This window comes from Noviherbaspirillum aerium, from assembly GCF_008929045.1.
Lineage (GTDB): Bacteria > Pseudomonadota > Gammaproteobacteria > Burkholderiales > Burkholderiaceae_D > Noviherbaspirillum > Noviherbaspirillum aerium.
Map to the genome: position 1 here is coordinate 56,901 of NZ_VFAH01000010.1, position 57,063 is coordinate 113,963.

55 protein-coding genes and 1 tRNA gene (1 of these 56 cut by a window edge) are annotated in these 57,063 nt (G+C 62.0%); 28 read left to right on the forward strand and 28 right to left on the reverse strand.

What is annotated here, in order from left to right; all coding sequences use genetic code 11:
* From FH061_RS15730 to FH061_RS15780, 11 genes are all read right to left on the reverse strand, one after another.
* On the reverse strand, window positions 1–536 hold the 5' portion of the coding sequence (locus tag FH061_RS15730) for a M48 family metallopeptidase (RefSeq protein ID WP_151636789.1). 415 nt of this gene lie to the left of the window's left edge; the window shows 536 of its 951 coding nt (coding positions 1–536); its start codon is at window positions 534–536; the stop codon falls past the left edge of the window.
* A complete protein-coding gene (locus FH061_RS15735) occupies window positions 508–1,293 on the reverse strand; it encodes a lysophospholipid acyltransferase family protein (RefSeq protein WP_151636790.1) in 786 nt (261 codons plus the stop codon). The genes FH061_RS15730 and FH061_RS15735 overlap by 29 nt, the downstream gene beginning before the upstream one ends.
* Before the next feature lie 52 nt (window positions 1,294–1,345).
* A complete protein-coding gene (gene gmhB, locus FH061_RS15740) occupies window positions 1,346–1,933 on the reverse strand; it encodes a D-glycero-beta-D-manno-heptose 1,7-bisphosphate 7-phosphatase (protein ID WP_151636791.1) in 588 nt (195 codons plus the stop codon).
* 2 nt (window positions 1,934–1,935) lie between these two features.
* Window positions 1,936–4,020 carry a glycine--tRNA ligase subunit beta gene (gene glyS / locus FH061_RS15745; protein WP_151636792.1) on the reverse strand — a complete coding sequence of 695 codons (2,085 nt, stop codon included), beginning with the start codon at window positions 4,018–4,020 and terminating at the stop codon, window positions 1,936–1,938.
* Window positions 4,021–4,161: 141 nt separating this feature from the next.
* Window positions 4,162–5,073 (reverse strand): glycine--tRNA ligase subunit alpha, encoded by a 912-nt coding sequence (gene glyQ, locus FH061_RS15750; protein WP_151636793.1) that lies wholly within the window; start codon window positions 5,071–5,073, stop codon window positions 4,162–4,164.
* A gap of 65 nt (window positions 5,074–5,138) precedes the next feature.
* Window positions 5,139–6,716, reverse strand: a complete 1,578-nt coding sequence (lnt, locus tag FH061_RS15755; protein WP_192805087.1) for an apolipoprotein N-acyltransferase — start codon at window positions 6,714–6,716, stop codon at window positions 5,139–5,141.
* Between the two features lie 143 nt (window positions 6,717–6,859).
* Window positions 6,860–7,744, reverse strand: coding sequence for an HlyC/CorC family transporter (locus FH061_RS15760; protein ID WP_151636795.1), 885 nt, complete (start codon window positions 7,742–7,744; stop codon window positions 6,860–6,862).
* Window positions 7,745–7,834: 90 nt separating this feature from the next.
* A complete protein-coding gene (gene ybeY, locus FH061_RS15765) occupies window positions 7,835–8,290 on the reverse strand; it encodes an rRNA maturation RNase YbeY (RefSeq protein ID WP_151636796.1) in 456 nt (151 codons plus the stop codon).
* Window positions 8,274–9,314 (reverse strand): PhoH family protein, encoded by a 1,041-nt coding sequence (locus FH061_RS15770; RefSeq protein ID WP_225984693.1) that lies wholly within the window; start codon window positions 9,312–9,314, stop codon window positions 8,274–8,276. Before FH061_RS15770 ends, ybeY begins: the two co-directional genes overlap by 17 nt.
* 25 nt (window positions 9,315–9,339) lie before the next feature.
* Window positions 9,340–10,680: a tRNA (N6-isopentenyl adenosine(37)-C2)-methylthiotransferase MiaB gene (miaB, locus tag FH061_RS15775; RefSeq protein ID WP_151636797.1), complete on the reverse strand. Its 1,341-nt coding sequence runs from the start codon at window positions 10,678–10,680 to the stop codon at window positions 9,340–9,342.
* 3 nt (window positions 10,681–10,683) lie between these two features.
* Complete coding sequence (locus FH061_RS15780; protein WP_151636798.1) at window positions 10,684–11,031, reverse strand: hypothetical protein; 348 nt, start codon at window positions 11,029–11,031, stop codon at window positions 10,684–10,686.
* A 333-nt stretch (window positions 11,032–11,364) separates the two neighbouring features.
* Between FH061_RS15780 and FH061_RS30485 the strand changes: the two genes are divergently transcribed.
* The 8 genes from FH061_RS30485 (at window position 11,365) to FH061_RS15820 (ending at window position 16,963) form a co-directional block, all read left to right on the forward strand.
* On the forward strand, window positions 11,365–11,817 hold the full coding sequence (locus FH061_RS30485) for a CsgE family curli-type amyloid fiber assembly protein (RefSeq protein WP_192805088.1): 453 nt from the start codon (window positions 11,365–11,367) through the stop codon (window positions 11,815–11,817).
* Between the two features lie 10 nt (window positions 11,818–11,827).
* Entirely contained in the window at window positions 11,828–12,313 is a 486-nt protein-coding gene (locus tag FH061_RS15790) for a curli assembly protein CsgF (protein WP_225984694.1), read from the forward strand.
* Complete coding sequence (locus tag FH061_RS15795; RefSeq protein ID WP_151636800.1) at window positions 12,310–13,254, forward strand: CsgG/HfaB family protein; 945 nt, start codon at window positions 12,310–12,312, stop codon at window positions 13,252–13,254. Before FH061_RS15790 ends, FH061_RS15795 begins: the two co-directional genes overlap by 4 nt.
* A 50-nt stretch (window positions 13,255–13,304) precedes the next feature.
* On the forward strand, window positions 13,305–13,817 hold the full coding sequence (locus FH061_RS15800) for a hypothetical protein (protein ID WP_151636801.1): 513 nt from the start codon (window positions 13,305–13,307) through the stop codon (window positions 13,815–13,817).
* Window positions 13,818–13,868: 51 nt separating this feature from the next.
* Window positions 13,869–15,644 (forward strand): beta strand repeat-containing protein, encoded by a 1,776-nt coding sequence (locus FH061_RS15805; RefSeq protein ID WP_151636802.1) that lies wholly within the window; start codon window positions 13,869–13,871, stop codon window positions 15,642–15,644.
* A gap of 109 nt (window positions 15,645–15,753) precedes the next feature.
* Complete coding sequence (gene csgH / locus FH061_RS15810) at window positions 15,754–16,083, forward strand: curli-like amyloid fiber formation chaperone CsgH (protein WP_151636803.1); 330 nt, start codon at window positions 15,754–15,756, stop codon at window positions 16,081–16,083.
* Window positions 16,084–16,247: 164 nt separating this feature from the next.
* Window positions 16,248–16,541, forward strand: a complete 294-nt coding sequence (locus FH061_RS15815; protein ID WP_225984695.1) for a DUF6402 family protein — start codon at window positions 16,248–16,250, stop codon at window positions 16,539–16,541.
* Between the two features lie 8 nt (window positions 16,542–16,549).
* On the forward strand, window positions 16,550–16,963 hold the full coding sequence (locus FH061_RS15820) for a hypothetical protein (protein ID WP_151636805.1): 414 nt from the start codon (window positions 16,550–16,552) through the stop codon (window positions 16,961–16,963).
* A gap of 384 nt (window positions 16,964–17,347) precedes the next feature.
* On the opposite strand, the gene FH061_RS15825 is transcribed toward FH061_RS15820, so the two are convergent.
* From FH061_RS15825 to tsaE, 7 genes are all read right to left on the reverse strand, one after another.
* Window positions 17,348–17,424 (reverse strand) — tRNA-Met (locus FH061_RS15825).
* 60 nt (window positions 17,425–17,484) lie between these two features.
* Window positions 17,485–18,456, reverse strand: a complete 972-nt coding sequence (gene miaA, locus FH061_RS15830; protein WP_404822477.1) for a tRNA (adenosine(37)-N6)-dimethylallyltransferase MiaA — start codon at window positions 18,454–18,456, stop codon at window positions 17,485–17,487.
* Entirely contained in the window at window positions 18,453–19,667 is a 1,215-nt protein-coding gene (locus FH061_RS15835; RefSeq protein WP_192805089.1) for a multidrug effflux MFS transporter, read from the reverse strand. The genes miaA and FH061_RS15835 overlap by 4 nt, the downstream gene beginning before the upstream one ends.
* A 4-nt stretch (window positions 19,668–19,671) precedes the next feature.
* Window positions 19,672–21,567 (reverse strand): DNA mismatch repair endonuclease MutL, encoded by a 1,896-nt coding sequence (mutL, locus tag FH061_RS15840; RefSeq protein WP_151636807.1) that lies wholly within the window; start codon window positions 21,565–21,567, stop codon window positions 19,672–19,674.
* Between the two features lie 135 nt (window positions 21,568–21,702).
* Window positions 21,703–22,194, reverse strand: coding sequence for a chemotaxis protein CheW (locus FH061_RS15845; RefSeq protein ID WP_192805103.1), 492 nt, complete (start codon window positions 22,192–22,194; stop codon window positions 21,703–21,705).
* A 270-nt stretch (window positions 22,195–22,464) separates the two neighbouring features.
* Entirely contained in the window at window positions 22,465–23,880 is a 1,416-nt protein-coding gene (locus FH061_RS15850; RefSeq protein ID WP_151636809.1) for an N-acetylmuramoyl-L-alanine amidase, read from the reverse strand.
* Window positions 23,844–24,329: a tRNA (adenosine(37)-N6)-threonylcarbamoyltransferase complex ATPase subunit type 1 TsaE gene (gene tsaE / locus FH061_RS15855; protein ID WP_151636810.1), complete on the reverse strand. Its 486-nt coding sequence runs from the start codon at window positions 24,327–24,329 to the stop codon at window positions 23,844–23,846. The genes FH061_RS15850 and tsaE overlap by 37 nt, the downstream gene beginning before the upstream one ends.
* A gap of 107 nt (window positions 24,330–24,436) precedes the next feature.
* Between tsaE and queG the strand changes: the two genes are divergently transcribed.
* Entirely contained in the window at window positions 24,437–25,552 is a 1,116-nt protein-coding gene (gene queG / locus FH061_RS15860) for a tRNA epoxyqueuosine(34) reductase QueG (RefSeq protein ID WP_151636811.1), read from the forward strand.
* A gap of 11 nt (window positions 25,553–25,563) precedes the next feature.
* Here queG and FH061_RS15865 read toward each other — a convergent pair whose 3' ends face one another.
* The 3 genes from FH061_RS15865 to FH061_RS15875 all read right to left on the reverse strand — a co-directional run bounded on the left by FH061_RS15865 (window position 25,564) and on the right by FH061_RS15875 (window position 29,361).
* Window positions 25,564–26,454 (reverse strand): AEC family transporter, encoded by an 891-nt coding sequence (locus tag FH061_RS15865; protein WP_151636812.1) that lies wholly within the window; start codon window positions 26,452–26,454, stop codon window positions 25,564–25,566.
* A gap of 136 nt (window positions 26,455–26,590) precedes the next feature.
* Complete coding sequence (locus FH061_RS15870; protein ID WP_151636813.1) at window positions 26,591–27,181, reverse strand: response regulator transcription factor; 591 nt, start codon at window positions 27,179–27,181, stop codon at window positions 26,591–26,593.
* Between the two features lie 110 nt (window positions 27,182–27,291).
* Window positions 27,292–29,361 (reverse strand): sensor histidine kinase, encoded by a 2,070-nt coding sequence (locus FH061_RS15875; RefSeq protein WP_151636814.1) that lies wholly within the window; start codon window positions 29,359–29,361, stop codon window positions 27,292–27,294.
* A gap of 210 nt (window positions 29,362–29,571) precedes the next feature.
* Between FH061_RS15875 and FH061_RS15880 the strand changes: the two genes are divergently transcribed.
* From FH061_RS15880 to FH061_RS15920, 9 genes are all read left to right on the forward strand, one after another.
* Window positions 29,572–30,576 carry a TRAP transporter substrate-binding protein gene (locus FH061_RS15880; RefSeq protein ID WP_151636815.1) on the forward strand — a complete coding sequence of 335 codons (1,005 nt, stop codon included), beginning with the start codon at window positions 29,572–29,574 and terminating at the stop codon, window positions 30,574–30,576.
* Between the two features lie 256 nt (window positions 30,577–30,832).
* Window positions 30,833–31,807, forward strand: coding sequence for a tripartite tricarboxylate transporter substrate binding protein BugE (locus tag FH061_RS15885; protein ID WP_151636816.1), 975 nt, complete (start codon window positions 30,833–30,835; stop codon window positions 31,805–31,807).
* Window positions 31,808–32,119: 312 nt separating this feature from the next.
* A complete protein-coding gene (locus FH061_RS15890) occupies window positions 32,120–32,860 on the forward strand; it encodes a TerC family protein (protein ID WP_404822478.1) in 741 nt (246 codons plus the stop codon).
* 68 nt (window positions 32,861–32,928) lie between these two features.
* On the forward strand, window positions 32,929–33,354 hold the full coding sequence (locus FH061_RS15895; protein WP_151636818.1) for a universal stress protein: 426 nt from the start codon (window positions 32,929–32,931) through the stop codon (window positions 33,352–33,354).
* Window positions 33,355–33,673: 319 nt separating this feature from the next.
* A complete protein-coding gene (locus tag FH061_RS15900) occupies window positions 33,674–34,135 on the forward strand; it encodes a tripartite tricarboxylate transporter TctB family protein (RefSeq protein WP_151636819.1) in 462 nt (153 codons plus the stop codon).
* 12 nt (window positions 34,136–34,147) lie between these two features.
* On the forward strand, window positions 34,148–35,647 hold the full coding sequence (locus FH061_RS15905; RefSeq protein ID WP_151636820.1) for a tripartite tricarboxylate transporter permease: 1,500 nt from the start codon (window positions 34,148–34,150) through the stop codon (window positions 35,645–35,647).
* 170 nt (window positions 35,648–35,817) lie between these two features.
* Window positions 35,818–36,318 (forward strand): methylated-DNA--[protein]-cysteine S-methyltransferase, encoded by a 501-nt coding sequence (locus FH061_RS15910; protein ID WP_151636821.1) that lies wholly within the window; start codon window positions 35,818–35,820, stop codon window positions 36,316–36,318.
* Entirely contained in the window at window positions 36,315–37,220 is a 906-nt protein-coding gene (xerD, locus tag FH061_RS15915; protein WP_151636822.1) for a site-specific tyrosine recombinase XerD, read from the forward strand. Before FH061_RS15910 ends, xerD begins: the two co-directional genes overlap by 4 nt.
* Before the next feature lie 293 nt (window positions 37,221–37,513).
* Entirely contained in the window at window positions 37,514–38,035 is a 522-nt protein-coding gene (locus FH061_RS15920; protein ID WP_151636823.1) for a BON domain-containing protein, read from the forward strand.
* A gap of 51 nt (window positions 38,036–38,086) precedes the next feature.
* Here the strand turns inward: FH061_RS15920 and FH061_RS15925 are convergent, their stop codons facing one another.
* Together FH061_RS15925 and FH061_RS15930 are read right to left on the reverse strand one after the other, a co-directional pair.
* Window positions 38,087–38,656, reverse strand: a complete 570-nt coding sequence (locus tag FH061_RS15925; RefSeq protein WP_151636824.1) for a phasin family protein — start codon at window positions 38,654–38,656, stop codon at window positions 38,087–38,089.
* A 246-nt stretch (window positions 38,657–38,902) separates the two neighbouring features.
* Entirely contained in the window at window positions 38,903–39,253 is a 351-nt protein-coding gene (locus FH061_RS15930) for a hypothetical protein (protein WP_151636825.1), read from the reverse strand.
* Window positions 39,254–39,281: 28 nt separating this feature from the next.
* On the opposite strand from FH061_RS15930, the gene ybaK reads away from it, so the two are divergent.
* From ybaK to FH061_RS15945, 3 genes are all read left to right on the forward strand, one after another.
* Window positions 39,282–39,773: a Cys-tRNA(Pro) deacylase gene (gene ybaK, locus FH061_RS15935; protein ID WP_151636826.1), complete on the forward strand. Its 492-nt coding sequence runs from the start codon at window positions 39,282–39,284 to the stop codon at window positions 39,771–39,773.
* Window positions 39,774–39,924: 151 nt separating this feature from the next.
* On the forward strand, window positions 39,925–40,533 hold the full coding sequence (gene plsY, locus FH061_RS15940; RefSeq protein WP_151636827.1) for a glycerol-3-phosphate 1-O-acyltransferase PlsY: 609 nt from the start codon (window positions 39,925–39,927) through the stop codon (window positions 40,531–40,533).
* Window positions 40,534–40,648: 115 nt separating this feature from the next.
* Window positions 40,649–41,341, forward strand: a complete 693-nt coding sequence (locus tag FH061_RS15945; protein ID WP_151636828.1) for an MgtC/SapB family protein — start codon at window positions 40,649–40,651, stop codon at window positions 41,339–41,341.
* A gap of 53 nt (window positions 41,342–41,394) precedes the next feature.
* On the opposite strand, the gene tsaD is transcribed toward FH061_RS15945, so the two are convergent.
* Window positions 41,395–42,423: a tRNA (adenosine(37)-N6)-threonylcarbamoyltransferase complex transferase subunit TsaD gene (gene tsaD / locus FH061_RS15950; protein ID WP_151636829.1), complete on the reverse strand. Its 1,029-nt coding sequence runs from the start codon at window positions 42,421–42,423 to the stop codon at window positions 41,395–41,397.
* A 194-nt stretch (window positions 42,424–42,617) separates the two neighbouring features.
* Between tsaD and FH061_RS15955 the strand changes: the two genes are divergently transcribed.
* The 4 genes from FH061_RS15955 (at window position 42,618) to FH061_RS15970 (ending at window position 46,624) form a co-directional block, all read left to right on the forward strand.
* Complete coding sequence (locus tag FH061_RS15955; RefSeq protein WP_151636830.1) at window positions 42,618–43,241, forward strand: ANTAR domain-containing response regulator; 624 nt, start codon at window positions 42,618–42,620, stop codon at window positions 43,239–43,241.
* Between the two features lie 278 nt (window positions 43,242–43,519).
* Window positions 43,520–44,770, forward strand: a complete 1,251-nt coding sequence (locus tag FH061_RS15960) for a CmpA/NrtA family ABC transporter substrate-binding protein (protein WP_151636831.1) — start codon at window positions 43,520–43,522, stop codon at window positions 44,768–44,770.
* A 20-nt stretch (window positions 44,771–44,790) separates the two neighbouring features.
* Window positions 44,791–45,708, forward strand: a complete 918-nt coding sequence (ntrB, locus tag FH061_RS15965) for a nitrate ABC transporter permease (RefSeq protein ID WP_151636832.1) — start codon at window positions 44,791–44,793, stop codon at window positions 45,706–45,708.
* 100 nt (window positions 45,709–45,808) lie between these two features.
* Complete coding sequence (locus FH061_RS15970; RefSeq protein ID WP_151636833.1) at window positions 45,809–46,624, forward strand: ABC transporter ATP-binding protein; 816 nt, start codon at window positions 45,809–45,811, stop codon at window positions 46,622–46,624.
* Window positions 46,625–46,701: 77 nt separating this feature from the next.
* Here the strand turns inward: FH061_RS15970 and FH061_RS15975 are convergent, their stop codons facing one another.
* The 4 genes from FH061_RS15975 to FH061_RS15990 all read right to left on the reverse strand — a co-directional run bounded on the left by FH061_RS15975 (window position 46,702) and on the right by FH061_RS15990 (window position 50,891).
* Entirely contained in the window at window positions 46,702–47,268 is a 567-nt protein-coding gene (locus FH061_RS15975) for an ankyrin repeat domain-containing protein (RefSeq protein WP_151636834.1), read from the reverse strand.
* The gene (locus FH061_RS15980; protein ID WP_151636835.1) at window positions 47,259–47,747 is read right to left on the reverse strand and encodes a hypothetical protein; all 489 of its coding nucleotides are present in this window, start codon (window positions 47,745–47,747) and stop codon (window positions 47,259–47,261) included. The genes FH061_RS15975 and FH061_RS15980 overlap by 10 nt, the downstream gene beginning before the upstream one ends.
* Before the next feature lie 95 nt (window positions 47,748–47,842).
* A complete protein-coding gene (locus tag FH061_RS15985; protein WP_151636836.1) occupies window positions 47,843–49,546 on the reverse strand; it encodes a bifunctional protein-serine/threonine kinase/phosphatase in 1,704 nt (567 codons plus the stop codon).
* 130 nt (window positions 49,547–49,676) lie between these two features.
* Entirely contained in the window at window positions 49,677–50,891 is a 1,215-nt protein-coding gene (locus tag FH061_RS15990; RefSeq protein WP_225984696.1) for a nitrate/nitrite transporter, read from the reverse strand.
* 293 nt (window positions 50,892–51,184) lie between these two features.
* Between FH061_RS15990 and nirB the strand changes: the two genes are divergently transcribed.
* From nirB to FH061_RS16005, 3 genes are all read left to right on the forward strand, one after another.
* Complete coding sequence (gene nirB / locus FH061_RS15995; RefSeq protein WP_151636838.1) at window positions 51,185–53,623, forward strand: nitrite reductase large subunit NirB; 2,439 nt, start codon at window positions 51,185–51,187, stop codon at window positions 53,621–53,623.
* Between the two features lie 68 nt (window positions 53,624–53,691).
* Entirely contained in the window at window positions 53,692–54,045 is a 354-nt protein-coding gene (gene nirD, locus FH061_RS16000; protein ID WP_151636839.1) for a nitrite reductase small subunit NirD, read from the forward strand.
* Window positions 54,042–56,888, forward strand: a complete 2,847-nt coding sequence (locus FH061_RS16005) for a nitrate reductase (RefSeq protein WP_151636840.1) — start codon at window positions 54,042–54,044, stop codon at window positions 56,886–56,888. Before nirD ends, FH061_RS16005 begins: the two co-directional genes overlap by 4 nt.
* Window positions 56,889–57,063: the final 175 nt, after the last annotated feature.

Genomic DNA, 57,063 nt, shown 5'->3' on the forward strand with positions numbered 1-57,063 from the left:
ATGCCGGCCGCCTGTGCGGACAGAATGCGCAGCGTGATGTCGGCGCCGAGATAGGGCAGGGTGGCGCCGTCGCACCATTGCATCTGCGGCTGCAGGCGGCGCGCGGAACGCTCGCGGCGCTCGCGCAGCTTGACGAGGATCCAGCGCTGCTTCTCGCGGATAGCGCTTTCAATTTCAGCAAGCGGCACCCAGCGCGGCGCGGTGATGCGCAGCCCGTCTTCATCAATCAGGAAACCGATGGTGCGCCGCTTGGAGCGCTGCAGACGGTATTCAAGAAGATGGTCGCCGATCTGCAGGCGGCGCCGTCCTGAGGATGATGAGGTCCCGCCGGGCGAGGCGGGCGGGGTGGACAGGATTGGCGACGCGGGCGCGGGAAACAATTCGGTTGCCGGCGCCTGGGGCATCTTTCCCGAGCCCGGCACATGCTTCGGCGCGGGCTGGTCCACCGTCGGCTGGGAAGGAGCGCCGGAAGAAAAGAAGTCGAGCTGCAGGGCGAGCTGTTGGGGTTCAGGCGGAGTCTGGCGTAGCAGCTTCAAAGGAGTCGGTGACCTTGTGGTTGGCGTAGATGCCGGGCGAGGAAATCACCCGCATCTCGGATTCTATCCAATTTTCAACCTGTTGCATCAGCTCGGCCGGATGGCGCCCCTCGGAAGGGATCGGCTTGCCGATCGACACGGTGATCAGACCGGGCTTCTTGATGAAGGAATTCTTCGGCCAGCATTCGCCGGCGTTGAGCGCGATGGGCACGACCACCGCGCCTGTCTCGACCGCGAGCCGGCTGCCGCCGCTCTTGTACTTGCCCTGCGAGCCGACCTTCGAGCGCGTCCCTTCCGGGAACATGATGATCCACTGTCCGCTGGCAAGCCGTCTTTTGCCCTGCTCCACCACCTGGGCAAACGCATCCTTGCTCTTGCTGCGGTCGATCGGGATCATGCGCAGCAATGCGATGCCCCAGCCGAAGAAGGGGATGTAGAGCAGTTCCTTCTTGAATACATAGACCAGCGGGCGCGGCATGGCATAGAACAGGAAGATGGTTTCCCACGCCGACTGGTGCTTGGACAGCAGGATGGCCGGGCTGTCGGGCAGGTTTTCCGCGCCCTTGATCCGGTAGCGGATGCCGCACACCACGCGCGCCGATCCGATGATGAACTTGTTCCAGAGACCGGTCATGTAATAGCGCTGGTTGTAGGGCAGCGGCGCGAACAGGAAGCACAGCGGCGCCCAGATGAGAGTGGCGACCAGCATCAGCAGGGCGAAGGCCAGCGAGCGCAGGAACAGAACGGGATGTGACATTGACTCTCCAGAAACCAAAAACCAGAAACGGCCGGTTTTCCGGCCTTTTTACTCAAGCGGCGGCAACGCCCGCGCTAGTCGTGCTTGTTGTGCTTGTTGTGCTCGTTGTCTTAAGCAGGTGATCGACCACGGCGGCAAGATCGGGGTGGATGGTGGTGCCCGGCGGCAGGCCGCCCTTGCTGCGCGTGCTTTCACCCTTGCCGGTCAGGACCAGGTAGGGAACGCAGCCGACCATGAAGCCGGACTGGAGGTCGCGCAGCGAATCGCCTACCGTCGGCACGCCCTTCAGATTGACATTGAAGCGCGCCGCGATGTCCTGCAGCATGCCCGGCTTGGGCTTGCGGCAGTCGCAATTGTCATCGGCCGAATGCGGGCAGAAGAAGATGGCGTCGATATCGGCGCCGGCCTGCTGCGCCGCGATATGCAGCTTCTGATGGATGGCATTGAGCGTGACGATGTTGAACAGGCCGCGCGCAATGCCCGACTGGTTGGTCGCCACCACGACGCGATAACCGGCCTGGTTGAGCCGGGCGATCGCTTCCAGCGAACCGGGAATCGGCACCCATTCCTCCGGCGACTTGATGAACTCGTCGGAATCCTGGTTGATCACGCCGTCGCGGTCGAGGATGATCAGCTTCATGATCAGGCGGCCAGCTTCGAGATGTCCGCGACCCGGTTCATCATGCCGTGCAGGTCCGACAGCAGCGCGATGCGGTTCTTGCGCAGCTGTTCGTCTTCGGCCATCACCATGACGTCATTGAAGAAGGCATCGACATTGTTGCGCAGCTGGGCCAGGGACTTCAGCGTGCCGGCGAAATCGCCCCTGGCGAAGGCGGCATCGACCTGCGGCTTGAGCTGCGACATCGCCGAGTACAGTCCTTCTTCGGCGCTTTCCTTCAACAGGTCGCGGTGCACGCCGGCTGTCGCGCCGTCGGTCTTCTTCAGGATGTTGGCGATGCGCTTGTTGGCGGCGGCCAGCGATTCGGCTTCCGGCAGCGCGGCGAAGGCTTTCACCGCATCGAGGCGCTCGAGGATGTTGTCGAGACGGTCGGGATTCTGCGCAACGACGGCTTCGATCTCGTTCTGCGCATAACCGCGCTCGCGCAGCAGGCCGCGCAGGCGGTCGAGCATGAAGGCGAACACGTCGCCGGTGGCATCCTTGAAATTCGCGTTGCCGGCGAACAGCTGGGCGGCATCGCGCAGCAGGCTGGTCAGGGACAGCGGCAGGCGCTTTTCCACCAGCATGCGCAGCACGCCGAGGGCATGGCGGCGCAGCGCGAACGGGTCCTTGTCGCCGGTCGGCTGCAGGCCGATGCCCCAGATGCCGACCAGGGTTTCCAGCTTGTCGGCGAGGGCGACCACGGTGCCGGTCTGCGTCGAGGGCAGCGCATCGCCGGCAAAGCGCGGCTGGTAATGCTCCGAGGCCGCCAGCGCGACTTCCTCCGGCTCGCCGTCATGGCGCGCATAGTAAGTGCCCATGATGCCTTGCAGTTCGGGAAATTCTCCGACCATGTCGGTCAGCAGGTCGGCCTTGGCCAGCAAGGCGCCGCGTTCGGCGAGCGCCACGTCGGCGCCCAGCGCGGCGGCAATCTTGCCGGCCAGCGCCTTCACGCGTTCCGTGCGCTGGCCCTGGGTGCCGAGCTTGTTGTGGTAGACCACGTTGCCCAGGCCGGGCAGGCGGTCGGCCAGCTTCTTTTTCTTGTCCTGCTCGAAGAAGAACTTCGCATCCGACAGGCGCGGGCGCACCACGCGCTCGTTGCCGCCGATGATGTGCTGCGGGTCGCTGGTCTCCAGATTGGAGACGATCAGGAAGCGCGAGCGCAGCTTGCCGCCGGCATCGGTGAGGGCGAAGTATTTCTGGTTGGTCTGCATCGTCAGGATCAGGCATTCCTGCGGCACGCTCAGGAAGGCATCCTCGAAGCGGCATTCATAGACCACCGGCCATTCGACCAGGGCGGTGACTTCGTCGAGCAGCGATTCCGGCATCAGCACCTGGTCGCCATTGGCCTTGTCCTGCAGCGAGGCGCGGATGCGTTCCTTGCGCGCGGCCACGGACGAGACGATGCGGCCCCTGGCTTCGAGCGTGTCGGCATAGGCGTCGGCATGATCGATCTGCAGTTCGCCGGCGCAGAGAAAACGATGGCCGAGGGTGACGCGGCCGGCCGCAAGGCCGAGCGCGGTCACCGGGACCACATCGGCGCCATGCAGCGCGATCAGCTTGTGCGCCGGGCGGACGAACTGCACGGTTTCGCCGTCGGGACGCTGGTAGCTCATCAGTTTCGGGATCGGCAGCTTGCCCAGCGTTTCCTCGAGCGCGGCCTGCAGGCCGGCCTGCAGATTCGAGCCCGGGGCGGTGTAGGTGTAGAAAAAGCTTTCCGCCTTGCCGTCGGAGGCACGCTCCAGGTCGCTGATCTTGAGATCCGGGAAGCCGAGCGCGGCCAGCTTCTTGGCCAGCGGCGCGGCCGGATTGCCGTCCTTGTCGAGCGCGACCGAGACCGGCAGCACCTTTTCGCGGATGGATTTGTCCGGCGAGGTGGCGCGAACGCCGGTGATCGATACGGCCAGGCGGCGCGGCGTCGCATAGGCGGTGGCCTTGGCGTCGGCGTCGATGAAATCGCGCGCCTTCAGGCCGTTGAGAATGCCGGCGGCGAAAGCGTCGCCCAGTTTTGCCAGCGCCTTCGGCGGCAGTTCTTCGGTGAGCAGTTCGACTAAGAGTGTTTGGTTCATATGTTTGCCGTCGTGCCGGCACGGTGCCGGCCTATCTGTCTATACGGGTATCTTCTTCATGCCACTGCCGCAGGCACATTCATGCGCATCGCGGCCTGCCGCTGCGCAGGAGCTTGCGGCCATGGTGCATGCCTCATGCCTTCAAGCCGCCTGGCGGCTATCTCCGCACATCGGGAAGCCGAGCTTCTCCCGCGATTCGTAGTACGCCTGCGCGACTGCGCGCGACAGGTTGCGGATGCGGCCGATGTAGGCGGCGCGCTCGGTCACCGAAATGGCGCCGCGCGCATCGAGCATGTTGAAGGTATGCGCCGCCTTCAGGATCATTTCATAGGCCGGCAGGGCCAGCGGCACTTCCATCAGGCGCTTGGCTTCGGATTCGTAATTGCCGAACAGCGAGAACAGGAATTCGGTGTTGGAGTGCTCGAAGTTGAAGGTGGACTGCTCGACTTCATTCTGGTGGAAGACGTCGCCGTAGGTCAGGCGCTTGGTGACGCCGTTTTCCTGCCATTCGGTCCAGACCAGGTCGTAGACGTTTTCCACGCCCTGCAGGTACATTGCCAGGCGTTCGATGCCGTAGGTGATTTCGCCGAGCACCGGCTTGCAGTCGAGGCCGCCGACCTGCTGGAAATAGGTGAACTGGGTCACTTCCATGCCGTTGAGCCAGACTTCCCAGCCGAGGCCCCAGGCGCCCAGCGTCGGATTTTCCCAATCGTCCTCGACGAAGCGCACATCGTTCTGTTTCAAGTCCAGGCCGAGCGCCGCGAGCGAGCCGAGATACAGATCAAGGATGTTTTCCGGCGCCGGCTTGAGCACGACCTGGTACTGGTAGTAGTGCTGCATGCGGTTGGGGTTTTCGCCGTAGCGGCCATCCTTTGGGCGGCGCGAGGGCTGCACATAGGCGGCGCGCCAGGGCTCCGGTCCGATTGCGCGCAGGAAGGTGGCGGTATGCGAGGTGCCGGCGCCGACTTCCATGTCGTAGGGCTGGAGCAGGGCGCAGCCTTGCGCATCCCAATATTCCTGTAGCTTGAGAATGACTTGTTGAAATGTGAGCATCGTGTGGTGGCCGGCGGCGAAGACGCGCCGGCATCAAAGAGGGGAAATTGCCAAAACCGTAGATTTTAGCGGGTTTTGGCGGCATGAGGCGCATTCTTGCCGCCCCGGCGGGTGCGCCATGCAGCCACGCCCAGCGCCAGCAGCGCGGCGATGACGGCCGGATAATTGCCAAGCCGGCTATAGGGCGTCAGGCCGGTATAGCCTTGCACCTTCGCATCGAGTTCGCCCTGGGTGAAAGGCTCAAGCCGGGCAATCACTTCGCCGGTGGGCCCGACATGGGCGGTCGCGCCGGTATTGGTGGCGCGCAGCATTGGCCGGCCGGTTTCGATCGCCCGCAGCTGCGAGATTTGCAGATGTTGAGGCAATGCAATGGAGTCGCCGAACCAGGCGATGTTCGACATGTTGAGCAGAATGGTGGCTTGCGGCATGCCGGCAGCCTCGCCGGCCGACAGCTGCGCGGCAATCTCTTCGCCGAACAGATCTTCATAGCAGATGTTGGGCATCACCCATTGCTCCTTTACCGCGAACGGCTTCTGCAAGAGCCTGCCGCGATTGAAGTCGCCGAGCGGGATGTGCATCATGTCGACAAACCAGCGGAAGCCGGGCGGAATGAATTCACCGAAGGGCACCAGGTGGTGCTTGTCATAACGATACGGCTCGGCGGCGGGCGCAGATGCAGATGCCGGTCCCAGTCCCAGCACGCTGTTTGCATACTGGCGCGGGCCGTCGCTGACCGGTATGCCGAGCGCGATATGGCTGTTCGACCGGCGCGCGAAATCCGTCAGCAGGCCGAGGTAGTCCGGCGGCAGCTGCGTCGACAGCAGCGGAATCGCGGTTTCCGGCGTGGCGATCAGGTCCGCCGGACGGCGTGTGATCGAGGTGTGATACAGCGCCAGGCTGGCCTGCAATTGTTCAGGCGCGAATTTCATTTCCTGGGGCACATTGCCCTGCAGCAGTCGCACCGAGATCGGCGCGCCATGGGGCGTCGTCCACTGGACCTGCTTGAGGAGGAAACCGGCGCCGAGCAAGGCCAGCGCCAGTCCGGCCGGCAGCGCCCGCCCGCCTGCGCACAGCAGGGCGATGCAGCCGGCAATCACGGCGGAAATCAGGGCCAGGCCATAGACGCCGACGACAGGCGCATAGCCGGCCAGCGGTCCATTGGTATGCGCATATCCCGCGCTTACCCAGGGGAAACCGGTGAAGATCCAGCCGCGCAGCCATTCCGCCAGCGTCCACACCGCCGGCAGCAGCAGCAGGGCGGTGACCGGCGCGCCGAGCGAGCCGCGCCGTCTCAGCCAGCCGGCCAGGCCGAAGCCAAGTGCCGCATAGGTGCTGAGGGCCACTGCCAGCAGGACCACGGCCAGCGCCGCCATCCAGCCGGGCATGCCGCCGTAGCGGTGCATGCTGATGTACAGCCAGTGCACTCCGGCAATCAGTATGCCGGAACTGTATGCCGATCCGATCCATGCGCTCTGCGCAAAACCCGAGGCGCGCAAGACCAGAACGAATGCCACTGCCAGCGTCAATATCTGCAGCGGCCAGAAGCCGAACGGCGCGAAGGCGAACACGGTCAGCGCGCCGGCGGCGAGGGCGGCCAGAGGGGGAAGCAGGCGGGAAAGGAATGAAGCGGGGCGGTGGTTCACGCGGATTTTTCTTGTTGGTTCATCGGGCCCATGCGCTACCCGGCATGTGCGAAGGTGGGGAGAGCGGGGTGGCCGCGATGATCATGACGGCCGCGGTAGCCGAGGCGGTCATTGAACAGGCACGCACGCCGGCAGCGGCGCTGTCAGGACACCACTTCCACGCGCGCTTCCGGCAGCTTTTCGACCAGGAGCACATGTACCTGGCGCGCATCGGCCCGCAGGACTTCGAAGCGGAGATTGTCGATATCGAAGATGTCGGCCTTGCGCGGCACGCGTCCGAGATGATTGGCGACCAGTCCGCCGATGGTGTCCACATCTTCGTTGGAGAAGTTGACCCCCATCGATTCATTGAACTGTTCGATCTCGGTGAGCGCCTTGACGCGCCAGCGCAGGCCGAGTGAGCCGTTGCTGACCGGAATGATATTGTCTTCCTCTTCATCGATATCGTATTCATCCTCGATGTCGCCGACGATCTGTTCCAGCACATCCTCGATCGTGATCAGGCCGGCGACGCCGCCGTATTCATCCACCACAATGGCCATGTGGTTGCGGTTGGCCCGGAAGTCGCGCAGCAGCACGTTGAGCTGTTTCGATTCCGGAATGAAGACGGCCGGACGCAGCATGTCACGCACATCGAAGGATTCCTCGGCGTAATAACGCAGCAGATCCTTCGCGAGCAGAATGCCCACCACCCTGTCGCGGTCGCCGTCGACCGCGGGAAAACGCGAGTGCGCGGTATCGAGCACCAGCGGCATCCATTCTTCGATAGGCTTGGTCAGGTCGACCACATCCATTTGCGGGCGCGGCACCATGATGTCGCGCGCGGACAGGTCCGATACCTGGAACACGCCTTCGATCATCGACAGGGCGTCGGCGTCGATCAGGTTGCGTTCATGGGCATCTTGCAGGATTTCAAGCAGTTCCGACCGGCTTTCAGGCTCCGGCGAAATGAGCGCGCTCAGTCGTTCGAACAGGGAGCGCTGAGGTTTGGTGTCAAGGTATTTGGCACCACTAGGGTGATCTTGCATATGGCTGGGAGCCGTAGTTGGAAGGCTTATAGGATACAACAAATGGGGCGGGGAATAATCAAAAATGCCCGCTCCGGAGTTGTCTTAAATCTAAGTCGCATACGGATTCGCCTCGCCCAGGCTTGCCAGGATTTCAATTTCCAGGCCTTCCATTTCAGCGGCTTCCTCATCCGTTTCGTGGTCGTAACCCTGGGCGTGCAGCACTCCGTGCACAACCAGGTGCGCAGCATGTGCCTGCACCGTTTTCTTCTGTTCATCGGCTTCGCGCTGCAGTACATCGGTGCAAAGGATGATGTCGGCCTGCGTCACTTCGCTGTCCTCGTCTTCCGTATAGGCAAAGGTCAGCACGTTGGTGGCGTAATCCTTGCCGCGGTATTCGCGGTTGAGCGTCCGGCCTTCCTCGGCATCGACAAAGCGGATGGTCAATTCGGCGGGCGCGAACAGCGCCGCCTGCACCCAGCGCCGGAGGTCGGCGCGGGTGACGGTTTCTTTCAGGCGGGCATCGGGATACTGGACGGACAGGCTGAGTTTATTTTTTTGCGACATTTCTTATGGTTGCGCTCTTGGGCATGGCCGCGTCATAGGCGTCGACGATGCGGGCCACCAGCGGATGGCGCACCACGTCGGCGCTGGTGAACTGCGTGAAGGCAATGCCGCGCACGTTTCTGAGAATGTGGGCGGCATCCACCAGTCCGCTCTTTTGGGTGCGCTGCAAGTCGATCTGGGTGACGTCGCCGGTGACCACGGCCTTGCTGCCGAAGCCAATACGCGTGAGAAACATCTTCATCTGTTCCGGCGTCGTGTTCTGCGCCTCGTCGAGAATGATGAAGGCATGATTCAAGGTGCGGCCGCGCATGTAGGCCAGCGGCGCAATCTCGATCACTTGCTTCTCGAACATTTTCTGCGTGCGGTCGAAGCCGAGCAGGTCGTAGAGGGCGTCGTACAGCGGGCGAAGGTAAGGATCAACCTTCTGCGTCAGGTCGCCCGGCAGAAAACCGAGGCGTTCGCCGGCTTCGACGGCGGGGCGCGTCAGCACGATGCGCTTGATGGCATCGCGCTCCAGCGCGTCCACCGCACAGGCCACCGCAAGGTAGGTCTTGCCCGTGCCGGCCGGACCGATGCCGAAGGTGACGTCGTGTTCCAGGATCGCTTTCAGATACTGGTTCTGGTGCGGGGTGCGGCCGCGCAGGTCGCTGCGCTTGGTCTTCAGGACCGGAACGGCTTGGGATTCGGCATCCTCGTCCGCGGCCTTGCCGTCAGCGGCCGCCGGCGCCTTTTTGGTCTCGGCTTCCTGTTCGACGGCGCGCTGTTCCACCAGTGCAAGCTGCACGTCTTCCACGGAAATCGGATTGTCCGCGAGCTGATAGAAGTTGTCGAGGATCTCTACGGCGCGCGGCGAGTTGCTGCCGCTGATGACGAATTTTTCGCCGCGACGGAAAATGGTGACGTCGAGCGCGGCCGATATCTGCCGCAGATTCTCGTCCATCGGACCGCAGAGATGCGCGAGCCGCTTGTTGTCCAGCGGCTCCGGAATGAATTGTTGAGTGAGGGCAGGAATTTTGGGCTTCAAAGTGAGTTGTTCGTCCCGCTGAGATTCATTGTTGGATAAGTAGTTCGCCGCGCAGAGAATAAGGATAGGCCTGCATGATCTTCACATCGACCAGCTGCCCGATCAGCCTTGCGGAATTGGGGCCGGCGGCGAAGTTGACCACGCGGTTGTTTTCGGTGCGGCCCTGCAATTCCTGCGGGTCCTTTTTCGAGGGACCTTCCACCAGGATGCGCTGCACGCTGCCCACCATCTGTTCGCTGATGCGCCGCACATTGGCTTCGACGGTTGCCTGCAGATGCTGCAGGCGCTTGAGCTTCACCTCGTACGGCGTGTCGTCCGGCAAGTTTGCCGCGGGCGTGCCGGGTCGGGGGCTGAAGACGAAGCTGAAGCTGGTGTCATAGCCGATATCGTTGATCAGCTTCATCAGTGCATCAAAATCCGCTTCGGTCTCGCCTGGGAAGCCGACGATGAAGTCGCTCGAGACGGAAATGTTCGGCCGCACTTCGCGCAGGCGGCGGATCACGGACTTGTATTCCAGCACGGTATAACCGCGTTTCATTGCCATCAGAATACGGTCGGAGCCGTGCTGCGCCGGCAGGTAAAGATGGTCGACCAGCTTCGGCACCTTCGCATAGGTATCGATCAGGCGCTGCGTGAATTCCTTGGGATGGCTGGTGACGAAACGGATGCGCTCGATGCCGGGAATTTCCGCGACATATTCGATCAGCAGCGCAAAGTCGGCGATTTCGCCATCGGCCATGGCGCCGCGGAAGGCATTGACATTCTGCCCGAGCAGCGTGATTTCCTTGACGCCCTGGTCCGCCAGGCCGGCCACCTCCGCCAGCACATCTTCAAACCGGCGCGACACCTCTTCGCCGCGGGTGTACGGCACCACGCAATAGCTGCAGTATTTGCTGCAGCCTTCCATGATCGACACGAAGGCGGTCGCGCCTTCCACCCGCGCCGGCGGCAGATGGTCGAACTTTTCAATCTCGGGGAAGCTGATGTCCACCTGCGAGCGTCCGCTGCTGCGGCGCTGGCTGATCAATTCCGGCAGCCGGTGCAGGGTCTGCGGGCCGAACACCACGTCGACATAGGGTGCGCGCTTGACGATCGCCTCGCCCTCCTGGGAAGCGACACAGCCGCCGACGCCGATCACCAGGTCGGGCTTGGTCTTCTTCAGTTCGCGCAGGCGGCCCAGGTCTGAAAACACCTTTTCCTGCGCCTTCTCGCGCACCGAGCAGGTATTGAGCAGGATGACGTCGGCGTCTTCCGGCGTCTCGGTCTTGACGAGGCCGTCGGCGGCATTGAGCACGTCTGCCATCTTGTCCGAGTCGTACTCGTTCATCTGGCAGCCGAAGGTCTTGATGAATACTTTTTTCGGCATGACTTAAGGGGCCTTGCTGTTCGTTTGTTTCGTAATCGGCTCGCTTGCTTCGGCCGCGGTGAGGATCCAGACACGGTCGATATGGCCGTTGGCGTCCTCGGTGTAATTGACCGCCAGGCCGCTGCCCCGCAGCGACGCCGGCATCTGCACCAGGTTGTCCTCATTCCAGATGCGCGCGCCGGGAGCGAGTTGGCGCGTCCTGCCTTCGATCACGATCTCCGGAAAGGCGCCGGGCGTCATCTTGCCGCGCTTTGCCTGAGCGGGGAAAGGCCGCTCGAAGGCGTGAGCCGCCGGAAGCATGGCGACGGACAGCAGCGACAACAGCAAGAGGAGAAGGGGGCGAAGCCACATCTCGGACCCCGTTTCATCAAAAAAGCGCGTGCGGACACGGAAGAAAGGAAATAGCCCTGGCTTGCTTTGCCGCCGGAGCGTATGCCAGGCCAGCGGCTACCGTATTGGCGCGATGGCTTGCCGTATATGGGCGCAAACAAGCGTGCGCATTATACCACCGGGTCAAATCGGCCTGATGGCGCAAGCCTTTTGAACATGCGGCAGCGACGACACTGCAATTTTCAAAAAGTTTCAAAACAGTCAATTAAATTATTGACAATTGTCAATCCGACCATCATCATTCGGCCCATTCAGTTGTTTTTGTTTCAACTTGTAACGTGGATGGAAGGTTTCTTGAAGAGATTCCCGACCTTGGCAATGGTTTGCCTCTCTGGCTGGCTGACAGCGTTTCCGGTGCATGCCGCCGCCACGCCTTCCCTGCCTTCCCTATCGTCCGCGGGCGGCGAGCACCGGCTGGCAGACAGCTACGGCGGCGTCGTGGTCAACCAGACCGTCACCGTCGCCGGCCAGGAATTCTTCCAGCATTTCGTGGCGCTCTGGCGTGAACGCGAACTGAGCGAGCGTTTCGCGATTGCCGTCGTCGAGCGTCCTTCGGCGCGTTGGGGCGGCCAGATCTGGGTGGAGTTCGCCCAGCGCCGGGTGTTCCAGTCGCCACTGTCGAGCGCGCGCTCCGGACTCCGGAGCCTGAGCGAACGGGCGGTCGACCTCGTCTACCAGACGGTCATCGACACGGAGACGGACCGCCTGCTGTTTCGGGATGCCGATCTCGGCGCCGACGAGTTTTGATGAACATGGGATGGACAGAATGAGAATCAGGGTCAGATCACGGCAAGGTTTTTCGGCGGCGCTGGCGAGGGGGCGCAGTGCATTGTGCGCACTGGGTGCCGTGGGCGCCCTGGGTGCGGCATGCCACGCGACGGAGCTTGTCTACACGCCGGTCAATCCCTCGTTCGGCGGCAGTGCATTGAATGGCTCCGTGCTGCTCAATGCCGCGCAGGCCCAGAACAGGACCACCGATCCCGATGCGCCGAAACCGACCACCGGCAGCAGCCAGACTTCGCTCCAGCAGTTCAACGACATCCTTGAGCGCTCGGTGCTCAGCCGTCTCGCGTCGGCCGCGACATCCGGAATCATGGGGGCGAACGGCCAGCTGGTCCCCGGCACGGTCAGCACCGGCAATTTTTCCATCCAGATTTCGGACCTCGGCGGCGGCCTGCTGCAAGTCACCACCACCGACAAGGTGACAGGCGCCAGCACGTCCTTCCAGGTAGGTCAACCATGATGCGCTCACGTATTTCAGGCATTGCACGCATTCGAGCCGGCCTGGTTTTTCGGTCCTTGCTTGCCGGCCTGTCATTGCTCGCGCTTGCCGGATGCGCATCCACCCGGCTTCCCTCGGATGTCGCGGCCAATGCCAGGCTGACGCCAGCCACCGGCGCCACGCGCGACCTGCTGCGCCTGCCCGAGCCGAAAGGCAAGGTGGTGGCCGCCGTGTACGGTTTCCGCGACCAGACCGGCCAGTACAAGCCTGCGCCCGACAGCTCCTTTTCGACGGCGGTGACGCAAGGCGCGGCCACGATGCTGGTCAAGGCACTGAAGGATTCCGGATGGTTTACCCCGGTCGAGCGGGAAAACCTGCAGAACCTGCTGACCGAGCGCAAGATCGTGCGCGCGCTGGAGACCCCGCAGGACAAGGGAAACCAGGCGATCAACCTGCCGGCACTCGTGCCGGCGACCGTCATCATCGAAGGCGGCGTCGTCGCCTATGAAACCAATGTCCGTACCGGCGGCGCCGGTGCCCGCTACCTCGGCATCGGCGCCAAGACCCAGTACCGGGTCGACCAGGTGACCATCAGCCTGCGCAGCGTCGATATCCGCAGCGGCCAGATACTCAACAGCGTCTCCACCACCAAGACCATCTATTCCTACGAATTGTCGACGGGCGTATTCCGCTTCGTCAATTTCAAGGAACTGCTGGAGCTTGAAGGCGGCTATACCCGCAATGAACCCTCGCAGCTATGCGTCAGGGAAGCCATCGAGGCCGCCGTCGCCCATCTCATCGTGCAGGGACTGCAGGACAAGATCTGGGCCCTGAAACGCGAAAGCGACTGGGATTCGCCGGTGCTGCGCGCCTATCTCCAGGAAGGCGCCGACTACCTCGGCAGTCCGGAGGCCAAGGCCGCCATGCCGGTGGCCGATCAGGCGCATGCGGCCACGCACTGACTCCGCCGAGCCTGCCTGCCGTTTTCTTCATTCATGAAAGGTCATCCATCGTGAGATCACTGTCGAACGCCGCCGTGCGTTGCCGCGCGGCCGGACTGCTGCTGGCAGCTGTTGCCTGTTGCTTCATGTCGGTTGCCAATGCCGCCGACATCTCGCCCAAGTCGGATTTCGGAGCCGGCGAATTCAGCCTTGGCGGCGACCACGGGCACCAGGCCCGAGTGACGCAGGCCGGCGACGTCAATGAGGCCTTCATACGCCAGCAGGGTAACCGGCACACCGGTGACATCAGCCAGTCGGGCCATGGCAATGGCGTCGAGGTCAGCCAGCAGGGCAGGGACAACCGCCTCTTCTCCCGGCAGGTCGGCGACGGAAACGGCCTCGCCGTGATGCAGGCCGGCCGCAACAATCGGGCCGATGTCACTCAGGCGGGCAATGGCAATGTCGCCGCGGTCGAACAGGCCGGCAATTCCAACGTAGTCAATATCCAGCAGAACCCGCTCAGTCCGCATCTGCTGGTCCAGCAACACGGCAATGGTCTTGCTGCAAAGGTGATCCAGTACTAGGGGCGCTGGATTACGTCATTTTTACCGCCCTTATCCATTTAGGAGAATAACTTGAAAACAAAACTCACTGCTCTCGCGCTCGGCATCAGCCTTGCGTACGCTGCATCGCCCGCTTTCGCTCAAGCCACGATCACTTCCACCGGTTCGGGCAATGATGCCTACATCGAGCAGAACGCATCGTCTTCCGCATCCGCATCGATCAACCAGGCCGGCAACGGCAACCGTGCCGGCGTGCCCGGCGCAACGCCGAGCGACCCCGCTTCCGTGCCGGGCATCCTGCAGAAGAACAGCACTTCCGTGGCTGCCGCAATCAGCCAGTCGGGCAACAGCAATGTCGCCGGCGTCACGCAGGACTCCGCTTCCAACAGCGCGGCAAGCGTCAGCCAGTCCGGCACGGCCAATGAAGCCGCCGCATCGCAGACCGGCAACAACCAGAATGCATCGGTATCCCAGTCCGGCAACATCAACAAGGCATCCGTGACCCAGAGCGGCGCCAACCAGACCGCCACCGTGACGACTTCCAACTCGACCAACGGCCAGGTCACTGTGTTCCAGGCCGATGGCGTCGTGGCAGGCAACACTGCCACCGTGCTGCAGGATGGCGTTACCAACCAGACCGCCACCGTCAACCAGTTCGGCAACGGCCAGACCGCTTCCCTGACACAGAACGCCGGCAGCCGCGAAGGCAGCGCCTCGGTCAACCAGTCCGGCGCCGGCAACACGGCCACCGTGCTGCAGACCAATACCTGGTTCAGCAACGCGTCCGTCACGCAGCAGGATTCCTCCAACACCGCCACCGTGACCCAGGGCGGCCTGGCCGACTACAGCACCGCGACCGTGTTCCAGTCCGGCACAGACCAGACTGCCACCGTCAGCCAGAGCGGCGCGACCTACTTCCCGGGCGGCGCGATCTCCAAGGGGCTGTTCCAGGCAACCGTGAACCAGACTGCCGGTGCCGCCAACAAGGCTGCCGTGACCCAGTCCAACGGCTACCAGAGCACCGCACTGGTGAACCAGAACGGCACCTACAACCAGCAGGCCACCGTCACCCAGACCGGCGACAACCAGAATGCGGTCGTGACCCAGAACAGCGGTTCCAAGGATGGCAGCGCGACCGTGACGCAGTCCGGCAACGGCAGCACCGCCAACGTCCTGCAGACCAACACCTGGTCGAGCACAGCATCGGTAACGCAGTCCGGTTCGGTCCAGACGGCAAGCGTGTCCCAGGGCGGCCTGGCTGACTTCAGCAAGGCTGCCGTCGAGCAGTCTGGCAACAACCAGATCGCCTCCGTGCACCAGAGCGGCGGCACCGTATCCGCCGGCAACGGCGTGGTGCAGGGCCTGTTCGAAGCCACGGTGACCCAGTCCGGCAGCAGCAACATCGCCGGCGTCAGCCAGACCAACGGCTACAAGGATGTGGCATCGGTCACGCAGAACGGCTCGTTCCAGACGGCATCCGTGTTCCAGAACGGCGGCAACAGCAGCAAGGCCGTCATCGCGCAGGATGGCACGCTTAACAGCGCTTCGGTCGCGCAAAACAATGCCTCCAGCTCGCTGGCGAAAATCACCCAGAACGGCAACCACAATGATGCCGCGATCACCCAGGGCGGTTCCCTGCTGACAGCCTCGGTTGCGCAGACAGGCGACTGGAACTATGCGAACATCGCCCAGTCCGGCAACGGCAACCTGGCGAACATCGCTCAGGCTGGCGACGGCACCAGCTACGCTGCACGCAACACTGCGGCGATCCTGCAGACCGGCAACGGCCATGTCGCAGCAATCACGCAGACCGGCAACACCAACCACGCAGCCATCTGGCAGCATTGATCGGATAGCCGCGCAACCGATGTCCGGCGGCGCGGCGCTCTGAACAGCAAAGCGGAGAAGGCGGACAGATGCTGTCCGCCTTTTTTGCATCAGTGACAGGGGGAACTGAATGATGACGATGACTTCCGACGCGGATCTGCAAGTCTGGCTGGATACCCATGCCAACCAGGGGCAGATGCGGATCGTGCCGTATGTGAAAAGCATGAAGGATGTGCTGCTGGAATTCAGGATGCAGGTCGTCCAGCAGGGCCGCGGCGGCAATTCCCGCGTCAGCCAGCAGGGGCAGGTGCGGGTGCCGGCTGAGCAGGCCATGCCGCTGGCGCAGGTGAGTGTCGGCATGACGAACCGGGAAAGCTGCAGCGTGGAGATCAGCTTGCGCAAGGACGGGGTGGATGCGGGGGTGTACCGGTTTGATTGCCCGGAATCTGGCGGCTCTTAGAGAGTTCAGGACTCCGTGTCGCCCGAATAGTGGGAAGGGGAGGTTGACTGTTTTTCAATGATATTGATACTCTTTCAACTTGTTCAATGTTGAGGGCGTAGAAATGGGTTTCACCGACGCAGTCACGACAGCAGTGAAGGAAACGGCTTCCGCTGCCTACAGTAGTGACTGGCGCCGTCCAACCTCTCGTTAAGAGGAGAGATAATGTGAGCCATCAAGTTGAGATCACGCATCTTCATTTCTACATTCGTGACAATTACGACTTCACCAGCGATGCTGAACCGCTTGGGCATTGGGGACGCGATGGCGCCAGCCGTCCGCCAAGCAGCGGCAAAGCTTTTGTCGAAAACAAGAGTTTCAGGGAATGGCGCGCCCGGCACGGCCGCGGCGGGGATTTTGTGGTGTTCTCGGATGTGATGACAAAGCACCTTAAACGACCTCTGGTGATCTTCATCTAGGAGGGGGCATGCGTCGGATACTTGATCTCATCGTTCTATTGCCGACCAGTTTTCTTACGGTGTTCTGCTTTATCGGATACGCAAATGTTGTAGATACGATGAGCATGAAGATGGGGGCATTCTTCATGTACCAAGTCTTCTTCTGGATTGCTTGCACAGGCATAGCGTTGCTGTTTGTCTGTCAGGCGCTGCGCATGTTCGCTGCGCGGCGGATACTGATCATTTCCCTGTTAAGTTGCGTCGGCTTCATACTCTTTTCGGTCGCTGCCTATCCTGCGAATTACGACGACCCACGCGCGCCGCTGGCGTTGTCGCATTCGCCCCGGGAGCTTTATTCCATGTTGGCTGTGATGTTTTTATTGCTTGTGGCCGCCGTGTTCGAGCCGCGATTGCGGAAGGTAACAATAAGGCTCAAGCATTGATGTGTCGTACTGCCCGACAGCTTGAGCGGGTAGGGAAAGCCCGGTATTTGCGTATCGCTTCTCAGAGCGGATTGCAGGTGAATGGTCGGTCGCCTCGGCTTGCCCTGAACGCATGGCCGCGTTGTTCGTCGCTTGTGTGACCCGCCCACGGTGCTCCTCCCGCCTTGCCCTGCATCCCAGGGCAAACCGATTCTTCCATACGCCCACCTGCAATCCGCTCTAGTACTTGGGGAAGTGGTGATGAACAGGAGAAAGGTGCCTGCTCAATCTTTCCAATGACATGACGTGCGAGTTGGAGACGTGAATTGGTATTCGGTAATAAAGACAGGCGGCGTAAACCAAAAAGGCCGCAAGTCATTGATAACGACTTGCGGCCTTGAATTCTGGTGGTGATAGGTGGACTTGAACCACCGACCCCAGCATTATGAGTGCTGTGCTCTAACCAACTGAGCTATATCACCAAGAAGCCCGCAATTATGCTGATATCGATTACTTCTGTCAAGGTGGACGACAGGAAAACATTATCGAGGCGGTTCTTTCCGGTCTGCCAAGGCTTGCCGGGTGAGTTCCAGCAGCTGCCGTCCCGTGCCCGGCGCGATGCAATCCACCACGATCCGGTCGGGCATCGAGCGTAGCCAGGTTAGCTGGCGCTTGGCAAGCTGCCTCGTTGCCGCAATGCCTTTTTCCCTCAGCTCCTCGAAGCCGACCGTGCCATCCAGATATTCCCAGGCCTGGCGGTAGCCCACGCAGCGCATCGAAGGCAGGCCGAGATGCAGGTCGCCACGTGCCCTCAGCCGCCGGACTTCCTCGAGCAGGCCGCCTTCCGCAGCCAGCATGGCATCGAAGCGCGTTGCAATGCGCGCATGCAGCACGCTGCGATCCGAAGGCTCGAGCGACAGCGGCAGCAAGTCGAAGGGCAAATCCTCCCTGGGCGCCCGTGCCAGGAGCTGCGACATCGGCTGACCGGTAAGCGCATGGATTTCCAGCGCGCGCTGGATGCGCTGCGAATCGTTCGGCTTCAGCCGCGCCGCGGTTTCCGGATCGATCGTTGCCAGTCTTGCATGCAGGGCCGGTACGCCCAGGAGGGCGGCTTCTTCGTCAAGCCGTGCGCGCAACTCCGGATCGGCCTGCGGCAAGGCGTCAATGCCGTCGCGCAGCACCTTGAAGTAGAGCATGGTGCCACCGACCAGCAGCGGCAGCTTGCCGCGGGCCGCGATCTCGGCGACCAGCCGCATTGCATCCCGCCTGAATTGCATCACGGAATAGGCATCCGCCGGATCGAGGATGTCGATCAGGTGGTGCGGTGCGGCGGCGCGCTCGGCGGCGGTCGGCTTTGCGGTGCCGATGTCCATGCCGCGATAGACCAGTGCCGAATCGACGGAAATGATCTCGGCCGGAATCTCCCGGGCGATTTCCAGGGCGGCAGCCGTCTTTCCGGAGGCCGTGGGGCCCATGATGGCTACCGCAAGCGGCTTGTTCGCGGACGGCATCATGCGGTTTTCGCCACGCCGGAAGTCATCGCGCGGACCGAAGTGAAGATGAGTGCGCCCAGGGTGCAGACAATGATGGCGAGCGGATAAAGCGTGCCGTCATGGGTGCTGCCGACAATGGTGCCGACCGCAAAGGCGATGGTCATGTAGAGCGCCCCCATCAGGCCGGCCGCCGTGCCGGCCTGCTGCGGGAACGGCGACACGGCGCCCGACTGCGCGATCGGGAAGTTGATGCCGTGCGCCAGCATGGTCAGGAACATGGCGGCAAGCATCAGCGCCCAATGGGCGATGCCGGCGCCGACGGCAGCCAGGAAGAAAATGCCGGTGGCAAGCGACAGCGCGCTGCCGATGCGGAAGGCGCGGCCGGCGCCGATGCGCGGCAGCAGGCGGCGGCACACGATGGTGCCGCTCAGGTAGCCGCTCACGCCGAAGGCGAAGCAGTAGCCGAACCAGGCGGTCGGCACGTTGAGCACCCGGATCAGCACGAACGAGGAACCCGAGATGAAGGCAAAGATGGCGCCGTAGGACAGCGCCCCGGGGAGCGCATGCGCCCAGAACTCGCGGGAGCCGAGCACGATGCGGTAGTTTGCCAGCAGGCCGGCAAGTTCGGTGGCTCGGGGATTGCGGTGCATGTTGGTCTCGGGCAGCCGCCACGCGCTTGCCGCCATCACCAGGGTCGAAAGCAGGCCGAGCGCAACGAAGGCGGCGCGCCAGCCGAATGCGACCTGCAGGTAGGAGCCGAGGATCGGGCCCAGCAGCGGGGCGAGCGACAGCCATGTGCTGGCGGCGGCCACGACGCGGACGCTGTGTTCCGGCGCATAGGCGTCGCGCACGATGGCGCGGGCGATGATGACCGCGGTGCAGCAGCCGAGCGCCTGCAGGAAACGCGCCGCGATCAGCAGTTCGATCGAAGGGGACAACGCGCACAGCGCGCTGGCCAGCATGTACATCAGCAAGCCGCACAGCAGGACCGGGCGCCTGCCGAAACGGTCGGACAGCGGTCCGATGATGAGCTGGGCGCCGCCGAAGCCGATCACGAACAGCGACAGCGTGAGCTGCACCGTCGATGCCGGAACCGCGAACGTGGTTGCGAGGCTGGGCAGCGAGGCGAGGTAAAGGTCGGTCGAGAGCGGCTGCAGCATCATGAAGGCGATGATCAGCGGCATCAGCGGGGCGTGCGCAAACTGCGCCAGCGGTTGAGTGCGGTTGTTCAAGATATTACTGTCCGCGCAGGAAAAGCTTGTCGAGATCGGACAGCGCCAGCTGTATCCAGGTCGGTCGGCCATGGTTGCATTGGTCGGCGCGTTCGGTGGCTTCCATCTGGCGCAGCAGCGCGTTCATTTCCGGCATGGTAAGCGTGCGGTTCGCGCGCACCGCGGTATGGCAGGCCAGGGTGCCGAGCATTTCATTGCGTCTTTCGACCAGCACGCGCGAGCCGCCGAATTCGCGGACGTCGCGCAGCACATCGCGCGCCAGCGACTGCGCATCGGCATTTTTCAGCAGCGCCGGAATGGCGCGCACGGCCAGCGTGGTCGGCGACAGCGCGCTGATGTCAAAGCCCAGGGCCTGCAAGGCTTCCCGGTTTTCCTGCACGGTGCCGACTTCCACCGGGTCCGCATGGAAGCTGACCGGGATCAGCAGGGGCTGAATCTGCAGCGCATCGGCATCCAGCGCATTTTTCAGCTGCTCGTACAGGATGCGTTCATGCGCCGCATGCATGTCGATCAGCACCAGACCCTTTTTGTTCTGCGCAAGAATGTAGATGCCATGCAGCTGCGCGAGGGCGAAGCCGAGCGGGAACTCGTGTTCGGGGAGGGACTGTGCGGGCATGGCGGGCATGGCCGGCTGCTGCGCTGTCCGTTCCTGGTCTTGAGCGCTGTAGGAAGACGCCGTGTCCGGCGCCGCGAACAGTGTAGCCGGGCCGCTTGCCGGTACCCTTTCCGCAGCTGGCGAAGAGGGCGCAAACAGGGCGCCGTAGGCCGCGGTGGACTGCGCCACGCCGCCGCCGGACGCGAAAGGCATGCTGAACTCGGTCTGCTTCTGTTCCCGCAGCCACGGCAGCACGCCGGTGGTCGCCGTCACCGGCGCCGGGGCGGCGCCGTGGGACGTGGCCGAGGTTTGCGCGAGCGCCCTGCTGACGGCATGGAAGATGAACTGATGCACCGCGCGGCCGTCGCGGAAGCGGACTTCGATTTTCGACGGATGCACATTGACGTCCACCAGCGCCGGATCGAGCTCCAGGCTGAGCACATAGCTGGGATAGCGGTCGCCGTGCAACACGTCTTGATAAGCGGCGCGCACCGCATGGGCGAGCAGCTTGTCGCGCACGAAGCGGCCGTTGACATAGAAATACTGGCTGTCCGCCCGCGCCTTAGAGGCGGTCGGCAGGCCGACGAAGCCGTGCAGGCGCAACTGGCCCGAATTCTCGTCGAGCGGCAGGCGGGCGGTGGCGAATTCCCCGCCCAGGATCATGGCGCTGCGCTTCTCGATCTCGCTGACGTTCCAGTGGTCGACCGTCTTGCCGTTGTGCGAGAGGGAAAAGGCAACGTCGGGACGCGACAGGGCGATGCGGCGGACCACTTCGGCGCAATGGCCGTATTCGGTCTGGTCCGATTTCAGGAATTTGCGGCGCGCGGGCGTGTTGTAGTAGAGGTCCCGCACGTCGACCGTGGTGCCGAGCGCTCCGGAGGAGGGTGTTACCTGGCCGTTCTGGCTGCCGGAGATTTCCCACGCATGGGGGGCGTCGGCCGTGCGCGAGGTCAGCGTGACCTGAGCCACCGAGGCGATCGATGCCAGCGCTTCACCGCGAAAGCCGAGCGTGCCGACATGTTCGAGGTCGTCCAGGGAGGCGATCTTCGATGTCGCATGCCTGGCCAGCGCCAGCGGCATCTGGTCCGGCGGAATACCGCGCCCGTTGTCGGTGATGACGATGCGTTTGACGCCGCCTTCCTCGAGCCGTATGGTGATCTGGCTGGCGCCGGCATCGAGCGCGTTCTCCAGCAATTCCTTGACGACGGCAGCGGGACGGTCGACCACCTCGCCGGCGGCGATCTGGGAAATCAGCTGGTCGGGAAGTGCCTGGATGGGACGGGGCGGAGTATGCGGGGCATTCATTGCGAAATTATACCGTCGCACCTGATTGCTTTCCCGGAGCGCGTCCCGGGCGGCCGGCTTTCCCCGCTGCAATCAATTCACGGGCAGGGAAAGCGGTGTTGGCAAGGTGCCAAGGCCTTGGCCTCAGCCCCGGTTTCAGGCGGCGATTTCGTCCATCAGGCCGAGTTCGGCGCTGGACATGAGCTTGTCGATGTCGACCAGGATAAGCATGCGCTCATCAATGGTGCCCAGGCCGATCAGGTGATCGGTATTCAGGGCGGTACCCATTTCCGGGGCGGGCTTGACCTGTTCCGGCGACAGGGTAATGACATCCGATACGCTGTCGACCACCATGCCCATCACCCGGCCTGCGATGTTGAGGATGATGACGACGGTGAACTGGTCATAGGTCGGCGTGCCGAGGTTGAACTTGATGCGCATGTCGATGATCGGCACGATGATGCCGCGCAGGTTGACCACGCCCTTGATGAACGCCGGCGCATTGGCGATGCGGGTCGGCGCTTCGTATCCACGCAATTCCTGTACTTTGAGAATATGGATGCCGTACTCTTCCTTGCCCAGGGTGAAGGCCAGGAACTCATGCGCCGAGATGTCGGTCTGGCTGGATACCGCGGTGGTGGCTTGCATCATGGTCGATCCTTATCTGGGGATGCATCGCAAACATGGCGACGGGGCATTTCAGTGGCCTGTTTAATTGCCTTACTGCAATAAAGAGTAGCAGATTTGCAGGGGGATAGCGACTGTTTTGATGCGCCGGGAAACCGCCACGGCATTGGCCCCGAGCGGCCGGCGGACCGCGCCATGCGGGAGGCCGCAGCCCGGGAAGGCGTTGATGAAACTGAAATCGATGCCGCCCGAATGCAGGTCTGATTCTCCGCATTCGGGCGTGCCGCAGTCTCAAGTCATGCGGTTCTTGGCCAAGGGCGGATTGCGGGCGAAATACTTCTGGATGCCGCGCAGCACGGCGTTCGCCATCTGGTCCTGGTAGCTGTCGTCAGTCAGCTTGGCTTCTTCTTCAGGATTGGAGATGAAGGCGGTTTCGATCAGGATGCTGGGAATGTCGGGTGCCTTCAGCACGGCGAAACCGGCCTGTTCCACCGCCGGCTTGTGCAGCCGGTTGATGCCGCCGATTTCGGTCAGGACCGCCTTGCCCAGCTTGAGGCTGTCGTTGATCTGCGCGGTGGTCGACAGATCGAGCAGCACGCTGGCGAGCTGGCGGTCATGCGACTTGATATTGACGCCGCCGATCAGGTCGGCCGAATTTTCCTTGTTCGCCAGCCAGCGGGCGGCAGTGGAGGAGGCGCCCTTTTCGGAGAGCACGAAGACGGAGGAGCCGCGCGCCGTCGCTTCGACCCAGGCATCGGCATGAATCGAGACGAACAGGTCGGCCTGCACCTTGCGTGCCTTCTGCACCCGGGTGTGTAGCGGGACGAAGAAATCGCCGTCGCGCGTGAGCATGACCCGCATGTTGGGCTGGCCCTCGATCTTGGCCTTCAGGCGCTTGGCGATTTCCAGCACCACGTCCTTTTCCCTGCTGCCGCTGCGGCCGATGGCGCCGGGATCCTCGCCGCCATGGCCGGGATCGAGGGCGATGGTGATCATGCGGGTCAGCGTGGCGGGCCTGGGCGCATCTTCCTTGGGCTCCGGCTTCTGCGTCCGCGCCTCCGTCTGGGCCTGCGCCGGCGGGACGGCGGGCGGCGTCACGGAAGTAACAGGCGGCACCCCCGGCATCGGCGGCAAAGGCTTGACGTCAGGCTTGGCTTCGGCCAGCGGCGGCAGGGAATCCGACGGCTTGTCGCGCGACCATTCGCCCTTGTTGATCAGGGCGGCGATCGGATCGACGGGATTGACCGGGTAGAGATCGAAGATCAGCCGATGCTTGTATTCACCGACCGGCGCCAGCGTGAAGACTTGGGGATTGACTTCTTCCTTCAGATCGAACACCAGGCGCACCACGTTCGGCCGGTTCTGGCCGACGCGCACCTGCTTGATGTACGGATCATTCGGCTGGATCTTGGCGACCAGCTGCTTGAGGGTCGGATTGAGTTCCAATCCTTCGATATCCACCACCAGCCGCTCCGGATCCTTGACGATGAAGTGGCTGGTCTTCAGATTGGTGTCGTTCTCCAGCGTGACGCGGGTATAGTCCTCGGCCGGCCAGACGCGCACCGCCATGATCTGGGCGGCGCGGGCGGGCAGGGCCGTGAAGACGGAGAGGAAAAGGGTGCCGCCGGCTTTCAGAATGGCGCGGCGGCGTCTGGACTTCGCAGGGGAAGTTACAAGTTGGGTGCAAATTTCAGACGATCGAGACATTGAGTACCCTGGACGGACAAGGCCTCACATTTTATATCACGACCATTCCCGGAAATGCCCAAATGCATGTTGATGTCTGGAGCGGGCAACACTCCTTCGGCCTTTTCCGGCCATTCAATGATGCAGATCGTGTCGGCGCCAAAGTATTCGCGAAAGCCGGCATCGAGAAATTCCTCCGGACTGGCGAGGCGGTACAGGTCGAAATGAATCACTTCCACCGGCCGTCCGCCGATCTGCACCGTATAGGGTTCGGCCAGCGTGTACGTTGGGCTCTTGACATGGCCGGCATGGCCGGCGGCCTGCAGCATGGCGCGGGTCAACGCGGTCTTGCCGGCGCCGAGATCGCCATGCAGGTAGATGGTGAGCCCGGGCGCCAGCGCCTGCGCAAAGGCCCTGCCCAGTGCGGCGGTGCCGGCTTCGTCATGCAAATGAGTCTGAAAGTGCTGCATCTCGTAAAATGGCTTCTTTTATGGTGCTGGAAAACGGTGCCCGAACGCCACCCTGTTTCCCCTGCCGCCCGCGCATCATGCCGGACGGGATGGGAAACGCCCTTGTCATGACAGTTTCCGATAACAATTTGACCACGCTCGCCCTTGCCATCAAAGCATGGGGGCGCGAACTCGGCTTTGCGGAAATCGGCATTGCCGATATCGATCTGTCACGGCATGAGGCCGGATTGCAGGCCTGGCTGGACGCCGGGCATCACGGCGAGATGGATTATATGGCAGCGCACGGGATGAAGCGCGCGCGTCCGGCGGAACTGGTTCCGGGCACCATCCGCGTCATCACGGCGCGCATGAATTATCTGCCCGGCGATGCCGAGGATGCCGGCAACGACCGGGACGGCTGGCGGGAGCGGGAAGAGGCGCGCGCGGCCGACCCGAATGCCGCGGTCATTTCCGTCTATGCGCGCGGACGCGATTATCACAAGGTCTTGCGCGCCAGGCTGCAACAGTTGGCCGAACGCATCCGCGGCGAAGTCGGCGACTTCGGGTACCGGGTATTCACCGATTCGGCGCCGGTGATGGAAGTGGCGCTGGCGGAAAAGTCGGGCATCGGCTGGCGCGGCAAGCATACGCTGCTGCTCAACCGCGAGGCCGGGTCGATGTTCTTTCTCGGCGAGCTCTTCACCGACCTGCCGCTGCCGGTGGATGCGCCGGCAAGCGGACATTGCGGACAATGCCATGCCTGCATCGACAGCTGCCCGACGCAGGCGATTCTCGGCCCCTACCGGCTCGATGCGCGGCGCTGCATTTCCTATCTCACCATTGAACTCAAGGGCAGCATTCCCGTCGATCTGCGCCCGCTGATCGGCAACCGCGTCTACGGCTGCGATGAATGCCAGCTGGTCTGTCCCTGGAACAAGTTCGCGCAACGCTCCACGCTGGCGGACTTCGATGTGCGCAACGGGCTCGATGCATCGAGCCTGACCGACTTGTTCGCCTGGAGCGAGGACGACTTCAATCGCCGGCTGGAAGGCAGCCCGATCCGCCGCATCGGCCATGAGCGCTGGCTGCGCAATCTCGCGGTCGGTCTCGGCAACGCATTGCGAAGCCTGCGCGGCGCTCCGGAGGCGGGGCCGCTGATCGCCGCGCTAAAAGCGCGCGAGGATGATCCGTCTGAACTGGTGCGCGAGCATGTGGCCTGGGCGCTTGCTCAGGCAAGCGAATAAACAGCGAGGATTCATCGCGCCAGCCCGAGCCAGACCGGCAGGGTCAGCGCCGACAATACCGTGCCGCCGGATATCAGGAATGCCACGAAGGGCCCGTTGCCGCCCATGCGCGCGGCCAGCACATAGGCGCTTGATGCGGTAGGCAGGGCGGCAAAGACCACCACCAGCTGCAGCTGCAGCGGCGCCAGCTCCATCCAGCGCCCGAGCAGCAGCGCCACCGCCGGCAGCGCCAGCAGCTTGACCGCCGTGAAATACACGGCCATGCCCTTGGCTTCACTGACGCCGGACAGGCGCAGGCCGGCGCCGACCGCGATCAGGCCGAGGGCGATCGATGCATTGGCCATGCGCGACAGGGTGGCGCCGACGACTTCGGGCAGCTGCAGGCCGGCGAGGTTGAAGGCCATGCCGCTGGCGGTCGCCACCAGCAGCGGATTCTTGGCCATCTCGCGCAACAGGCCGCCGCCTTTCTGCACCAGCGCATGCACCGCTGCCATGTTGCAGAGCGGGACGCCGAAGCCGATGATCAATGCCATCATCGACGTGCCCTGTTCGCCGGCGAGGCGCGAGGCGATCGCCAGCGCAATATAGGAATTGAAGCGGAAGGCGGTCTGCACGCCCGACTCGAACATCATCGGCGGGACATTGAACAGCGGTTTGGCCGCCCAGCCCAGGGCAATGCCGGCGGCGATCGTCAGCAGCGCCACCTTTAGCATGGTCCCGGTGGCGGCGAAGTCGAATGCGGTGCGGGCGGTGGAATAGAACAGCAGGGCGGGGAACAGGAAGTAATAGATCAGCTTTTCCAGCCCGCTCCAGAACGGCGTGCCCCAGTCGGTATAGCGCATCAGCAGGAAACCGAACAGGATCAGCGCGAAATCGGGAAACAGGATGGTGATGATCGACATGGAAGAGCAGGGAGCGGGCAAGGCCGGGAAAGCTGACAAAGCGCAATGTTACAGAGGATCGGCCGGCGATGCCCGACAACATGTCTCCCGCTGCGTCCCGCCGTCGCGCAGCGGTCTGCCGGACGGGGCCGACAACCTACTTGAGCAGGCGCGCCAGTTCCACCGCGGTTTTCACGTTCATCTTGTCGAAGATATGGGCGCGATGCACTTCCACCGTCCGCATGCTGATGCCGAGTTCGTCGGCGATGACCTTGTTCATCTTGCCGGACAGGATAAGGTCGAGCACTTCCCGTTCGCGCGCCGACAGCGTGGCCAGGCGCTCGTGCACCTGCGCGCTGGCGCTGGCCTCGCGCGATGCCGCAAGGGCTTCCTCGACGCGATCCATCAGCTTGTTGTCGTTGAACGGCTTTTCGAAGAAGTCGAAGGCGCCGCGCTTGAGGGTATCGACCGCCATCGGCACGTCGCCATGGCCGGTCAGGAAGATCACGGGAATGCGCCGTGTCAGGCCGCGCGCGGCGAGGGTATCGAACAGCGTCGAGCCGCTCATGTCCGGCATGCGCACATCGAGCAGGATGCATTCGCCCGCGGGGTCGAAACCCGCGGCATTGTCGAGAGCCGCCAGGAAGGCGGCGCCGCTGTCATATGCCGCCGCGCCGATTGCCCGCGACTGCGCAAGCCAGGTCAGGGAGTCGCGGATCACTTCTTCATCATCGACAATATGCAGCATTCAGTCTCCTCTGGCTTTCAATTTCCGCCGAAGACACTGCCGTGCAATCGGACATATGCGGACCTGTTCGGACATGCGGTTTGCCGGATGCCGCTGGCTACCCGGCAAGCTCAGGTTTCACGGATTATCGCCGAATCTCCGTCGACTGGCATCCCTTCTGCCAGCATGGGCAGCGTGAAGCGGAAAATCGTGCCGCCTTCCGGATTGTCCGAGTGAATCAGCTTCCCGCCGTGGAACTCCACTGCGGTTCGGCAGATATTGAGCCCCATGCCCATGCCTTCGGCCTTGGTGGAAAAGAAGGGGGAGAACAGCCGTTCCGCGACTTCTGCGGGGATGCCGTGGCCGTTGTCGATGACGGCGATTTCCACGTTCTGGCCGGAACCCGGCTCGTCCGTGGTGCGGGCCGCGACCCGGCGCGCGACGATGCGCAGGATGCGGCGTTCGGGCGCAATGCCCTGCATCGCTTCGATCGCATTGCGCGTCAGGTTGAGCAGCACCTGCTCCAGCAGTACCCGGTCGGCCAGCACCGGCGGCAGATCCTCGTCGATCTCCGTGCGCACCGACACGAAGAACTGCCGCGCCTGCAACTCGATCAGCGGCATGACATTGTCGATCAGCATGGCGACCGTGGTCGGTTCCCGGCTGGGTTCCCGCCGCTTGACGAAGGTATGCACGCTGCGAATGATCTGGCCGGCCCGCTGTGCCTGGGTGCCGGCTTTCTCGAGTGCCGGCTTGAGCAGATCGAGATTGAGCTTGCCGGGGTTTTCCGCATTCTTCTCGATCATGTTCAGCGCGCCGGTGGTATAGCTGGAGATGGCGGCCAGCGGCTGGTTGAGTTCATGGGCCAGGGTGGAGGCGATTTCACCCATGGTGGCCAGCCGTGCGCTGGCCTGCAGCTTTTCCTGCTGGCGCCGGTTCAGGTCTTCGGCCTGCTTGCGGTCGGAGATGTCCAGAATCGACCCCATCCAGCCGGTCTGCTTGCCGCTGTCGTCCACCAGCGGCGATTCGAAGATCAGCACCGGAAAGCGTTCGCCGTTGGCGCGCAGGAAGATGGTCTCGAACTGCGGCGTCACCGTGCCGGCCAGCACCTGGGTAAAGCGCTGGTTGTATTCATTCATCGCCTCCGGCGCCCAGTAGGGCATGGGCGGCGCCTTGCCGATCAGTTCTTCCGCCGGGATGCCGACCATGCGGCAGAACGAGGGGTTGACATAGGTGATCCGGCCGGTAAGGTCGCGTGCGCGCAGGCCGGTCATCAGCGAATTTTCCATCGCGGTTCGGAAAGCGACCTGCTGCCGCAGCGCACCTTCGGCCGCCAGGCGGCGGTTGATGTCGCGCCACAATGCGCCAAGACTCCACAGCAGGCCGAGCGACAGCGCGATCACGGAACCGACCAGCAGGCTTGGCAGCAGCTTGGGCTCTCCCTTGACGCTGTTGGTGCGCAGGGTGAGGCTGACGCCTGGCAGATCAAGAGCGCGCCGGTGCGTATACACATTGCGGCCAGGACCTCCGGCGGCCCGCCGGTCGATCACGGTGTCGTCCTGGTCGGTGAGCAGGATCTCATTATCCTGGGCGAACCACCACGGCACCATTTCGCTGAGAATGCTGGAAATCGAATAGCTCGCCGTCAGCATGCCGGCATAGGTGTCGCCGGAATAGAGCGGCACGTGGTAATCGAGCGTCACCGGCGTCGCCAGGTCCGGCAGCGCCGCCGGTTGGGCATACAGCGGCGTTTTCGACTTGCGCGCGCGTTCCGCCGTGGCGAGCGAGTTGGCCGGCAGTTCCTGCAGCCGTATCGACATGTCGTCCGAAGACATGACCGGTGCGCCCTGGGCGTTGAACTGCACGATGCGGACCAGTTCGCCGTTGGCGCGCACCATGGTGACCAGCCGATCGCGCAGGCGTTTTTCCGCCCCGTAGCCGGAGGCGATTTCATTGGCGATCAGGCGCAGGTTTTCTTCGTGCCGGCCGAGCTGGAAGCGTATGGTCTGTTCCACCCATAGCGTATCGGCGATAAGCTGTTCCTGCCGCTCGCTCGATTCCATGCGCTGCGTCTGCCAAGGCAGCCATAGCAGCGTGGACAGGAAAAGCAGCACCAGCAGCACGGGCAGCACCCAGCGCCAGCCCTGGCGCCGGGTGGGCAGCGTGAAATTGAAATTCTGGCGGAATGGTTTGGGAATCATGATGTAGGCGGAGCGCGGCTCACAAACATTGTAAGGCGACATCGGCCCGATCGTGCAATTATGGTACTGCGGGCAACTTGCATGAATCGCATGGTTTGCGCCACTTGCCGGCGGCAGCGGCTCTTGTGGTTAACCACACTTGCAAGATGTACATCGCTTGGTGAAAATTCCTAGGATGTATAGACGATTACCGCGCCTCCGGAGACACCCATGCAATTCAAAGCCTTGGTAATGGCCTTGTCGGCCGCGCTGGCAATGAGTGCCGAGGCGGTTGCGCAGGCGCCGATCGTCATCAAGTTCAGCCATGTCGTAGCCAGCGATACCCCGAAGGGAAAGGCAGCCGAGCGTTTCAAGCAGCTTGCCGAATCGGCAACGAAAGGGCGGGTCAGGATAGAGGTCTATCCGAACAGCACCTTGTACAAGGACAAGGAAGAACTGGAAGCGCTGCAGCTGGGCGCCGCCCAGATGCTGGCGCCGTCGCTTGCCAAGTTCGGCCCGTTTGGCGTCAAGGAATTCGAGATATTCGATCTGCCTTACCTGTTTTCCAGCAAGGACGCCCTGTACCGGGTGACCGAAGGTCCGATCGGCCGCGATCTGTTCAAGAAGCTGGAGTCCAAGGGCATCACTGGGCTGGCGTATTGGGACAACGGCTTCAAGGTCATGTCCGCCAACAAGCCGTTGAGATTGCCGGCGGACTTCAAGGGGCTCAACATGCGCATCCAGTCTTCCAAGGTGCTGGATTCGCAGATGCGGGCGCTTGGCGCGAACCCGCAGGTGCTTGGATTTGCCGACGTCTATCAGGCCCTGAAGACGGGCGTGGTGGACGGCACGGAAAATCCTCCATCCAACCTCTACACGCAGAGAATGCATGAAGTGCAGAAACATGTGACGGTATCCAATCACGGGTATCTGGGGTACGCGGTCATTGTCAACAGAAAATTCTGGGACGGCTTGCCGACGGACATCCGCACTGCACTCGAAGGCGCGATGAAGGAAGCAACCAGGTACGCCAACGCCATTGCCCAGCAGGAAAACGATGCCGCTCTCGAAGCTGTCAGGAAGAGCGGCAAGTCCGTCGTCTATGTGCTTAACGAAAAGGAGCGCGAAGAGTGGCGCAAGGCTTTGCTGCCGGTGCAAAAGGAAATGGAAAGCCGGATCGGAAAGGATCTGATTTCATCGATCAACAAGGAAACCGCCAGTGCCGGATTCAAATAGGATGGCCTGGAAACAATCAGTCGGCTTCCGCATTGCGCGGCGGCAGATGATCTGGAACAGAACGCCTGCACTTGGCATCAGTGCGCGACAGGGGAAGTCAGTTGAAACGCTTATACTTTCAGCCACATGCCTGTGGCAAAATCTTTCCGCTTCGGCATCAGGACGTTTTCGCGGCCGTGCAAGTCTGCCTTTATTGCAGGAATGATCGGGCCATGATGTCTATGCCGATCAAGACATTTAAAACAGGAGACCAATAATGAAGTTTCACCAGCTAGTCGTGCCAGTCGTTGCATCGTTTGCCGTGGCGGCTTCCGCTTACGCGCAATCCTATCCGAACAAGCCGATCCGTCTGATCGTGCCTTTTGCTCCGGGCGGCACCACCGACATCGTCGCGCGCGTGGTGGGCGACAAGCTCGGCAAGGAGCTCGGCCAGGCCGTCGTGATCGAGAATCGCGGCGGCGGCGGCGGCAGTATCGGCGCAACCGCGATCTCCAAGGCGGATCCCGACGGCTATACCATCGGTATTTCCACCGTGTCGACGCATGCGGTCAATCCGGCGTGCAATGCCAAGCTCGGCTACAACCCGCTGACCGATTTCGCGCCCATCACCAATCTGGCGCGCACGCCCAATGTGCTGACCGTCAATCCCAAGTTTCCGGCACAGGATTTCAAGGGTTTCCTGGAGCATGTGAAGAAGAACCCGGGCAAGCTCAACTATGCCACCTCGGGCACCTGCAGCATTCAGCATATGGTGGGCGAGCAGTTCAAGCTGTCCACCGGCACCTTCATCCTGCATATTCCCTATCGCGGTGCGGGTCCGGCGCTTAATGACTTGCTCGGCGGCCAGGTCGACATGATGTTCGACAATCTGCCTTCGTCGATGTCACATATCCAGGGCGGCAAGCTCAAGCCGTTTGCGATTGCCTGGAACAAGCGCCTGGACTCCTTGCCGAACGTGCCGACGTTCGCCGAACTGGGACTCAAGCAGGTCAACGATCCCGCATGGTATGGCCTGGTTGCGCCGCCGAAGACACCGGACGAGATCATCAAGAAGATCAATGCCGCCGCGGTAAAGGTGCTGGCCATGCCGGAAGTGCGCGAACGCCTGATGCAGAGCGGTGCGGAACCGGTTGGCAATTCGCCGGCGGAACATGCAGCCGAAATCAAGGCAGAGCTTGAGAAGATGAGCAATCTGGTGAAAAAACAAAACATCAAGTTCGATGGAACCTGATGGGCTCTTCGGGCTCATCATGAATGCACCGGTGCGGTCCCTCCGCGCCGGTGCATGATGCGGTTCGGTTGCGGTTGCAGTAGCGGTGTAAGGGGCATGATGCAAGGCATCATGCCTTTGGGAATAATGAGCTATAGATCACTTTGCTGCGTTTTTTCCGAAGCAAGCCCTCGAATAATCGGATGTTGCCGTCTTGTATACTCTCGCGGCTATTCTGCCGCAGACTTTTCTGCTTATCCGACATGATCCTCCTTGCGGAGGTGCCGATACCGGCCAGTGTCACGTCTTTTCAACTCTTCAGCGCCAGAGGTAATCATGGACTTCAGTAACCCCGAGTTCTGGGTAGCTGTTCTGCAAATCGTCGCAATCGACATCGTGCTTGGCGGCGACAATGCCGTCGTCATCGGCCTTGCATGCCGTCGCCTGCCTGAACATCAACGCAAGATGGGCATCCTCTGGGGCATGGCAGGAGCAATCGGCCTGCGTGTCGTGCTGATCATGTTCGCCGTCACCCTGCTGGCAGTGCCTTACCTGAAACTGGTCGGCGCGGCCCTGCTGCTCTGGATCGGCATCAAGCTGCTGCTGCCGGAGCCGGATGAGGGCGGTCACAACATCGAAGCCGGTGCCACCCTCGCTGCTGCGATCAAGACCATCATCGTCGCCGATGCCGTCATGAGCCTGGACAATGTGATCGCCATCGCGGGCGCGGCCGGCGACAGCAAGTTCCTGATCGTTTTCGGTCTTCTGCTCAGCATCCCGATCATCATGCTGGGCAGCCAGCTGGTCATCAAGCTGATGGATCGCTTTCCCCTCGTCATCGTGGGCGGCGGCGCGCTTCTCGGATGGATTGCCGGCGGCATGGCGGTCGGTGATGTCGCGGTGAAAGATTGGTTCGACGCGAATCTGCCGGCAGCCAGCTGGATCGGACCCGTTGTCGGCGCATTGCTCGTGGTCGCCGTCGGCAAGCTCCTCGCGGCGCGCGCGCAGGCGAACGAGCCGGCATTGGAAGACATTGCCGACACCAAGCATTCCAGCGAAACCGGCAACAAATAATAAATACCGGATGGACGCTGCGGCGTCCATCAGAATGACTGGTTCTCTCAATCTGACGGAGAAGGGCAATGTTCAAAGTTCTATTGGCAGTCGACGGCTCGGAAAATTCGATGCGTGCAGTGCAGCATGTGATCAAGAGGTCCGGTGCGGCAAAAGATCAATATCAGGTCGAGCTGGTCAATGTGCAGTATCCCTTGCATGGCAGCGTTGCCGGCTTTATCAGCGCAGACCAGGTCAAGCAATATCACCATGACGAAGGCATGAAGGTATTGGCGGGCGCGGCAGATGCGCTCAAGGCAGCAGGCGTTTCCTTCGCTCATCACCTGTTCGTGGGCCAGCCGGCGGAGGTGATTGCTCGCTTCGCCAGCGAACAGAAGTGCGATGAGATCATGGTCGGCACGCGCGGCCTGTCCGCACTCGGCGGCCTGCTGGTCGGCTCGGTCGCGAGCCGCATCATTCATCTGGCCGATGCGCCGGTCGTGCTGGTCAAGTAAGCCGTCACTCACTGCTGGCAGTGCAATGCGTTCGTGAATGGAAATGGAAATGATCATGTACTCCCTCCATTCCGGACGTGTTTCGCAACAAGCCATATTGATAATAACCGTTGCCTGAATGATTAGATGCAGGCATAGTGTTTTGATGCCCGTCATGGATGACGGGCATCATGCGATCACATCCTGATAAGACACTTCCAGTGCTCAGGATGCGTGTACCTGGTGTGCTTGTGCTCCAGCTTCAGGCGATGGACGGGGACTTCCGGGTATGACAGTGACATCAGTTACCAACGAATTCAAAATCGAGGAGGAGACTACTGTGGCATCGTTCATCCGCAACCCCAAGGACTTCTGGTCAGGGGCAATTTTCATTGGCTTCGGCCTCACTGCCGTGTTTATCGGCCGTGACTATTCCATGGGGACCGCGGGCCGCATGGGGCCGGCCTATTTCCCGACCATCCTCGGCTCGCTGCTGGCCCTCATCGGTGCCATCGCCGTCGTGCGCTCGATGCTCACCCAAGGTGAAGGCATCGCGCGATTCACTCTCAAAGGATTGGCGCTGGTGCTTGGTGCCACCATTCTCTTCGGCGTGCTCGTGCGCGGCGCCGGCTTGCCTATCGCCATCATCCTGATGGTGATGATGAGTGGCCTGGCCAGTATCAAGTTCAAGGTTGCTCCCTTCCTGATGGTCGCCGTCGGCATGGCGATCTTCTGCACACTGGTCTTCGTCAAGGCGCTGGGCCTGCCGATGCCCATTCTCGGTTTCTGGTTCGGTAACTAAGGAAAGATGAACATGGAAATTCTCAGCAATCTTGCCCTTGGCTTCGATACCGCGCTTACCCTGTCCAACCTGCTGTACTGCCTGATCGGCGTGTTTCTCGGTACCGCCATCGGCGTGCTGCCCGGCCTCGGCCCGGTGGCTACCATCGCCATGCTGCTGCCGGCAACCTTCTCGCTGCCGCCGATCTCGTCGCTGATCATGCTGGCCGGCATCTATTACGGCGCCCAGTACGGCGGCTCCACCACCGCCATCCTGGTCAACCTGCCCGGCGAATCGTCCTCGGTGGTCACCGCCATCGACGGCTACCAGATGGCGCGGCAAGGCCATGCCGGCAAGGCGCTCGCCACTGCGGCCCTCGGTTCCTTCTTCGCCGGCTCGGTGGCTACCGTGCTGCTGGCATTGTTCGCGCCGCCGCTGGCCGAACTGGCGCTGAAGTTCGGTCCCGCCGAATACTTCTCGCTGATGGTGCTCGGTCTGGTCGCTTCGGTGGTGCTGGCGCACGGCTCGCTGCTGCGCGCCATCGGCATGATCATCCTCGGCCTGCTGCTTGGCCTGGTCGGTACGGATGTGAACTCCGGCACGCCGCGCTACACCTTCGACCTGCCGCAGCTGGCCGACGGCATCAACTTCGTGGTGGTGGCCATGGGCATGTTCGGTCTGGGCGAGATCATCGCCAACCTCGAACATGAGGAAACCCGGACGGTGACGGTGAAGAAGATTCAGGGCCTGATGCCGAGCAAGGATGACTTGAAGCGCATCATCGCCCCGATTCTGCGCGGCACGACGCTGGGCTCGATGCTGGGCATTCTGCCGGGCGGCGGCGCGATGCTGTCGTCGTTCGCAGCCTATTCGATCGAGAAGAAGATCTCGAAGAACTCGGCCCAGTTCGGCAAGGGCGCAATCGAAGGCGTGGCGGCTCCCGAGTCGGCCAACAATGCCGGTGCGCAGACGTCGTTCATCCCGATGCTGACCCTCGGCATTCCGTCGAACCCGGTGATGGCGCTGATGATCGGCGCGATGATCATCCAGGGTATCCAGCCGGGACCTGCAGTGATGACGGAACAGCCGGCGCTGTTCTGGGGCATCATCGCCTCGATGTGGATCGGCAACTTCTTCCTGGTGGTGCTGAACCTGCCGATGATCGGCCTGTGGGTGCGCATGATCATGGTGCCGTACCACTTCCTGTTCCCCGGCATTCTGGTGTTCTGCGCCATTGGCGTGTTCAGCCTGAACAACGCGGAGTTCGACGTGTTCATGATGGCGATCTTCGGTCTGTTCGGCTACATCTGCAGCAAGCTGGAAATGGAAGCCGCGCCGATGCTGCTGGGCTTCATCATCGGTCCGATGATGGAAGAGTATCTCCGCCGTGCGCTGCTGCTGTCGCGCAGCGATCCGATGGTTTTCCTGCAGCGTCCGATCAGCGCGACCATGCTGGTGCTGTCGGCCCTGGCGCTGGCGGTGGTGCTGCTGCCTTCGCTGCGCAAGAAGCGCGAAGAGGCGTTCGAGGAATAATCACCAGCCAATACGGGCGGCCGGCAACGGCCGCTCCCGCAGCAAGCCGGCGCATTTCGTAAGGAATGCGCCGGTTTTGTTTTTGCAGTAAAGCCACGGATAAACATCGGACAGGGCGGGTCTACCTCCGGATGCTTCGAAAGAGGGCGGCTTTGATTTATCCTAGCGGCATGAATGCACCGCAAAGCCATCCGCAGTTTTCCGCCATCGTTGAGGCGCCCTGGGGCGCCGTCGGCATCCGGACCGAGCCCGGTCTGGTACGCGAACTCGTCTACCTGCCGCCCAGTTTCCATGAAAAGGCGCCGTCCGATCCCCTTTCCGAAAAGGCGGCGCTGCAGGTCGAACGTTACCTGCAGGATCCGGACTTCCGTTTCGACCTGGCATTGGCTGCGGTGGGAACGGCGTTCCAGCGCAAGGTGTGGGACGTGATCTCTTCCATCCCACGGGGCGAAGTGCTGACGTATGGTCAAGTCGCCAAGCTCATCCGCTCGGCGCCTCGCGCGGTCGGGCAGGCGTGCGGCGCCAACTGGTTTCCACTGGTGGTGCCCTGCCATCGGGTAACGGCTTCCGGCGGGTTGGGCGGCTTTTCCAACCATGATGATGAAACCGGCTTCCATCTTGGCGTCAAGCGCTGGCTGCTGGCGCACGAGGGTATCAAGGCGTATCGATGAGCGAACTGCGGACGAACAACCAGACTGCCATCGACGAGTTCTGCGATACCCTTTGGCTGGAGGACGGCTTGTCGAAGAACACGCTGGATGCCTATCGGCGCGACATGTCGCTGTTCAGCGTCTGGCTGGAAGGCCAGCGCAGCAAGCTGCTGTATGCGGTGCAGGCGGAAGACATCAATGCCTATTTCGCTGCCCGCCATGCCGATACCAAGGCGACTTCCGCCAACCGGCGGCTCGCGGTACTGAAGCGCTTCTATCAGATGGCCTTGCGGCAAAGCAGGATTCATGTCGACCCCTGCCTGAAGCTGCGGTCGGCCAAGCAGCCGCCGCGCACGCCCAAGGTATTGTCGGAAGCGCAAGTGGAAGCCCTGCTTGCCGCGCCCGATGTCAATACGCCCTTGGGGCTGCGTGACCGCACCATGCTGGAATTGATGTATGCCAGCGGCTTGCGGGTGTCCGAACTGGTGCTGCTCAAGACCATGGAACTCGGCATGAACGAAGGAGTGCTGCGCATCACCGGCAAGGGCGCCAAGACAAGGCTGGTTCCCTTCGGTGATGAAGCCCGTTCATGGATAGAGCGCTATCTGAAGGAAGGCCGGCCGGTGATACTGAACGGGCAGATGGATGATGCCCTCTTCGTCACTGCGCGCGGCGCCGCGATGACACGCCAGATGTTCTGGACCCTCATCAAGAAGCATGCCGCCAAAGCCGAGATCAACGCGCCGCTTTCGCCGCATACCTTGCGGCATGCATTTGCCACGCATCTGCTCAATCATGGCGCGGATTTGCGTGTTGTCCAGCTGCTGCTCGGGCATGCCGACATCTCGACCACGCAGATCTATACGCATGTAGCGCGCGAACGCCTGAAGAAACTGCACGCAGAACATCATCCCCGGGGCTGAAGGTTTGTCATCACTTCCTGCATCTGGAACAGCTCTGGGTTTGCTGAAGCCCGTTATGACGGCGATCAGACCCCCGTTCAGGCGCATAACACGCTCTACGTCGTTACCTCAAACCGGCAATTAGGCAAGCAAAACCTTGCTGACCGTCAATTTGCCGAACGGCACGGATTGCTAGAGTGATGCCATAGGGCTTTTTCGGGATATCGATCATGGAAACCTTGCGGACTCTGTCATACATTGTGCTGGTAGTGGCAACCTTTACAGCGACATACATGGTGTCGCATCTCTGAATCTTGTCTTTCAGGACTTGCCGTTTTCCCCGCCTGCGCACGCTGATCGCCGCCGCGCTGGCAGGGGTCTTCACGATTTCCGCGAAGGCGGAAGGGGCAGTCCTGCAGAACTGGTTTGACGATCCTTTCCTGCAAGTGTCGAGCGACATGCCCGGCTGTCCGCAGCCGCGCGGACCCTACATGACCGAAGCCGAGAGGACATCCGAAGCGCATTCCCGTATCGAGCGCGGCACCAGCTGCTGGCTGGCGGGAGCCTGCGCTGAACCGAATTCCTACCGTTATGATGCATCGATTGCCCAGGCAGTCGGCAGGCAGGCTGACAAGGAAGTGTTTAACGGCAGCAGCATCTGGCTTACCGTGCAGCGGCGTTTTATCCGGGCAGAAGGATGTGTCACCGACCGGCGTCAGGCGCAGGCGATCGAGCGCTGGCTGGGCGGAATAGCCGATGTCGAGCGCGTCATTGTCGAAGTGATGCAGGGCACCCGGGACAGACCGCCGTACCGGACAATGGAAGCGCCAAAATAAAAACGGGCCGCATCTCTGCGGCCCGTTCCGGTATCTGATTTCAGTCAGAAATTACTTGCGCGCGCGGCCGGCGGAGGCTGTCTTTTCCACGGCTTGCGAAAACTGGGAAACGGCCGTATTCACGTTGGCTTCAATGACTTCCACGGCTTGCTTGGTAGTCTTGCTGAATTGCTCGTAACCGGCGTTGGCGCTGCCGATGGCATTCTTGAACAAGGCAACCACATTTTCCGAACCGGCGGGAGCGTTCTTCGACACGTCGTCGACCAGCGCGGAAACCTTGCGGCCGGTTTCGGCGATCTGTTCTTCGGTGATGCGGGCAAACTCGGCCTGGGCGGTGGTGGCGATACCTGCAAGATGACGGCCGTAAGCGATGGCCTTGGCTGCGGTCGGCTGTGCCTGGGCGGCGGTCAGCGAAAAGAATTCCTGCGGATCCTTGGCCGACAGAAGCTGCTTGGCAGTGATCGAGGAATCTTCCAGCGATGCCTTTGCAACATTCAGGTTCAGGTCGACGATCTTTTCGACGCTGTCGAAAGCCTTGCCTGTGAGCGTCGTGAAAAGAGCCAGTTGTGCTTCGAAGTTGGCCTTGGCTGCGGAGGAAAACTGTTCTGGAACGGTAAACATGGTGAACTCCTGGTGAGATGTGGTTTGAATGGGCACAGGTTTTATTGTGCACTGCAATAAAACGTATTTTAAAGAACTAATTTGTCAAGTCAAGCATTATTTTGTGCGGTGCACAAAATAGGATTTCCCGTATGAATGATTCTGTTCCAGGCTTCCCGGTAACAGTGTCCGCTTTACCCGAAGCCATTTTCCCCAACGGTACAAGTTCGCCAAGACTTACCCAGTTTCGTAGCCAGAGGCACTGTTTTACCACGTATGCGGCAATGCAGCAAAAGCGGAGGCGAGGAAAGTTGTGAAATGTTGATGTCGATCAACTAATGCAAGACTGCAGATAGATCGGTCATGCATCATCGGGATTTCCCGGTTGACTCGGGCGGCGCGGTGCTTCGACGACGGCTGATTCGGGAACATGAGCATGCTCAGGATGTCGGGCACGGAGGTGTTGCGCATGACCCGTACACGCGAACATGTGAACACTGAAGCAATTGCCTTTTCGGCACCGAAGATCGGACGCATCCGGCGACGGCGGTGTCCGGCCGCATGTTGCGGCATGGGCCGATGCGGCAAGCCGTACCGCAAAGCGGTCCATTGCTGCATAATGTGCTCCGCATTTCGATTACCCGCCATGGCAAAAAAAGAACACATCTCTGAAACTCCCGCGACGCAATTCCTGCGGCGCCAGAGCATCGTCTTTTCCGAGCATCCCTACACATATGAAGAGCACGGCGGCACGACCGTATCGGCGCGCGAGCTGGGCGTCGATGAGCATCACGTCGTCAAGACGCTCATCATGCAGGACGAGGCAGCCAAGCCGCTGGTAGTGTTGATGCATGGCGACCGCAAGGTATCCACCAAAAACCTGGCGCGCCAGATCGGCTGCAAATCGGTGGAACCCTGCAAGCCGGAAGTGGCGAACCGGCATTCCGGTTATCTCATCGGCGGCACCTCGCCGTTCGGGACTCGGAAGACGATGCCGGTGTACGTGGAGGAGAGCATCCTGGCGCTCGACAAGATCTATATCAATGGCGGCCGACGCGGCTATCTCATCGGTATCGACCCGAAGATTCTGCCCGCCGTGCTATCGGCCAGGGCCGTCAGCTGCGCATTGGAAGAATAAAACGCTTGCTCCCGCCCATTCGGCCCTGCGCGCCGGTCTGTGTCTCCGTGTCTTCTACTGGAAGCAGCCAGCCGCACGCCGCACGGTGGCCGATGCCGTCCGTGCCGCAGCGGGACAATAAAAAAGCGAATTGATAAGAAAAGGATAATGGATGAATACCGTATTGTTTGTCATCGCCGCCTACCTGATCGGCTCGGTGTCGTTTGCCGTGGTCAGCAGCAAGCTGTTCGGACTTGCGGACCCGCGCACCTACGGCTCGAAAAATCCGGGCGCCACCAATGTTCTGCGCAGCGGCAATAAGGCCGCCGCCGCGCTGACGCTACTGGGCGACGCTCTCAAGGGAACCGTGGCCGTCTGGCTGGCCCGCTGGCTGGCGCCGAGCTACGGCGTCGACGAAACGACCGGCGTGGCGCTGGTCGGGCTGGCGGCTTTCATCGGCCATCTGTGGCCGGTGTTTTCCCGCTTCGTCGGCGGCAAGGGCGTGGCCACGCTGCTGGGCGTCCTGATCGGCATCAACGGCTGGCTCGGCCTCGCCACCATCGTCACCTGGCTGGTAATCGCGTATGCCTTCCGCTATTCGTCGCTCGCCGCATTGGTGGCCAGCGTCTTCGCGCCGTTCTACTACGGCCTGCTGTTCGGCCTGAAGCCGGCACTGATCGCGATCGCGGTGATGAGCGGCCTGCTGATCTATCGTCATCGCCAGAACATTGCCAATCTGCTGGCGGGCAAGGAAAGCCGGATCGGCAGCAAGAAAACCTGATCTCATAAGGCCAGCCGCATGGCCGGGGAGGGGCGGCCGGTCCTTCCGGCCGCGATTGCTTTAGGTCTAAGGCTTGCTGCGCAAGTCATTTATGCTGAACAAAAAGGAGAACAGCATGGATGACGACTATGTGGCCATTGCGATCCACCTTGGCGGAGCGCTGGTGGCAGGGGGCATTATCGGACTTGAGCGCAGCTTCCATGGCCGTCCGGCCGGGTTCCGCACCCATACGCTGGTGTGCCTGGCGTCCAGCCTGCTGATGCTGGTGACCCTGTATCAGTCGCGCTGGCTGCCCGGCATGCCGATCGAGACCGTGCGTACCGACCCCACGCGCATGGCCCAGGGCATCATGACCGGCATCGGTTTCCTCGGTGCCGGCGTGATTTTCAAGGAGGGATTGAGCGTGCGCGGGCTGACCACCGCGGCCTCGATCTGGATCACGGCCGCCATCGGCGTGCTGATCGGTATCGGCTTCTATTACCCGGCCATCCTGACCACGCTGCTGACGCTCGGCATCCTCTCCGTCTTCCGCCGTATCGAAGCCGGCATGCCTTCGCATTCGTATGCCCACCATTACATGCGCTTCGACCGTAACGACACGGCGTCAGAAGAAGATATCCGATCACTGCTGCACAGCTACGGTTTCAGCATCGCCAACATGAGCTACCGCGTGGGGGATGACGGCGTATCCTTCGAGTACAGGATGGTGATCCAGACCAACGACCTCGGCAACGCCGCGAGGCTGGCGGACTATCTGCGCAGCTGGGACAGACTGCGGGGATTCCAGCTGTCGCCGACCGGGGATTGAACCGCAGTCCCCTCCAGGCAAGGAAACGGGTCAGGCCCCGGGGTGGAGTTTGTTCAGACCACCCGCAATTCATCCAGCGGCCAGCGCGGCCGCACATTGAATCCGTAGTCGCGCTTGGCGGCGTCGGGATTGATCTGCAGCCGCATCGCGCCGGCAAAGGCGATCATCGCGCCGTTGTCCGTGCAGAATTCCAGTTCTGGATAGAACACCTTGAAGCGCTTCTTCTGCGCGGCGTCATTCAAGGCATCGCGCAGCTGGCGGTTGGCGCCGACGCCGCCGGCGATCACCAGGCGCTTGAGGCCGGTCTGCTTGAGCGCCGCCAGGCATTTCGCCACCAGCACTTCCACGATGGCGTCGACGAAGGCGCGGGCGATGTGGGCCTTGTCCTGTTCGCAGATATTCGCCGTCTGGTTGCGCACCAGCGTCAGCACCGCGGTCTTGAGGCCGGAAAAGCTGAAGTTCAGATCCTTGGAATGCAGCATCGGGCGCGGCAGCCTGTGGACATCCGACTCGCCGAATTCCGCCAGGCGCGAAATCGCCGGACCGCCAGGGTAGCCCAGGCCAAGCAGCTTGGCCGACTTGTCAAAAGCCTCACCCGCGGCGTCATCCAGCGTTTCGCCGAGCAGCGCGTACTGGCCGACGCCGTCGACCCGCATCAGCTGCGTATGGCCGCCCGATATCAGCAAGGCAATGAAAGGGAAGTCCGGCCGCTCGCCGGCCAGCAGCGGTGACAGCAGGTGGCCTTCAAGATGATGCACGCCCAGCACCGGCTTATCCATCGCCAGCCCGAGTCCGCAGGCGATCGATGCGCCGACCAGCAGCGCGCCGGCCAGTCCGGGGCCTTGCGTGTAGGCGATGGCGTCGATCGCATCGCGCGTCACGTCCGCCTTGTCCATGACCTGCTCCAGCAGCGGGATGGCCCGGCGGATGTGGTCGCGCGAAGCCAGTTCCGGCACCACCCCGCCGTATTCTTCATGCATGGCCACTTGGGAGTGAAGCGCATGCGCCAGCAGGCCGCGTTGTGTGTCATACAACGCCAGGCCGGTTTCATCACAGGAGGATTCGACGCCGAGAACGATCATGGGAAAACAGTGGAGGATGGCAAGCTTCTTGCAAAGCTCTATTTTAGAGCGGATTGCCTGCCAGTGTAGGCAAGCGCAATTCGTTCCACTGGAACTCCAAAGAAGGATTCCGATACAGACATACCATGACTGAACTGAAACGGCGGCACAGGCAGGAATGGGAGTCCACCGAGGGAACTCCACTTGAGGCAAACATGACCGACTCCAAACAACTGAAAATCGTCGTAATCAATTCCCTGGTCGCGCCTGAGGGAGCGAGCCAGGCGGCCCAGATCCAGGCGGAGCGGGCCCGTGCATTGCGCATCGGCCTGCTGGAAGGAGGCTACAACATCCTGGCCGCGCTGCCGCCGGATGCCGATCTCGAAGAGCAGATCGCGCAGCTGCAGCCGGATGTCATCATCGTTGACGAGCAGTCCGATGCCGCGCTGAAGAAGGTGGTGGCCGCCACTGCGAACGACAGGCGCGCCATTGTCTGCTTCACCGAAAACAAGGACAAGGACAAGATGCATGCGGCCATCGAGGCAGGCGTCTCCGCCTATGTGGTCGCCGGCCTGTCGGCCGAGCGGGTCAAGGCGGTTCTCGATGTCGCGCTGGCCCGCTTCGAAGTCGAGCAGAAGCTGCGCCATGAACTCTCGGAGACCAAGCTCAAGCTGGCCGAGCGCAAGCTGATCGAGCGGGCCAAGGGCCTGTTGATGGAGCGGCATCACTGCACCGAGGACGATGCTTACCGCAAGCTGCGCCGCCTTGCCATGGACAAGAATCTCAAGCTGTCCGAAGTGGCGCAGCGCATGATCGATGTGGCGGACCTGCTTCTTTAACGACCGCATGCGCCGCCCTGTTTTAATGCGGTGCACAAAGAGGGTGCGGAAAACGCGCTGTTCGAAATCAAATTACGGCAATAAGCACTGACAAGGGTTGGCACAGGGATTGCAAACAATCCTGGTGTGCCAAGGCTGGCACAACGATTAGTTATATGTTTCGACCAATGGTGGCCGGGACATTTTGGACAAAGGCGTCCGAGGCAACATGAGTGGATTCTCATGCTGTCCGGACGCCTTTTCTTTTTGCCGGATTCAAATCAAAGCATGAGGAAATCATGACAAAAAAAGAAAGCAGCACCAACTTGACCCGCCGCAGCATCATCAAGGCGGGCGCAGCAGTCACAGCCGGCGCATTCGGTGGATTGGCCACGCAAGGCGCATGGGCCGCCGGTTCCGACAAGCCGGAAAAGGAAGAGGTCAAGATCGGCTTCATTCCGCTGACCGATTGCGCATCCGTCGTGATGGCATCCGTCCTCGGCTTCGACAAGAAATACGGCATCAAGATTACGCCAACCAAGGAAGCCTCCTGGGCGGGCGTGCGCGACAAGCTCGTCAACGGCGAACTCGACGCGGCACATGTGCTGTACGGCTTGATCTATGGCGTTCACCTCGGCGTCAGCGGCCCGAAGAAGGACATGGCCATGCTGATGACGCTCAATAACAATGGCCAGGCCATCACGCTGTCGAAAAAGCTGTCCGACAAGGGCGCGGTCGACGGTCCGTCGCTGGCCAAGCTGATGCAGACCGAGAAGCGCGAATACACCTTCGCGCAGACTTTCCCGACCGGCACCCATGCGATGTGGCTGTACTACTGGATGGCCAGCTACGGCATCAACCCGATGAAGGATGCCAAGATCATTACCGTGCCTCCGCCGCAGATGGTCGCCAATATGCGGGTCGGCAACATGGACGGCTACTGCGTCGGCGAGCCGTGGGGCCATCGCGCGATCGCCGACGGCATCGGCATCACCGGCGTGACGACCCAGGACATCTGGAAGGACCATCCGGAGAAAGTGCTCGGCACCACCGCCGACTTCGTCAAGAAATATCCGAACACCGCGCGCGCCATGACCGCCGCCGTGCTCGAAGCCAGCAAGTGGATCGACGCCAGCCTGACAAACAAGAACAAGATGGCCGAAACCATCGCCGACAAGTCGTATGTGAACACCTCGGTTGACGTGATCAACCAGCGCATTCTCGGCCGCTACCAGAACGGTCTCGGCAAGACCTGGGACGATCCGAACTACATGAAGTTCTACAGCGACGGCGCGGTCAACTTTCCGTATCTGTCTGACGGCATGTGGTTCCTCACGCAGCACAAGCGCTGGGGCTTGCTCAAGGACGACGTCGATTACCTCGCCGTCGCCCGGCAGATCAACCAGATCGATCTCTACAAGGATGCCGCCGGCATGGCCAAGGTCAGCGTGCCCAAGGATCCGATCCGTACGTCCAAGCTGATCGACGGCATCGTCTGGGATGGCAAGAATCCCAAGGCCTATGCCGACTCTTTCAAGATCAAAGCCTAATCACCGTATCGGAGAACACCATGAGCGCAGTCATGAACAACGCCGCCATCAACAACCCGGCCGAGCCGGTCGCGGAGTCGCCGCCGATGAAAGCCGATACCAGGCGGCATGCCGCCGCGCGTGCGCAGCCAGGCGCAGCCAAAGCAACCAGAAAGCTTTCCTTCAAGCCGTTTTTCCTGGCAGTGCTGCCGCCGATCGTGGGGCTTGCCTTTCTCGTTCTGGTCTGGGAAATCGTCGCCGCAAAGAACAGCGGATTCCCTTCGCCGATGGTGACCTTCCAGGAAGCCGTCAAGGTGTTTTCCGATCCTTTCTATCAGAAGGGGCCGAACGACCAGGGCATCGGCTGGAACCTGCTGCTGTCGCTGCAGCGCGTGGCCACCGGCTTCGGCCTGGCGGCTCTGGTGGGCATTCCGCTCGGCTTCATGATCGGCCGCTTCAAGTTCCTCGCCGGCATGTTCAATCCGATTGTCAGCCTGCTCAAACCGGTCTCTCCGCTGGCCTGGCTGCCGATCGGCCTGCTGGTCTTCAAGGCCGCCAATCCGGCCGCGATCTGGGCCATCTTCATCTGCTCGATCTGGCCGATGATCATCAACACCGCCGTCGGCGTGCAGCGCGTGCCGCAGGACTACATGAACGTGGCCAAGGTGCTCAACCTGTCGGAGTGGAAGATCGTCACCAAGATCTTGTTTCCCTCGGTGCTGCCCTACATGCTGACCGGCGTGCGCCTGGCCATCGGCACCGCATGGCTGGTCATCGTGGCGGCGGAAATGCTGACCGGCGGCGTGGGCATCGGCTTCTGGGTCTGGGATGAGTGGAACAACCTCAACGTCCCGCACATCATCATCGCGATCGTCGTGATCGGCGTGGTCGGCCTGCTGCTGGAACAGGCGCTGGTGGCGCTGGCGAAGGCATTCACCTACGAAGAAGTGCGCAACTGATCAAGCCCATCACATGGTTCCCTTCCCTGCATTGCACAAGCTGCTCAATCGACTCAATTGACTCAAGCGGCAAGAGCCGGAAGCGACTACGGAGAACATCATGGAAAACAACGCTAAATTCATCGAAATCCAGCACACGGAAATGGTCTTTCATACAAAGAAAGGCAGCTTCCATGCACTTCGCGACATCAACCTGAATGTGAAGAAGGGCGAGTTCATCACGCTCATCGGCCACTCCGGCTGCGGCAAGTCCACGCTGCTCAACCTGATCGCCGGCCTGCTCAAGGCCAGCGACGGCACGCTGCTCTGCGCCAACCGGGAAATCGCGGGACCGGCGCCGGAACGCGCCGTGGTATTCCAGAATCATTCGCTGCTGCCGTGGCTGACCTGCTACGAGAACGTCTACCTTGCAGTCGAGCGGGTGTTCGGCGCCAATGAAAGCAAGATCAGGCTGAAGGAGCGCACCAGGGCCGCGCTGGCGCTGGTAGGGCTCACGCATGCGGAGCAGAAGCGTCCGAATGAAATCTCGGGCGGCATGAAGCAGCGCGTAGGCATCGCCCGCGCCTTGTCGATGGAGCCGAAAGTGCTGCTGATGGATGAACCTTTCGGCGCGCTTGATGCATTGACCCGCGCGCACCTGCAGGATGAATTGCTGAAGATCGTCGCCAAGACGCAGTCCACCGTCGTGATGGTGACGCATGACGTGGATGAAGCCGTGCTGCTGTCGGACCGCATCGTGATGATGACCAACGGACCCGCAGCCACCATCGGCGACATCGTCAACGTACGGCTTGAGCGACCGCGCGACCGCGTGGCACTGGCGCATGATTCGCTGTACATCGAATACCGCAGCGCGGTGCTGGAATTCCTGTATCACCGGCAGTCGCATCCGGCGGCGGAGAAGGAAGCGGCATAAGCCTGACATCTGGTTCTATCGCACAGGAAGGCCGGCAGACAGGCACGAAATGGCGGGGCATTGGCCCTCGCCATTTTCTATGAGCGATTTGTCACCTTCGCACCGCGTTCGGCCGCTTCCAGCAGGCGAATGTTTTTCGGCAAGTTGGGATCGTCAGGAAATCTCTTCAGAGCGCGGCGGGCGACATCGAGCGGTGTATTGCCGTCCTGATCACGCACATCGGTACGGGCTCCGTAACGAAGCAACAGAGCGACTCGCTCGGCAGAATGTCCCAGCGCGACCACGTGCAAGGCAGTCCAAGATTCAGTCCTGGGATCGCCAGCGTTGATGTCCACTCCATGCGAGACGAAAAGGGAAAGCATGTCTTCCGCCTTGCGCGGGTTTTCCAGCAACACGGGATACAGCGCCCCGCCTTCGCTATTCAAGGCTTGAACTTGCGCAGGTGTCAGCGCTGCATGCTTCAGTACTTTCTCACAAATCCATGCGCGCCAATCCGGCTCTATGTCGAAACAAGTCAGCAAGAGTTGCGGCTCATAGTGGAATGTGCGGTAAGCGACTACGCCGTAAAAAAGGCTTGATGCAATTGCTGCGACAAGAGCAGCACGACGAAGGACGTGTCCAGCTATTCTTCCCTTCATGCCCATACAAGATCCGATTGGCTTGCAATGGCATAGAACGGAATATTCCTGCGTCTCGACATCAAGCCTTGCCGCAGGAGTTCGAAACGTCCCGCGAGGTTGCCCGCGATTACCTTTCGTACGGACTCATAAATCCGGACATCTTCAAGCTCTTTTTGCTTGGTATTCTTCCACCAATGCTTGACGAATCGCCGCGCCAGCTTTTTCCCAAGTGACTTGATGCCTGATCCCGGTCGGATAACAGACTGGGAAAGTATATCGATGAATCCCATCGCGTATGAAGCATCAATCGCTGCAATCAGGGCAGTCTGCGCCAAGCGCCTGGCACTATTGTCGATCGCCATGCTTTCGATTTCCTGGGCCCGATGAGGCCAGAAGAATTTGAGAATGAGCCGTGTCTCATTCTCGTCGTAGAAGAGCTCGCTGTCCGGAATGTCGGGTACGTTGATTAGTATGGCGCCCAAGTCGATACCTTCTCTTTTCAATGAACATGATTGCTGCAAAAGACCATTTTTGATAACCGATTGCCATCATGTCAACAAGGTATGCCGCTACATCGACGAAGCCGACGGCGGCGGCGTCAACGCATGACAAGCAGATAAAGCAGCAGCAGATTGAGAACGATGGAAATCGCGGCGACGGCGCGCCACAACCCCGCGGGATCGCGCTTTACCAGCGGCATCGCTGTTTTCACCGGCACCGGATTGCTGGCGCCGCGCTCCAGCGCCAGCAGGAATTCCTCCGCCGTCTCGTAGCGGTCGGATGGATCGCGCGCCACGGCCTTGAGCAGGACGTTGTCCAGCCATGCGGGCACATCGGGCCGGTAGCGGCTGGCCGGCGCCGGTTCGCCGAAGCGCGGGCGCTGGAAGGGCTCGATCTCGCCGTAGGGATAGTGCCGGGTAAGCATCAGATAGAGCGTGACCCCGGCCGCATAGACATCGGTCTGGCGCGCAGGCGGCGCATTGTCGAACTGCTCCGGGGCGAGGAAGGAAGGCGTGCCCGCCTGCGGCGCCTGTATGCCGTCATCCTTTTCGAGGCCCGACAATGCCACGCCGAGATCGAGCACCCGCAGTTCGCCGTCCGTGCCGAGATGCACATTGCCCGGCTTGATGTCGCGGTGAATGATGCTGCGCCGGTGCAGTGCGCCGATGGCGCGCACCAGCTTCTCCCCATGCGCGACCACTTCCGGCGCGGTGAAGTGCGTGCCGGCGTCAAGCATCTGCTGCACTGTCGCGCCCTCATGCCAGGTGCTCAGGTAGTAGAGATAATTCTTCTGTTCCGGCACGATGACCTGCGGGAAGAAGCGTGCGACCACGCGCTTGGCGAGCCATTCCTCATGCGCGAACGCCGACCGCTCATGCGCATCGCTGGCGCGGTCCGGATGCAGGGTCTTGAGCACCAGCTGGCGCTGCGACTTCGGCTCGCGCACGCGATAGACCAGGGTGGCCTGCGAGGCATGGATCGTTTCCTCGACTTCATAGCCGTCGATGGACTGGCCCGGCTTGAGTTTTGGAGGCAGAGGCAGCTGCTGCGATCCCGACAGCGCATCGCGCAGGTTTTCTTCCGGCAGCGAGACCACTTTCAGCACGAGCGCGCTGCAGTTGTCGGAAGAGCCGGCGGCCAGCGCCGCATCGGCAAGCGCAGCCGCTGCTGCGGCGGGGTCGGACTGGTCCATCGCCACGGCGGACAGCGCATGCGTGATGTCGTATTCGCTCATCCAGCCCCACACGCCGTCGGATGCCAGCAGAAACACATCCCGCTCGCACAGTTCACCCATGCCATGGTCGAGCGCGATGCGCGAGTCCAGTCCGATGGCACGCGTGAGGACATGCTGCATTTCCGGCCGATCCCAGATATGGTCGGTGGTCAGCCGCGTCAGCGCGCCGCCGCGCAGCAGGTAGAGGCGGGTATCGCCCACATGGGCAAAGTAATAGTACCTCCCGCGCAGCACCAGCGCGGTCAGCGTGGTGGCCATGCCTGCCAGTTCGCGCCGGATCGATCCCTGGTGCAGCACCCAGCTGTTGATGGCCTTGATCACCTTGTCCATCGCCTGGGTGACGGGCCAAGTATCCGGCGTTGCATAGTAGTCGGTCAGCAAGCCGCGCACGGTGTATTCCGAGGCCTCGCGCCCGCCCTCGTTTCCGGACACGCCATCGGCCACGGCGGCCAGCAGGCCCTTTATCGACAGATCGGGTTCGGCGGGCGTGACCATGCCGACGAAATCTTCATTGCGCTCGCGCTGGCCTGTGCGGGAGTCATGGCCGGTCAGGACGACAAGAGACATGGAATGTTCTATGAATGAAAAGATATGGCTTGAATGCAATTGCGGCGGATGAAGCGGGGTTTAGCCGCTTCATCCGCCGCCTGCGCAACGGTGTGATTGTAGCTGCTGCCGCTGCTGCGATGGCGCCCGCTCAAATCTTCGCGGTCGTCATCGCGGCACTGCCCCACGTGGTGCGCCAGCGGGTCTTCACGAAGCTCAGGCCGACCAGCGCCGTCACCGCCAGCGCAGCGAAGATGGTCAGGCCGAGCTGGTAGCTGCCGGTGACCTGCTTCGAATAGCCGAGGCTGGAAGCCAGGTAGAAGCCGCCCACGCCGCCGGCCATGCCGACCAGGCCGGTCATGACGCCGATCTCCTTGCGGAAGCGCTGCGGCACCAGCTGGAACACCGCGCCGTTGCCGGTGCCCAGCGCCAGCATCGCCATCACGAACACGGCCAGTGCGCCGAGATAGGATTGCATGCCGAGGCTGGCGATGAACAGGAACAGGCCGGCCAGCACGTACATGATGGACAGCGTCTTGATGCCGCCTATCCTGTCGGCGATGATGCCGCCCATCGGGCGCACCAGCGAACCGGCGAATACGCAGGCGGCGGTGAAGTAGCCGGCGGTGATCGGCGACAGCCCGTACTGGCCGTTGAAGTAGATGGTCAGCGAGGACGCCAGGCCGGAAAAGCCGCCGAAGGTGACGCTGTAGAAGAACATGAACCACCAGGCGTCCTTGTCCTTGAGGACGTGCAGGTATTCGGTCAGCGATTTCGGCGGCGGCGAGGAGGGCGCATCCTTGGCAAAGATCATGTACACGGCGAAGGCAACGCCCAGCGGAATCAGGCACAGCCCGAACACGTTCTGCCAGCCGAAGGCGATCGCCAGCGATGGCGCGAACAGGGCGGCGAATGCCGTTCCGGAATTGCCCGCGCCGGCAATGCCCAGCGCCGTGCCCTGGTGCTCGGGCGGATACCAGCGCGATGCCAGCGGCAGCGCCACGGCGAAGGCGGCGCCCGCGACGCCGAGCAGCACGCCCAGCGTCAGCATGTTTTCATAGCTGGACAGGGTGCCGAGCCAGGCCCATGCCAGGCCTGCCATCACGACAACCTGGCCGATGGCGCCGGCCTTCTTCGGCTTGAGATGATCGACCAGCACGCCCATGACGATGCGCAGCAGCGCGCCTGCCAGCAGCGGCGTGGCCACCATCAGGCCCTTCTGCGCCGGGGTGAGTCCGAGGTCGGTCGAGATCTGCACGGCAAGCGGGCCGAGCAGCACCCATACCATGAAGCTGAGATCGAAATAGAAAAAAGAAGCGAGCAGGGTAGGCGTATGGCCCGCCTTCCAAAACGACGTTGTTTTCACGATGCTCCTTTGCACCAGAGGTTGAGAGGCTGGCCTGCACAATGCAAGCGCCATGCCACCGCCAGGCGGCGCAAAGCGACCGCTTTTGTGCATCACGCACTGCCTGAATGGAGCAAATCGTGCTGCGATCGGGTGCGCCGCCATGCATGAATCCGGTTGTCGCACTGCGGCAGTGCAAGGACGTCCTCGTTGCAGTGCGTTTTCCGGCGCAATCGATTGGCATGCCTCCTGCTTAGAGGCAGGCATGTTTATCTACAGGCTTCAATGGCGAGGCCGAACGGGGAGAAGCTTTGATGAAGAAGCTGAAGTTAGTAATGGTGGGGAACGGCATGGCAGGCGTGCGCACGCTGGAGGAGCTGCTCAAGATCGCGCCGGATGTATACGACATCACCGTATTCGGTGCCGAACCCTATGCCAACTACAATCGCATCCTGCTGTCGCCGGTGCTCGCCGGCGAGCAAACCATCCAGGACATCATGCTCAACGATGTCGACTGGTACGCGCAAAACAATATCACCCTCCATCTCGGCAAGAAGATCGCCAGGATCGACCGCGTCCGGCGCCAGGTGATCGCCGAAGACGGCACCGTTGCGCAATACGACCGCCTGCTGCTCGCCACCGGTTCCAATCCCTTCATCCTCCCTGTGCCCGGCAAGGATCTCGACGGCGTGATTTCCTATCGCGATATCCAGGACACCAATGCGATGATCCAAGCCGCGCAGCAGCATAAGCATGCGGTGGTGATCGGCGGCGGCCTGCTCGGCCTCGAAGCGGCGAACGGCCTGAAGCTGCGCGGCATGGAGGTGACGGTGGTGCATCTGCCGAACTGGCTGATGGAACGCCAGCTCGACCCGGTCGCCGGCAGGATGCTGCAGAAATCGCTGGAAGACCGCGGCCTGTCCTTCCTGCTCGAAAAGAACACCAAGGAAATCGTCGGCGACGACAACGGACGCGTCAAGGCCATCCGCTTCACCGACGGGCTGGAAGTCCCGGCGCAGCTGGTCGTGATGGCGGTGGGCATCCGCCCGAACACGACGCTGGCCGAGTCGGCCGGCCTGTACTGCAACCGCGGCATCGTCGTCAACGACACCATGCAGACCTACGATCCGCGCATCTATGCCGTCGGCGAATGCGTGAATCATCGCGGCACCGCCTACGGCCTGGTCGCGCCGCTGTTCGAGATGGCCCGCGTCTGCGCCAATCATCTCGCCAATTTCGGCATCGGCCGCTACCAGGGCTCGGTCACCTCCACCAAGCTCAAGGTCACCGGCATCGATCTGTTCTCGGCCGGTGAATTCATGGGCGGCGAGGGCACCGAGGAAATCGTGCTGTCGGACCCCATCGGCGGCGTCTACAAGAAGCTCGTCATCAAGAACGACAAGCTGGTCGGCGCCTGCCTGTACGGCGACACCGTCGACGGCTCCTGGTATTTCAGCCTGCTGCGCGAAGGCCGCGACATCGGCGAAATCCGCGATACGCTGATGTTCGGCGAATCCAACACCGGCCGCCCGGGCGATGTCGGCCACGAAGGTTTCATCAAGGCGGCCGCCATGCCCGACAGCGCCGAAGTCTGCGGCTGCAACGGTGTCTGCAAGGGCGCCATCGTCAAGGCCATCAAGGAAAAGGGACTGTTCACGCTGGAAGACGTGCGCAAGCACACCAAGGCATCGGCATCCTGCGGCTCCTGCACCGGCCTGGTCGAACAGATCATCATGTTCACCGCGGGCGGCGATTACTCGACCTCGGCCAAGGTCAAGCCGATGTGCGGCTGCACCGACCGCACCCACCAGGAAGTGCGCGATGCGATCAAGGTCAACAAGCTGCTGACGATTGCCGATGCGATGCACTTCCTCGAGTGGCGCACGCCGAACGGTTGCGCCAGCTGCCGGCCCGCCCTGAACTACTACCTGATCTCGACCTGGCCGCATGAAGCCATGGACGATCCGCAGTCGCGCTTCATCAACGAGCGTGCGCATGCCAACATCCAGAAGGACGGCACCTATTCCGTCATTCCCCGCATGTGGGGCGGCGAAACCACCGCCTCCGACCTGCGCCGCATCGCCGACGTCGTCGACAAGTACGCCATACCGACCGTGAAGGTTACCGGCGGCCAGCGCATCGACCTGCTGGGCGTGAAGAAGGAAGACCTGCAGGGGGTGTGGAAGGATCTCGACATGCCTTGCGGCCATGCGTATGCGAAGGCGCTGCGCACGGTGAAGACCTGCGTCGGATCCGAGTGGTGCCGTTTCGGCACGCAGGATTCCACCCTGATGGGCCAGCAGCTCGAGCGGGCGCTTTGGAAGATGTATGCCCCGCACAAGGTCAAGATCGCCGTCTCCGGCTGCCCCCGCAATTGCGCTGAATCGGGCATCAAGGATGTGGGCGTGATCGGCGTCGATTCCGGCTGGGAAATCTATGTCGGCGGCAATGGCGGCATCAAGACCGAAGTCGCGCATTTCTTCGTCAAGCTGAAGACGCACGAAGAAGTGCTTGAATATTCCGGCGCCTTCCTGCAGATGTATCGGGAGGAAGGCTTCTACCTGGAACGCACGGTGCATTACATCGCCCGCGTCGGCCTTGAACACGTGAAGCAGAAGGTGCTGGAGGATGCGGAAAACCGCAAGGCGCTCTATGAGCGGCTGCTGTTCTCGCTCGAGGGCGAGCCCGATCCTTGGCATGAGCAGGACAAGGCCCAGGTCGACGCGCGCCAGTTCATGCCGCTGACGGTTTGAGCCGCCGAATCGACAATATTTCCGATTCAAACAAGTCATAGAAATCCAGAGAAGCCGAAGGGAACCCCATGTCGCAACAATGGAAAGCCGTCTGCAACGTCGCAGACATTCCCGTGCTCGGTGCACGGGTGGTCAATCGGGCAGCGAAGCCGGATGTGGCCATTTTCCGCAACAGCGAAGACAAGATTTTTGCCCTCCTCGACCGCTGCCCCCATCGCGGCGGACCGCTGTCGCAGGGCATCGTATTCGGCGAGCGCGTCGCCTGTCCGCTGCACAACTGGAATATCGAGCTCGATTCCGGCTGTGCGGCGGCGCCGGATGAAGGCTGCACTCCGAAGTTCAGCGTCAAGGTGGAGGACGGCAAGGTGTTCCTCGATCTCAACGAACTGCAAACACTGGCGACGGAAATCGAGGCGGCATGAATGACATACTCGGCGCCGTCATTCCCGCTGTCCTGAACAAGCCGGAAACCACCACCTCCGCTGGCGCGCGGACGGAAACCAGGGCCACCTGCTGCTATTGCGGCGTCGGCTGCGGCGTCATCGTGGAAAGCGATGGAAAGCAAGTGACGGGCGTGCGCGGCGACCCCGATCATCCGGCCAATTTCGGCCGCCTGTGCACCAAGGGAAGCACATTGCATCTGAGCGCCAGCCCGGTCCTGCAGCAGCAGGTGCGAGCACTCCATCCGGAAATGCGTTTCAAGCGCGGAGCGCAGCGCGAGCGCGCTTCCTGGGATGCGACGCTGGACTACCTGGCGGAGCATGTGCACGAAACCGTCCGCCGGCACGGGCCGGACAGCATCGGCTTCTATATCTCGGGCCAGCTGCTCACCGAAGATTATTACGTCTTCAACAAGCTGGCCAAGGGCTTGATCGGGACCAACAACATCGACACCAATTCCCGCCTGTGCATGTCGAGCGCGGTGGCGGGATACAAGCAGACGCTTGGCGCGGATGCGCCGCCGGCCTGCTACGAGGATATCGAACAGGCGCAGCTGCTGTTCATCGTCGGCTCCAATACCGCCTATGCGCATCCCATTCTCTATCGCCGCATCGAGGAGGCGCGCAAGAAGAATCCCGCCCTCAAGATGATCGTCGCCGACCCGCGCCGCACTGATACCGCTCGCGATGCCGATCTGTTCCTGCCAATTCTGCCCGGCACCGATGTCGCTTTGTTCAACGGCATGCTGCACCTCTGCCTGTGGGAGGGCCTGATCGATGCGGCCTATATCGAGGCGCATACCGAGGGCTTTGCGGAGATCAGGAACATCGTCCGCGATTACACGCCGAAATACGTGGCCGAGACCTGCGGCATCCGCGAAGAGGATCTGGTGACGGCGGCGAGATGGTTCGGCCAGTCGAAGGCGGCGCTGTCGCTGTATTGCCAGGGATTGAACCAGTCGGCTTCCGGCACCGCCAAGAATGCGGCGCTCATCAATCTGCATCTGGCCACCCGCCAGATCGGCAAGCCGGGCGCAGGTCCGTTCTCGCTGACGGGACAGCCGAACGCCATGGGCGGACGCGAGGTGGGTGGCCTCGCCAACCTGCTGTCAGCGCATCGCGACATGGCCAATCCCGAGCATCGCGCCGAAGTGGCGCGCCTGTGGGGCATCGACGATGTTCCCGCCAAGCCCGGCAAGACCGCGGTGGAAATGTTCGAGGCGGTGCGCAGCGGCGTGATCAAGATCCTCTGGATCGCCTGCACCAATCCCGCTCAGTCCATGCCGGAGCAGACGCTGATCCGGGAAGCGCTGCAGCATGCCGAACTGGTCATCGTGCAGGAAGCCTACAGGACCACGTCGACCGTTGACTATGCGGATGTGCTGCTGCCCGCCACCACATGGAGCGAGAAGGAAGGCACGGTGACCAACTCCGAGCGGCGCATCACCCGTTTCAAGCCGGTGCTGCCGAAGCCGGGTGAAGCCAGGCACGACTGGGAAATGGTGATCGATTTCGCGCGCAGGCTCGAAGAGCGCATGGGCAGGACGCGCAGCCTGTTCCCGTATACCCGCGTCGAGCAGATCTGGAATGAGCATCGCGAGTCCACCCGCGGCCGCGATCTCGACATTACCGGCCTGTCGTATCGCATCCTGGAAGAGCAGGGGCCGCAGCAATGGCCTTTCCCCGAGGGCGCGAGCGAGGGCAGGAAGCGTCTGTACGAAGACGGCGTTTTCCCGACGGCAAGCGGCAGGGCGCGCTTCGTGCCCGCCGTCTACCAGCCGGTGGCGGAAAAAGTGGATGCGCGCTATCCGTTCGGCCTGACTACCGGCCGCCTGCGCGACCAGTGGCATGGCATGAGCCGCACCGGCACCGTTGCGCAATTGTTCTCGCATGCCGCCGAACCGGCGGTCCTGATGTCTCGGCATGACATGGACCGGCGCATGATCGGCGCCGGCGACCTGGTACATGTGACCAGCCGCCGCGGTTCGCAGATCCTGCCGGCGCTGGCAAGCGAGGACATTCGCGCGGGCCAGGCCTTCATCGGCATGCATTGGGGCGAAGAATATGTATCGGGCCGGGGCAGGGATGGCAACGGTACCCATGGCGTCAATTCCCTGACAGTGCCTGCCTTTTGCCCCAGCTCGAAGCAGCCCGAGCTCAAGCATGCGGCGGTCAAGATCCTGAAGGCGGAACTGCCATGGCGTTTCCTGGTGTTCGGCTGGATTGAAGCGTCGCAGGCATTGGCCTTGCAGGCCAGCCTGCGTCCGCTGATGCGCCGCTTTGCCTATGCCTCCTGCACGCTGTTCGGCCGCGACAGGGTCGGCGTGCTGTTCCGTGCCGCCGACGACTATCCGGCGGCGGCCGAGGTGGTCAACGATGTCGAAGCCCGGTTCGGCATCGCCGGCGCCGAGGTGCTGCGTTACGACGATGCCAAGCGCGGCAACTCGCGCCGCATCCGCCTGCATGACGGCAAACTGGCGGCAGTCTCGCTTGCCGGCGATACCTCGGCCGAGCACTGGCTCAAGGAGTATCTCGAAAGCGGACAGCCGGTTGCCACGCTGGGCCGCCTGCTGCTGATGCCGTCGGCGAAGGCGCCTCAGGGATTCAAGGCCCGGGGCCGCATCGTCTGCAACTGCTTCAATGTTGCGGAGAGTGAAATCGATGAAGCGCTCGCCGGGCAGGATTGGATCAACGAAGGCACGCCGGATGCGGTTCTTGCCTCATTGCAGGGCAAGCTCAAGTGCGGCACCAATTGCGGCTCCTGCGTGCCGGAATTGAAGAAAATCATCTTGGTGAAAAGTCCGGCGGGGAAGGTGGCGGCATAAGAGGAGAAAGCGCGGCCTGCGCATTTTTGGAATGCCTGTCGACATGCCGCCTGCCGCGTCGGACCCTTCGTCGGCGCGCCTTGCCGTCGGCAAGCTGGCAGGCACACTTACTTTCAGGAAGCCGGCATCAAGGAAGATGCCGCTCTTCGCATCCGCCCGCACTTCGTAGTACCCT

What these genes read in the sequence shown, in the direction of transcription:
- FH061_RS15930 (WP_151636825.1), bottom strand. Translation starts at nt 39,253, where the DNA reads ATGCAGCAATGGACCGCTTTGCGGTACGGCTTGCCGCATCGGCCCATG.
- mutL (WP_151636807.1), bottom strand. Translation starts at nt 21,567, where the DNA reads ATGAATGCCCCGCATACTCCGCCCCGTCCCATCCAGGCACTTCCCGAC.
- gmhB (WP_151636791.1), bottom strand. Translation starts at nt 1,933, where the DNA reads ATGAAGCTGATCATCCTCGACCGCGACGGCGTGATCAACCAGGATTCC.
- nirB (WP_151636838.1), top strand. Translation starts at nt 51,185, where the DNA reads ATGAAGAAGCTGAAGTTAGTAATGGTGGGGAACGGCATGGCAGGCGTG.
- FH061_RS15870 (WP_151636813.1), bottom strand. Translation starts at nt 27,181, where the DNA reads ATGCTGCATATTGTCGATGATGAAGAAGTGATCCGCGACTCCCTGACC.
- FH061_RS15985 (WP_151636836.1), bottom strand. Translation starts at nt 49,546, where the DNA reads ATGTCTCTTGTCGTCCTGACCGGCCATGACTCCCGCACAGGCCAGCGC.
- FH061_RS15845 (WP_192805103.1), bottom strand. Translation starts at nt 22,194, where the DNA reads ATGCAAGCCACCACCGCGGTATCCAGCCAGACCGACATCTCGGCGCAT.
- FH061_RS15955 (WP_151636830.1), top strand. Translation starts at nt 42,618, where the DNA reads ATGACCGACTCCAAACAACTGAAAATCGTCGTAATCAATTCCCTGGTC.
- FH061_RS15885 (WP_151636816.1), top strand. Translation starts at nt 30,833, where the DNA reads ATGAAGTTTCACCAGCTAGTCGTGCCAGTCGTTGCATCGTTTGCCGTG.
- FH061_RS15875 (WP_151636814.1), bottom strand. Translation starts at nt 29,361, where the DNA reads ATGATTCCCAAACCATTCCGCCAGAATTTCAATTTCACGCTGCCCACC.
- csgH (WP_151636803.1), top strand. Translation starts at nt 15,754, where the DNA reads ATGATGACGATGACTTCCGACGCGGATCTGCAAGTCTGGCTGGATACC.
- FH061_RS15795 (WP_151636800.1), top strand. Translation starts at nt 12,310, where the DNA reads ATGATGCGCTCACGTATTTCAGGCATTGCACGCATTCGAGCCGGCCTG.
- FH061_RS15970 (WP_151636833.1), top strand. Translation starts at nt 45,809, where the DNA reads ATGGAAAACAACGCTAAATTCATCGAAATCCAGCACACGGAAATGGTC.
- nirD (WP_151636839.1), top strand. Translation starts at nt 53,692, where the DNA reads ATGTCGCAACAATGGAAAGCCGTCTGCAACGTCGCAGACATTCCCGTG.
- glyS (WP_151636792.1), bottom strand. Translation starts at nt 4,020, where the DNA reads ATGAACCAAACACTCTTAGTCGAACTGCTCACCGAAGAACTGCCGCCG.
- FH061_RS15820 (WP_151636805.1), top strand. Translation starts at nt 16,550, where the DNA reads ATGCGTCGGATACTTGATCTCATCGTTCTATTGCCGACCAGTTTTCTT.
- FH061_RS15910 (WP_151636821.1), top strand. Translation starts at nt 35,818, where the DNA reads ATGAATGCACCGCAAAGCCATCCGCAGTTTTCCGCCATCGTTGAGGCG.
- FH061_RS15880 (WP_151636815.1), top strand. Translation starts at nt 29,572, where the DNA reads ATGCAATTCAAAGCCTTGGTAATGGCCTTGTCGGCCGCGCTGGCAATG.
- FH061_RS15780 (WP_151636798.1), bottom strand. Translation starts at nt 11,031, where the DNA reads ATGTGGCTTCGCCCCCTTCTCCTCTTGCTGTTGTCGCTGCTGTCCGTC.
- glyQ (WP_151636793.1), bottom strand. Translation starts at nt 5,073, where the DNA reads ATGCTCACATTTCAACAAGTCATTCTCAAGCTACAGGAATATTGGGAT.
- xerD (WP_151636822.1), top strand. Translation starts at nt 36,315, where the DNA reads ATGAGCGAACTGCGGACGAACAACCAGACTGCCATCGACGAGTTCTGC.
- ybeY (WP_151636796.1), bottom strand. Translation starts at nt 8,290, where the DNA reads ATGTCGCAAAAAAATAAACTCAGCCTGTCCGTCCAGTATCCCGATGCC.
- FH061_RS15850 (WP_151636809.1), bottom strand. Translation starts at nt 23,880, where the DNA reads ATGTCTCGATCGTCTGAAATTTGCACCCAACTTGTAACTTCCCCTGCG.
- ybaK (WP_151636826.1), top strand. Translation starts at nt 39,282, where the DNA reads ATGGCAAAAAAAGAACACATCTCTGAAACTCCCGCGACGCAATTCCTG.
- FH061_RS15975 (WP_151636834.1), bottom strand. Translation starts at nt 47,268, where the DNA reads ATGGGCATGAAGGGAAGAATAGCTGGACACGTCCTTCGTCGTGCTGCT.
- queG (WP_151636811.1), top strand. Translation starts at nt 24,437, where the DNA reads ATGACAGTTTCCGATAACAATTTGACCACGCTCGCCCTTGCCATCAAA.
- FH061_RS15960 (WP_151636831.1), top strand. Translation starts at nt 43,520, where the DNA reads ATGACAAAAAAAGAAAGCAGCACCAACTTGACCCGCCGCAGCATCATC.
- FH061_RS15865 (WP_151636812.1), bottom strand. Translation starts at nt 26,454, where the DNA reads ATGTCGATCATCACCATCCTGTTTCCCGATTTCGCGCTGATCCTGTTC.
- FH061_RS15945 (WP_151636828.1), top strand. Translation starts at nt 40,649, where the DNA reads ATGGATGACGACTATGTGGCCATTGCGATCCACCTTGGCGGAGCGCTG.
- tsaD (WP_151636829.1), bottom strand. Translation starts at nt 42,423, where the DNA reads ATGATCGTTCTCGGCGTCGAATCCTCCTGTGATGAAACCGGCCTGGCG.
- FH061_RS15905 (WP_151636820.1), top strand. Translation starts at nt 34,148, where the DNA reads ATGGAAATTCTCAGCAATCTTGCCCTTGGCTTCGATACCGCGCTTACC.
- FH061_RS15790 (WP_225984694.1), top strand. Translation starts at nt 11,828, where the DNA reads ATGGACAGAATGAGAATCAGGGTCAGATCACGGCAAGGTTTTTCGGCG.
- miaA (WP_404822477.1), bottom strand. Translation starts at nt 18,456, where the DNA reads ATGATGCCGTCCGCGAACAAGCCGCTTGCGGTAGCCATCATGGGCCCC.
- miaB (WP_151636797.1), bottom strand. Translation starts at nt 10,680, where the DNA reads ATGCCGAAAAAAGTATTCATCAAGACCTTCGGCTGCCAGATGAACGAG.
- FH061_RS15760 (WP_151636795.1), bottom strand. Translation starts at nt 7,744, where the DNA reads ATGCAAGATCACCCTAGTGGTGCCAAATACCTTGACACCAAACCTCAG.
- FH061_RS15735 (WP_151636790.1), bottom strand. Translation starts at nt 1,293, where the DNA reads ATGTCACATCCCGTTCTGTTCCTGCGCTCGCTGGCCTTCGCCCTGCTG.
- FH061_RS15925 (WP_151636824.1), bottom strand. Translation starts at nt 38,656, where the DNA reads ATGTTTACCGTTCCAGAACAGTTTTCCTCCGCAGCCAAGGCCAACTTC.
- plsY (WP_151636827.1), top strand. Translation starts at nt 39,925, where the DNA reads ATGAATACCGTATTGTTTGTCATCGCCGCCTACCTGATCGGCTCGGTG.
- FH061_RS15895 (WP_151636818.1), top strand. Translation starts at nt 32,929, where the DNA reads ATGTTCAAAGTTCTATTGGCAGTCGACGGCTCGGAAAATTCGATGCGT.
- FH061_RS16005 (WP_151636840.1), top strand. Translation starts at nt 54,042, where the DNA reads ATGAATGACATACTCGGCGCCGTCATTCCCGCTGTCCTGAACAAGCCG.
- tsaE (WP_151636810.1), bottom strand. Translation starts at nt 24,329, where the DNA reads ATGCAGCACTTTCAGACTCATTTGCATGACGAAGCCGGCACCGCCGCA.
- ntrB (WP_151636832.1), top strand. Translation starts at nt 44,791, where the DNA reads ATGAGCGCAGTCATGAACAACGCCGCCATCAACAACCCGGCCGAGCCG.